This window comes from Nocardiopsis sp. N85 (assembly GCF_028882275.1).
Lineage (GTDB): Bacteria > Actinomycetota > Actinomycetes > Streptosporangiales > Streptosporangiaceae > Nocardiopsis > Nocardiopsis lambiniae.
Genome location: NZ_JARBUT010000014.1, coordinates 1 through 57671 on the forward strand (window position 1 = coordinate 1; position 57671 = coordinate 57671).

The 57671-nt window shown below is 69.3% G+C and carries 39 protein-coding genes (1 of these 39 running past the window's edge); 28 read left to right on the forward strand and 11 right to left on the reverse strand.

The genetic code is table 11. The features are described 5' to 3' along the window. Nucleotides 1-192: 192 nt before the first annotated feature. The 4 genes from PWG71_RS19205 (at nucleotide 193) to PWG71_RS19220 (ending at nucleotide 6689) form a co-directional block, all read left to right on the forward strand. Complete coding sequence (locus PWG71_RS19205) at nucleotides 193-1554, forward strand: MFS transporter (protein WP_274811251.1); 1362 nt, start codon at nucleotides 193-195, stop codon at nucleotides 1552-1554. Between the two features lie 57 nt (nucleotides 1555-1611). Continuing rightward, nucleotides 1612-1971, forward strand: a complete 360-nt coding sequence (locus PWG71_RS19210; RefSeq protein WP_274811252.1) for a hypothetical protein — start codon at nucleotides 1612-1614, stop codon at nucleotides 1969-1971. After that, on the forward strand, nucleotides 1938-2792 hold the full coding sequence (locus tag PWG71_RS19215; protein WP_274811253.1) for an oxygenase MpaB family protein: 855 nt from the start codon (nucleotides 1938-1940) through the stop codon (nucleotides 2790-2792). The genes PWG71_RS19210 and PWG71_RS19215 overlap by 34 nt, the downstream gene beginning before the upstream one ends. A gap of 330 nt (nucleotides 2793-3122) precedes the next feature. Then, a complete protein-coding gene (locus PWG71_RS19220; RefSeq protein ID WP_274811254.1) occupies nucleotides 3123-6689 on the forward strand; it encodes a WD40 repeat domain-containing protein in 3567 nt (1188 codons plus the stop codon). Here the strand turns inward: PWG71_RS19220 and PWG71_RS19225 are convergent. The 3 genes from PWG71_RS19225 to PWG71_RS19235 form a co-directional block, all read right to left on the reverse strand. Then, entirely contained in the window at nucleotides 6673-6972 is a 300-nt protein-coding gene (locus PWG71_RS19225; RefSeq protein ID WP_274811256.1) for an NIPSNAP family protein, read from the reverse strand. The genes PWG71_RS19220 and PWG71_RS19225 overlap by 17 nt on opposite strands. A gap of 134 nt (nucleotides 6973-7106) precedes the next feature. Then, nucleotides 7107-7358, reverse strand: a complete 252-nt coding sequence (locus PWG71_RS19230) for a DUF397 domain-containing protein (protein ID WP_274811258.1) — start codon at nucleotides 7356-7358, stop codon at nucleotides 7107-7109. Further along, a complete protein-coding gene (locus PWG71_RS19235) occupies nucleotides 7355-8218 on the reverse strand; it encodes a helix-turn-helix domain-containing protein (protein ID WP_274811259.1) in 864 nt (287 codons plus the stop codon). The genes PWG71_RS19230 and PWG71_RS19235 overlap by 4 nt, the downstream gene beginning before the upstream one ends. Nucleotides 8219-8477: 259 nt before the next feature. Between PWG71_RS19235 and PWG71_RS19240 the strand changes: the two genes are divergently transcribed. Further along, nucleotides 8478-9053 carry an ATP-binding protein gene (locus PWG71_RS19240; RefSeq protein WP_274811261.1) on the forward strand — a complete coding sequence of 192 codons (576 nt, stop codon included), beginning with the start codon at nucleotides 8478-8480 and terminating at the stop codon, nucleotides 9051-9053. Nucleotides 9054-9166: 113 nt separating this feature from the next. Beyond that, nucleotides 9167-9517: a hypothetical protein gene (locus PWG71_RS19245; protein ID WP_274811263.1), complete on the forward strand. Its 351-nt coding sequence runs from the start codon at nucleotides 9167-9169 to the stop codon at nucleotides 9515-9517. Nucleotides 9518-9682: 165 nt separating this feature from the next. Here PWG71_RS19245 and PWG71_RS19250 read toward each other — a convergent pair whose 3' ends face one another. Genes PWG71_RS19250 through PWG71_RS19260 form a run of 3 tightly spaced genes read right to left on the reverse strand, consistent with a single transcriptional unit; the run spans nucleotide 9683 to nucleotide 15677 of the window. Then, a complete protein-coding gene (locus tag PWG71_RS19250) occupies nucleotides 9683-10792 on the reverse strand; it encodes a hypothetical protein (protein ID WP_274811264.1) in 1110 nt (369 codons plus the stop codon). After that, the gene (gene drmB, locus PWG71_RS19255) at nucleotides 10789-12648 is read right to left on the reverse strand and encodes a DrmB family protein (RefSeq protein WP_274811265.1); all 1860 of its coding nucleotides are present in this window, start codon (nucleotides 12646-12648) and stop codon (nucleotides 10789-10791) included. The genes PWG71_RS19250 and drmB overlap by 4 nt, the downstream gene beginning before the upstream one ends. Continuing rightward, a complete protein-coding gene (locus PWG71_RS19260) occupies nucleotides 12645-15677 on the reverse strand; it encodes a helicase-related protein (RefSeq protein WP_274811266.1) in 3033 nt (1010 codons plus the stop codon). Before PWG71_RS19260 ends, drmB begins: the two co-directional genes overlap by 4 nt. 278 nt (nucleotides 15678-15955) lie before the next feature. Between PWG71_RS19260 and PWG71_RS19265 the strand changes: the two genes are divergently transcribed. From PWG71_RS19265 to PWG71_RS19315, 11 genes are all read left to right on the forward strand, one after another. After that, the gene (locus PWG71_RS19265; protein WP_274811267.1) at nucleotides 15956-17395 is read left to right on the forward strand and encodes a sigma-70 family RNA polymerase sigma factor; all 1440 of its coding nucleotides are present in this window, start codon (nucleotides 15956-15958) and stop codon (nucleotides 17393-17395) included. A gap of 199 nt (nucleotides 17396-17594) precedes the next feature. Further along, entirely contained in the window at nucleotides 17595-22202 is a 4608-nt protein-coding gene (pglW, locus tag PWG71_RS19270; RefSeq protein ID WP_274811269.1) for a BREX system serine/threonine kinase PglW, read from the forward strand. Between the two features lie 76 nt (nucleotides 22203-22278). Next, nucleotides 22279-25881, forward strand: coding sequence for a BREX-2 system adenine-specific DNA-methyltransferase PglX (pglX, locus tag PWG71_RS19275; RefSeq protein WP_274811270.1), 3603 nt, complete (start codon nucleotides 22279-22281; stop codon nucleotides 25879-25881). 53 nt (nucleotides 25882-25934) lie between these two features. Further along, the gene (gene pglY / locus PWG71_RS19280; protein WP_274811271.1) at nucleotides 25935-29849 is read left to right on the forward strand and encodes a BREX-2 system ATPase PglY; all 3915 of its coding nucleotides are present in this window, start codon (nucleotides 25935-25937) and stop codon (nucleotides 29847-29849) included. Next, the gene (gene pglZ / locus PWG71_RS19285) at nucleotides 29846-32710 is read left to right on the forward strand and encodes a BREX-2 system phosphatase PglZ (RefSeq protein WP_274811273.1); all 2865 of its coding nucleotides are present in this window, start codon (nucleotides 29846-29848) and stop codon (nucleotides 32708-32710) included. The genes pglY and pglZ overlap by 4 nt, the downstream gene beginning before the upstream one ends. 22 nt (nucleotides 32711-32732) lie before the next feature. Then, nucleotides 32733-34055, forward strand: coding sequence for a BREX system ATP-binding protein BrxD (gene brxD / locus PWG71_RS19290; RefSeq protein ID WP_274811274.1), 1323 nt, complete (start codon nucleotides 32733-32735; stop codon nucleotides 34053-34055). After that, the gene (locus PWG71_RS19295; protein ID WP_274811275.1) at nucleotides 34056-36191 is read left to right on the forward strand and encodes a DEAD/DEAH box helicase; all 2136 of its coding nucleotides are present in this window, start codon (nucleotides 34056-34058) and stop codon (nucleotides 36189-36191) included. It abuts the gene before it with no gap. Nucleotides 36192-36795: 604 nt separating this feature from the next. After that, nucleotides 36796-37119 carry a hypothetical protein gene (locus tag PWG71_RS19300; RefSeq protein WP_274811277.1) on the forward strand — a complete coding sequence of 108 codons (324 nt, stop codon included), beginning with the start codon at nucleotides 36796-36798 and terminating at the stop codon, nucleotides 37117-37119. Nucleotides 37120-37151: 32 nt separating this feature from the next. Then, complete coding sequence (locus PWG71_RS19305; protein ID WP_274811279.1) at nucleotides 37152-39692, forward strand: TPR repeat region-containing protein; 2541 nt, start codon at nucleotides 37152-37154, stop codon at nucleotides 39690-39692. Between the two features lie 44 nt (nucleotides 39693-39736). Beyond that, nucleotides 39737-41056, forward strand: coding sequence for an outer membrane protein assembly factor BamB family protein (locus PWG71_RS19310; protein WP_274811280.1), 1320 nt, complete (start codon nucleotides 39737-39739; stop codon nucleotides 41054-41056). Nucleotides 41057-41733: 677 nt separating this feature from the next. Beyond that, nucleotides 41734-42129 carry a hypothetical protein gene (locus tag PWG71_RS19315; RefSeq protein ID WP_274811281.1) on the forward strand — a complete coding sequence of 132 codons (396 nt, stop codon included), beginning with the start codon at nucleotides 41734-41736 and terminating at the stop codon, nucleotides 42127-42129. Between the two features lie 21 nt (nucleotides 42130-42150). On the opposite strand, the gene PWG71_RS19320 is transcribed toward PWG71_RS19315, so the two are convergent. Beyond that, nucleotides 42151-42831, reverse strand: a complete 681-nt coding sequence (locus PWG71_RS19320) for an SWIM zinc finger family protein (protein WP_274811283.1) — start codon at nucleotides 42829-42831, stop codon at nucleotides 42151-42153. A 35-nt stretch (nucleotides 42832-42866) separates the two neighbouring features. Between PWG71_RS19320 and PWG71_RS19325 the strand changes: the two genes are divergently transcribed. Further along, complete coding sequence (locus PWG71_RS19325; RefSeq protein ID WP_274811285.1) at nucleotides 42867-43034, forward strand: hypothetical protein; 168 nt, start codon at nucleotides 42867-42869, stop codon at nucleotides 43032-43034. Nucleotides 43035-43054: 20 nt separating this feature from the next. On the opposite strand, the gene PWG71_RS19330 is transcribed toward PWG71_RS19325, so the two are convergent. Then, nucleotides 43055-43309 carry a hypothetical protein gene (locus PWG71_RS19330; RefSeq protein WP_274811286.1) on the reverse strand — a complete coding sequence of 85 codons (255 nt, stop codon included), beginning with the start codon at nucleotides 43307-43309 and terminating at the stop codon, nucleotides 43055-43057. A gap of 212 nt (nucleotides 43310-43521) precedes the next feature. On the opposite strand from PWG71_RS19330, the gene PWG71_RS19335 reads away from it, so the two are divergent. From PWG71_RS19335 to idi, 7 genes are all read left to right on the forward strand, one after another. Continuing rightward, the gene (locus PWG71_RS19335) at nucleotides 43522-44358 is read left to right on the forward strand and encodes a hypothetical protein (RefSeq protein WP_274811288.1); all 837 of its coding nucleotides are present in this window, start codon (nucleotides 43522-43524) and stop codon (nucleotides 44356-44358) included. A gap of 100 nt (nucleotides 44359-44458) precedes the next feature. Further along, the gene (locus tag PWG71_RS19340; protein WP_274811290.1) at nucleotides 44459-44815 is read left to right on the forward strand and encodes a cupin domain-containing protein; all 357 of its coding nucleotides are present in this window, start codon (nucleotides 44459-44461) and stop codon (nucleotides 44813-44815) included. A gap of 209 nt (nucleotides 44816-45024) precedes the next feature. Further along, on the forward strand, nucleotides 45025-45690 hold the full coding sequence (locus tag PWG71_RS19345; protein WP_274811292.1) for a DUF429 domain-containing protein: 666 nt from the start codon (nucleotides 45025-45027) through the stop codon (nucleotides 45688-45690). A 460-nt stretch (nucleotides 45691-46150) separates the two neighbouring features. Continuing rightward, the gene (locus PWG71_RS19350; RefSeq protein WP_274811294.1) at nucleotides 46151-47551 is read left to right on the forward strand and encodes a family 2B encapsulin nanocompartment shell protein; all 1401 of its coding nucleotides are present in this window, start codon (nucleotides 46151-46153) and stop codon (nucleotides 47549-47551) included. Nucleotides 47552-47592: 41 nt separating this feature from the next. Beyond that, on the forward strand, nucleotides 47593-48798 hold the full coding sequence (locus tag PWG71_RS19355) for a family 2 encapsulin nanocompartment cargo protein terpene cyclase (protein ID WP_274811295.1): 1206 nt from the start codon (nucleotides 47593-47595) through the stop codon (nucleotides 48796-48798). A 73-nt stretch (nucleotides 48799-48871) separates the two neighbouring features. Next, a complete protein-coding gene (locus tag PWG71_RS19360) occupies nucleotides 48872-49735 on the forward strand; it encodes a geranyl diphosphate 2-C-methyltransferase (RefSeq protein WP_274811296.1) in 864 nt (287 codons plus the stop codon). An 81-nt stretch (nucleotides 49736-49816) separates the two neighbouring features. Continuing rightward, entirely contained in the window at nucleotides 49817-50407 is a 591-nt protein-coding gene (gene idi, locus PWG71_RS19365; RefSeq protein ID WP_274811297.1) for an isopentenyl-diphosphate Delta-isomerase, read from the forward strand. A 70-nt stretch (nucleotides 50408-50477) separates the two neighbouring features. On the opposite strand, the gene PWG71_RS19370 is transcribed toward idi, so the two are convergent. Both PWG71_RS19370 and PWG71_RS19375 read right to left on the reverse strand, forming a co-directional pair. Beyond that, on the reverse strand, nucleotides 50478-50693 hold the full coding sequence (locus PWG71_RS19370; protein WP_274811298.1) for a hypothetical protein: 216 nt from the start codon (nucleotides 50691-50693) through the stop codon (nucleotides 50478-50480). 21 nt (nucleotides 50694-50714) lie between these two features. Continuing rightward, on the reverse strand, nucleotides 50715-52988 hold the full coding sequence (locus PWG71_RS19375) for a HelD family protein (RefSeq protein WP_274811299.1): 2274 nt from the start codon (nucleotides 52986-52988) through the stop codon (nucleotides 50715-50717). A gap of 369 nt (nucleotides 52989-53357) precedes the next feature. Here PWG71_RS19375 and PWG71_RS19380 point away from each other — a divergent pair, with 369 nt between their 5' ends. The 3 genes from PWG71_RS19380 (at nucleotide 53358) to thyX (ending at nucleotide 56848) form a co-directional block, all read left to right on the forward strand. Continuing rightward, a complete protein-coding gene (locus PWG71_RS19380) occupies nucleotides 53358-55568 on the forward strand; it encodes an anthranilate synthase component I (protein WP_274811300.1) in 2211 nt (736 codons plus the stop codon). A 142-nt stretch (nucleotides 55569-55710) separates the two neighbouring features. Next, nucleotides 55711-55851, forward strand: a complete 141-nt coding sequence (locus PWG71_RS19385; RefSeq protein WP_274811302.1) for a GPGG-motif small membrane protein — start codon at nucleotides 55711-55713, stop codon at nucleotides 55849-55851. 199 nt (nucleotides 55852-56050) lie between these two features. Next, the gene (gene thyX, locus PWG71_RS19390) at nucleotides 56051-56848 is read left to right on the forward strand and encodes an FAD-dependent thymidylate synthase (RefSeq protein ID WP_274811303.1); all 798 of its coding nucleotides are present in this window, start codon (nucleotides 56051-56053) and stop codon (nucleotides 56846-56848) included. A 61-nt stretch (nucleotides 56849-56909) separates the two neighbouring features. Here the strand turns inward: thyX and PWG71_RS19395 are convergent, their stop codons facing one another. Further along, on the reverse strand, nucleotides 56910-57671 hold the final stretch of the coding sequence (locus PWG71_RS19395; protein WP_274811304.1) for an ATP-binding protein. 1359 nt of this gene lie beyond the right edge of the window; 762 of the gene's 2121 nt are visible here — the last part of the coding sequence; its start codon lies beyond the right edge, outside the window — the gene reads right to left on this strand; its stop codon occupies nucleotides 56910-56912.

Below are 57671 nucleotides of genomic sequence, written 5' to 3' on the forward strand. Positions count from 1 at the left end.
GTGGCGCGCTCTACGGCCCCAGCGGTCCCGGGAACCTGGGCGGCCCGCCGGCGAAGCAGCCGCAGTACCCGCCGCTGCGCAGCACGGAGGAGGCCGCGCGCGTCTGGCGGGTCTCGGAGGAACTGACCCAGGTCTCCTTCCCCACCGCCTGAGCACCGCCCCCAGGACCACCCCACGACCCACGGAGACCGCATGAGCACCCCCGCCCCCCGCACGTCCAGACCCAGGAGCCCCTGGTGGGTGATCGTCGGCAGCGGTACCGCCGGCGCCGTCGGCCCCCAGATGTACCTGGCCACCATCGGCCTGTTCGTGCTGCCGATCGTCGAGGAGACCGGCTTCAGCCGCACGACCGTCACCGGGGCGTTCTCGGTCGCGGCGGTCGGGATGGCGATCGGCCTGGTCGTCGTCGCGCAGCTCGTGGACCGCTTCGCCGCGCGTTACATCCTCGTGCCGGGGTTCGTGCTGTTCGCGGTCTCGATGGCGCTGATCGGGCTGGTGCCGCCGGTCGAGTGGGTCTACCTCGTCCCCTGCTTCTTCGTGGGCCTCTTCGGGGCCGGGACGGCGGTTCCCGCCGCCAGGGCGGTGGTGAGCTGGTTCGACAACAACCGCGCCCTCGCCGTCGGAACGGTCACGGGCATCATCGGACTGGGGTCTGCCCTGGCCCCGCTGCTGGCCGGAGTGCTCATCGACGCCGTCGGATGGCGGCAGACGTACGGCATCATGGCACTGGTCTCGATCCTGGTGTCGGTCACGATGGTCACCCTGTTCGTGCGCGCCCGCGCGGAACGGCACGTCCGCGGACGACTCCTCCGGGAGACCCGTGTGGAAGGCCGCGACGTCAGCCTCGAACTCCCCGGCCTGACGGTCGGCGAGGCGGTCCGCACCCGGTGGTTCTGGGGCATCGCTTTCGGGCTGGGCCTGGCAGGGGTCGTCGTCTACGGCCTCCAGGTCCACCTCGTGCCGATGATGACCGACCGCGGGCTGACCGCCGAACAGGCGGCCACGCTGCTGGTCGTCTTCGGACTCGCCTCGCTCGTGGGCCGGGTGGCCGGCGGTCTCCTCCTCGACCGCGTGCACGCGGCCGTCGTCGGACCGATCGTGATGATCGCCCCCATCGCGGGCATGTTCTTCCTGGAACCGCCCTTCACCGGCGCCGCCGTCGCGGTCGCCTTCATCGGTGTCGCCTTCGGCATCGAGGGCGACCTGCTGGCCCTGCTCATCACCCGCTACCTGGGCACGCGGCACTTCGGCCGGATCCTGGGCCTGCTCCAGGCCGCCTTCCTGCTGGGCAGCGCACTGGGGCCGCTGCTCCTCGGGCTGGGGTACGACCTGTTGGGCTCCTACGACCCCGTCATCCCCGTCCTGATGGGTGTCCTCGTCGCCGGTGCCGTCCTCATCGCGACCCTGGGCCGCTACGCCCACCCCGCCGTCCACGGCTTCGACCGCCTCGCCGCACGCGATGAGCTCGCCGCCGCCGAGGTGCTGAGCGGCATCGCCGGGAGCGGCGAACCCCACGGCTTCCCGGACAGGCCGCGGGCCCGGACCCATGGCTGACCACCCCGACCCTTCCGCCCGGGCCTGCCGGGCCACCTACCGACTTACGGAGAGACCATGACCGAACAGAACCGGTGGCCGACCCGACGGGCGGGGCGGTCGACCGTCCTGGCCCAGTTCGGTCAGGCCCGAGCCGACCTGATGCGGTGGGCGCTGACCACCGGCGACGTACTCGCCGACGCGGTCGTCGACGAGATGCACCGGGTCGGGATGCGGCAGGCCAGGCCCGTGGTCGACCAGGGCATCCGGGAGGGCCTGGACTCCCTCGCCGATCCGCCCCCGGCACTGGAGGCGCTGCTGCGCCAGACCGAGGGCCTGCCCGACCACGCGGACGACGCCCTGCTCGACCGGGGCCCCTGCCGTTCTACACATCCCCGCCGCCGGTGCACATCATCGCGCTCAACGCGGGCTCCCTGATCCGGGTCTACGAGTCGCCGTCGATCTCCGCGGTGCTGACCACGACCGGGCGGCTGGTCGACTCCGCGCAGCGGCGCATCCAGGAGACCGGGTCGTGGCTCACCCGGGTCATGCTGCCCGGCGGCCTGCGCGTCGGGCAGCCCGGCTACGTGGCGACCCTCCAGGTGCGGATGCTGCACGCGCACATGCGCAGGCTCGCCCTGAACCGCGGCTACGACGCCTCCGCGGACGGTCATCCGATCAACCAGGTCGACCTGGGGCGGACGTGGATGGACTTCACCCTGACCGCCTACACGGCCGAGGGCCTCCTCGGGTTCGGGCTGAGCAGCCGCGAGCAGGCCGACCTGTACCGCTACTGGTGGTGCGTCGCCCACCTGCTGGGGATCGACGAGCGCCTGGTCCGGGGGATCACGGGCAACGAGGCCGCCGCCCGCCTCGACGCCGTGTTCCAGGCCGTGACCGGACCCGTCACGGAGGACTCCGCCGTGCTGGCGGACGCGACCCTGGAGTCGGCGACCTCCGCACTGCACGGGCTGCTCCACGTCCCGCGCGAGCTGGCCCGCCCGGCGCTGAACGCGCTCGCCCGCCGGATCCACGGCGACGCCGTCTGCCAGGACCTGCGGATCCCCCCGGCCCCGATCGCCGACGCCTGGCTTGGCCCGGTGCTCTCCGGTCTCGCGCTGGCGCGCGAGCGCCGCCGCCGCGACCCGCGGCAGTGGCAGGCCGCGATCGACCGCAACCTCGCGACCGCCCTCGACCTGGCGGCCCGGCCCGCCCGGCCCACGGCCTACCAGCGCGGCGCCACCGGCTCCGCCGACTGAGGCGACCCGGGCCGGGCCCGCACGCCGGGACGCGGGCCCCTCCCGGTCGGCCGCCCCCGAAGCACGGCGCCGCGCGGAGAAGGCCCGGGCCGAGCTGCTCCGCAGGCAGCCCCTCTGGTGACCTGTCCTGCGGCCGAAGCGGAACACGGTCGCCTGCCCTGCACGAAGACCCGGGCCGAGCCCCCCGAAAGAGCACAGCGCCTACGCCGCAGGGGATTCCGGATGGCCGGAATGGGCCATCGGCTTTGCTCCCACCGTCCGTCACCCTAGGCTCACCGGGGGCGCACCCGCCCCTCGGCCCCGGGAACACGCGACCCCCACGGAGACGATGTGCGGCGACGCCAACGACTCGCCCTGATGCTGCAACTGCTCCTCGTGCTGGCCGCGGGTCTGCTGGGCGTGGTCACCAATTTCGCCACCGACGGCAGGGAGACCCCGCTGCCGATGCGGCTGCTGGAGCAGGCCGCAGTGCCGGGCCTCGTCCTGATCCTCGTGGTCCTGCTCGTCGGGCACTTCATGGCCTACCGCCTGGAGAACCCGCCCCCTCCCGAGTTCTCCTGGGAACCCGGGCGCTCGCCCTACCCCGGCCTCGCCTCCTTCCACGAGGACGAGGCCGCGGTCTTCTTCGGACGTTCCGCCCAGATCGCGGAGGCGATGCGCAGGCTCAACGGCGTGGGGACCGGACCCCAGGAGCGCCTCTTGGCCGTCATCGGCGCCTCCGGAAGCGGTAAGTCCTCGCTGGTGCAGGCCGGGATCCTGCCCCGCCTGCGGGCGCAGCGCTGGAACGTCCTGCCGGTCATGGTCCCTGGAGCCGACCCCGTCGGAGCCCTGGCCCGAGCACTCGCCAAGGACCAGGCCCAGGCCGACGCCTACGCACGCCGCATCCGTCGCGACAGCGGTGAACTCCTCGCCCTGCTGCGCGGAATCCGCCGCGAGAGCGGAGGGTCCCGGCGCACCATCTTGGTCGTCGACCAGCTGGAGGAACTGGTCACCCTCAGCGGCGATCGGGACCGGACCCTCTTCCTGGGCGCCCTGCGCGACGCCCTGTACGGCGACCGCCATCTGCGGGTGGTCGCGACCCTGCGCGTGGAGTTCCTCGGCGACCTCCTCAGCGGGGAGGCGGCCGAGCTGTTCACCAACCCCCTGGCCCTCGGTGCGCTGGGGCACCAGGACCTCGTGGAGATCATCGAGCGCCCCGCCGAGGCATCCGGGTTCCGCTTCGAGGACGGCCTGGTCCAGCACATCGCCACCGACACCGGCAGCGGGGACGCCCTCCCCCTACTCGCCCACCTCCTCCAGGAACTCCACATCCGCGCCGGGGCCCGCGGGACCGCCACCGAGGAGGACTACCGGGCGCTCGGCGGTGTGGAAGGGGCACTGGCCCGCCACGCCGACCAGGTCACCGCCGAACTGCGGGCCGAGGCCGACCTCGACCGCATCCTCCGGGTTCTGCTGCGCTTCGTCACCGTGACCAGCGGGGACGCCACCCGCCGCCGGGTGCGTTCGGCGGAACTCGACGCACGCGACCGCCACATCGTCGACGCCTTCGTCGAGGCCCGACTCCTGACCAGCGACGTCCACGACGGCGGCCCCGTCGCTCAGGTCACCCACGAGGCGCTCTTCCGCCAGTGGGCCCCGCTGCGCCAGCAGGTGGAGGCGCACACCGAACGCCTGCGCCAGCGCGCCGAACTGGAGCGGTGGGCCGGCGACTGGGAGGGCGCGGGCCGCCACCCCGACTACCTGCTCACCGGGACCCGCCTGACCACCGCCGAACGCTGGCTGGAGACCCTGCGCGAGAACGGGCAGGACACCCCGGAGCTCACCGCCTTCGTCGACGCCTCCCGGCGCCGCGACCACCGGTTCCTGCACCGCGTCTCGCTCGCGATCGCCGAATACGTCCTGGCCGGGGTCGAGGAGCACCCCGAAACGGCCGTCCTGCTCACCCTGGCCGCCCTGGAGGAGTGCGAACCCGTACCCGTCGTCCGCGGTGCCCTGCTGGCCGCGCTCGCCCACAGCCACTGCTCCGCCGTCCTCACCGGCCACACCGACACCGTGCGCAACCTGGCCTGGTCGCCCGACGGAACCCTGGTCGCCACCGCCTCCCGCGACGGCACCGCGCGCCTGTGGGACACCGACGGCGGGCTGGTCCGGGAACTGCGCGGCCACCTGGGCATGGTGGAGATGGCGGCCTGGTCACCGGACTCGCGGCGCCTGGCCACCGCCTCGCGGGACCACACGGTGCGGGTCTGGGACGCCGGGTCCGGTGAGACCCTCCTGCGGTTCACCGACGCCACCGACGTGGTGCGGGGGGTGGCCTGGAGCCCCGACGGGCGCTACATCGCCGCGGCCTCGCGTGACCGCGTCGTACGGGTCTGGGAGGCCGACACCGGTCGCCTCGGCAGCCGGTTGACCGGCCATACCGACAACGTCCTGGGCATCCGCTGGTCCCCGGACGGTACCCGGCTGGCCACCGCCTCGCACGACCGGAGCGTCATCGTCTGGGACGTCGGCGACGCGCGGGAGGCGGTCAGGCTCGTCGGCCACCGCGACTTCGTCGAAGGCGTGTCCTGGCACCCCGACGGCACCCGGATCGCCACTGCCTCGGGCGATCACACCGTCCGTGTCTGGGACGCCGTGACGGGGGAGCAGACCCTCCTGCTGCGCGGTCACCGCGACCGCGTGTGGAACGTGGAGTGGTCGCCCGATGGCCGACTGCTCGCCACCGCCTCGGCCGACCGCACCGCCCGGGTCTTCACGGCCGACGACGCCGAGGAGAAGGCCGTCCTGCACGGCCACACCGACGCGGTCTGGGGTGTGGCCTGGTCCCCGGACGGTACCCGGCTGGCCACGGCCTCCGAGGACGCGACGGCGCGCCTGTGGGAACTGGAACCGTCGACCGTGGAGCACGCCGTCCACGGCGCGGAGGGTGCCGCCGTCAACTCCGTGTCCGCCCGCTCCGGTGCCGTCGCCGCCGCCTGCGAGGACGGGGCCGTGCGTGTGTTCCGCGAGGGCTCCCGGGGTGCCCCGCTCTTGCGCGGTCACACCGGCGCGGTGCGCGACACCGACCTGTCGCCTGATGGCACGGCCCTCGTCTCGGGCGGCACCGACCGCCGCGCTCTGCTGTGGAATCTGGATGCGGGCGGCGAGCCGAGGGAGCTCGATCACGAGGGCGCCATCGTGGAGTCGGTGGCCTGGTCGCCCGGCGGCGACCGTGTGGCCACCGGCGCCCAGGACCGGAGCATCCGCATCTGGGACGCCCGTGACGGCTCTCTGCTGGCCACACTCCGCGGCCACCAGGACTGGGTCGTGGGACTCGACTGGTCGCCCGACGGGCGCAGGATCGCCTCCTGCTCCGACGACCGCACCGCCCGGGTCTGGGACCTGAGCACGGGCCGCGAACACGTCGTGCTGACCGGACACGACAACTGGGTCGATGCCGTCGCCTGGTCCCCGGACGGGGCGCACTTGGCGACATCCTCGGCCGACTGGACGGTGCGGGTGTGGAACCTCGCCTCGGGCCGTACCGAACGGGTGCTCACCGGGCAGGGCGGCCGGGTGCCCGCGGTGTCCTGGTCACCCGACGGCGCCCGGTTGGTCACCGCCTCCCACGACCGCACCGTGCGGGTGTGGGACGTGCGGGGGGAGAGCGAACCTCTGACGGTGGGCGTCCACCGGGACCGCGTCCTGAGCGTCGCCTGGAGCGGAGGCTCCCGACTGGTCGCCTCGGGTTCGGCCGACGGCACCGTGCGTGTGTGGGACGCCGACATGCCGCTGGACGAGCTGACGCGTGTGGCGCGGCGGCGCACCTTCCGGGCGCTGACCCCGGAGGAGCGCCGCACGCACCTGCTCGCGGTCGGCGAGGAGGAGGGCCGGGGCGGGGTCAGTAGACCCGGGTGACCTCGCGGACCTCGGTGGAGACCAGGTAGTCCTTCGGGTCCAGGGCCATGGCCTCGCGTTCGGGAGAGTCCCAGTAGGCGGCGTTGCGCTCGGCGAAGGTCTCGGGGCCGTCGTAGGAGATCTCCCAGACGAAGTGGTCGCGCTCCCGGTCGATCCAGGCGCCGCCGAGGGAGAAACCGAACTCCAGGCGCAGGGGGACGATTTCCTCCTGCCAGCGCCGGACCCACTCGTCGAGCAGGCCCTCACGGACGGTGTAGGTACGGAGTTGAGTGGTGACGGCCATGGCGGTGCCTTTCCGGGGTGGTGTGTCGTGGCCAGGGGCGAGTACAGCATGCCCTTCCCGACGCGAACCCGCTGGGGAAGCAGCAACGCCCCGGCCGGGGAGGACGGGGCGCTGAGTCAGGGGAGGTTCGTGGGTTACGGCTGCGAGGTGCGGGTGGAGGTGAGAAAGGCGTCCCACTCCACGGCGGGGAAGGGAAGGTGACCAGCGGTGGGGTGCTTGGAGTCCCGGACGGCCGCACCACAGGGCAGTTCGGCGACCTCCAAGCAGTTTTGACCGACCCCGCTGTAGCTGCTCTTCCGGAAGTCAGCCGGGATATGTGCGACCTCGACGCAGTTCGGTTCCTGGCCGCTGTAGCTGCTCTTGCGGAAAACCAGCTCGTTGCTCATCCGTCGCTCTCTAGGGATGTGAGCACATCGGTGATGAACCGTGCGCTCTGGGTGGTGCTTAGGGCGGTGCCCTGGATGTCACCGAAAGTGGCACTGTAGCGCGAGACATCCTGGGACTGTTCGAAGAATACCGACCCGGTCACCGTGCCCACGTGGACGATGGGCAGGTCCGAAGGCTCGGAGAACTCCAGGACACTGAACGGGGCCACCAGGGCGGCATGAGAGCCCGCTGCGAACGGCAGCACCTGGACATCGATGTTGGGCATCTGCGCCATGTGAAGCAGGTGCTTCAACTGTTCGGTCATGATCTGTGGGGTTCCGATCATGCGGCGCAAGCCTGCTTCATCCATGACCACGCGTAGATGAACCGGATTGAAGCGGGTCAGGATCTCACGCCTGACCATGCGTGCCTCAACTCGCTGAGTGATGTCCTGAGCACTGGTGTAGCGCCCGCCTTGAATCAGCGCCTCCGCGTACGCCGGTGTTTGCAGCAGACCTGGGATGACCAGCCCTTCGAAGCTGCGAATGGTCGCCGCCTCGGCTTCGAAGTCGGGCAGAGCTTGGTCTCCGAAGATGTCACGATAAGAGGACCACCATCCCCGCTTCTTCGCGTCTTTGGCCAAGGTGTGCAAGGCAGTGCGTTGGATGGGGTCGGTGATCTCGTACAGATCCATCATCTTGTCGAGGTCGCCAGAGGTAATTCTACGGGTCTGTCCGGTTTCGATCTTGCTGATCTTGGACGAGGTCCACCCCAGGGCTTTGCCTGCTTGAGAAACGGTCAAATGAAGACTTTCCCGACCTTTCTTGAGCTGCGTGGCCAGGCGTCGGAAGCGAAGGGTTGGGCTGTGTGGTTCGTTCATGCGGTGAGCTTAAAACGAGGATCTCGACATTGTCTAGAAAGAGCCGTTGACATTCGACAATGTCGAGCTATGGTGGTTGGTGTAGTCGGTGATCAGATCCTCACCGAAGGTTGATGGGGATCGTTGCTGGTCAGGCTACGCCGTGGCCGTCCCCCGCGTCTGCGAAACGCGCGAGTTCAGCTTCATCCTGCGCGTATGGACGCACCGGCCAAGTCCGTTCGAGATTCCTCGTCCATTCACGCCAAGGAGTGTCTTCGGCATGCTCGCAATCGCCCTCACACCCCCGCCGATGCCGTCGCTGCCGGAGGTGACCCTCCCCCTCGGGGAGCTGGTGCCGCGGCGGTGCCGTCACTACTTCAACCCGCACGCCCGCCGGGCCCACTACAACGTGCGCTCCTACGAGTTCGGGTCCTCGCCGCAGCTGATGCCGTTGGTCCGGGCGTTCCTGGACACGAGCGCTGCCGAACGCGACACCGACTACCGGTACCTGTTCACGCTGCTCGGCTCGGAGCTGGCCGCAAACGCGCTCACCTACTCCCGCTCGGGACGGCCGTTCGGCACCTTCACCTTCCGCTGCGAGCGCCGCCGCACCGGCCTGCACCTGACCTGTACCGACCAAGGCGATCCCTCCGGGCGCACCACCCCGGATGGCCGGCGCGACCACCTCACCGCCGACCCGGCCAGCCTGAACGCCATTGCCGAATCCGGACGCGGCCTGGCCCTGGTCGACGCCCTGGCCACCTCTTGGGGCGACAACGGCATCGCCGACCACCGGCAGGTGTGGTTCTTCCTCGCCTACGACCTGACCGGCAACCCCTGGACCACCGCGGCTTGATCAGCCGCCTTCGCACCCCGAAACGTGAAACGGGCCCAGGAGAGCGCGGCAACGCTCTTCCCAGGCCCTCGCAATCCCGAAACCACACTTCGACATGTAGGAAAGCAGGATCGATGACGCATCCTATCCCGCGCCCCCGACCCTCCAGCGACCCGCTGTTCCGCCCGCTGCCGCCGCCGCTGCCGCGGCGGCGCTCGCCCGTCGGACCGTTCTGCCCGTCCTGCGCGCACCCCTCCTGCCGGACCCTGCGCGCCCAGCACCTGCCCCTCATCGGAGGCCACCGCTCCGAGTACCGGCGTGAGCACACCCTCGCCGCCGCCTTCCAGACGGAGCACTCGCACCTGGTCGTCTGGTTCGGCGAGGCTACCGGCTCCTACTGGGCCGCCTCCTCCACCGGCCTCGCCGAGGTTCTCGATCTTCGGACCCTGACCCGTGTCCTGGAGCCGATGATGGCTCATCGCTGACGGTTCACCTCTGGCGAGATCGGTACTGGTGACCGGGTCCGGATGCGAGAAGGCGGTCTCTTCTCGCACCCGGACCCGTTCCTATTCACCGGGCGGATTCGTCCGAAGGGTGCGGACACGGCACCGCCTTCGCAGGGCAATGCTCGTGCTTGACCACGACAGGTTTCACCAGGCCTTGCGTCTGAGATGCCTCTCCGGGATCGCATGGAGATGATCGGGCTCCCGGTCCCCGAGATAACCCAGGCCGAGCGATGACCGTGCCCGTGTGGTGAGCATGTAGTACAGGCAGCGCTGGTCGGGGTCCTCCGGGTGCGCACGGTCCTCATGGGTGTCGGGTACGAACACCGAGTCAAACTCCAGGCCCTTGGCGCTCGTCCGCGTCAGTAGAGTCACTCCGGCTCTCGCTGGATCCAGCCGTCGGTGGTTCGGATGCCCCGACCCCAGGTACGCCTGGACCGCGACACCCCGGCGGGCGAAGAGCTCCATGAGCTTCTTCTGGGTAAGGGTGCGTTGTACCACCACCGCTGTGGTCTGCTCCGGTTGGTTGCGCAGGTGATCACGGACCTGATCGACGAACCCCTCCCAGGAGCGGTGAGCGGTCAAGGTGGGCACGGGTCCGTCCGCGAGTCCCGGACCGGATGCCTTTGCTCTCTTGTGGAAGTGGTCGGCCAGCACGGCGATCTGGAGGGTGTTCCGGTGGTTTCCCGACAGGGGGATCGCCGATGCCTTCAGCTTTTTCTCGATCTCGGCCAGCGTGCTGTTGGTGTCGGTGATGGTCTGGTTCTCGTCCGCGAACACGGTCACCTGTGCTCGGAGGAGAGTGCACAGGCTGTAGAAGGCGGGTGGGAGATCCTGCCCCTCGTCGACAACTAGGGCGCCGGGGTAGGAGTGCCCCGCCAAGCCCGTCAGTATACTGGTCCAGTCGATATCCCACTTGGAGGACGCCCCTGCGGGAACGGGAACGCCGGTACCTTCGGCCGATCGGAACAACCCGTTCAGCCAGGAGTGGAACGTCATCACCTCCACTTCGGGAGCGATTCCCGACACCCACCGCATCGCCTGCTGCCGCAACGCGTTGGACCTGCTCAGGAGGGTTACCGGTGTGCCGGTGAGGAATAGCATCGCTGCCCGGTGGGCAGCCAGGACGCTCTTGCCGCTGCCGGCAGGCCCGTGGACCAGATGGGAGCCCTCGAAAGGGAGCCTTTCGAGCAGCCGTCGCTGGTCGGAGGTCAGTTCCAGGTAGTTGGTGACAGCCAGGGGGCGGTGTGTCGTCATGCCTGCCCCCGAGCGGTCCGGGCGGCCCGGTCCAGCGCCGCTTCGATCACCGGCTGGAAGAACCCCGGGACCCCGTTGCCGCCGATCAGCAGGACCCGGTCCAACAGGGTGTTACCGGTCTCGCAGCTCGTCTCGGGCAGCAGAGTGCAGGCGTGGCAGGCCGCTCGGTTCAGGGCTGCCGGACCCCGGGCCCCGTGTTCGGAGCACAGCGGGTCGTTGGAGCACCACGATCCGCTCTCCAACAGGCGCAGGACCGTTTCGGCCAGAGGCTCGGGCGCCCCCTGGGCTGCGAGTCCGCCCAGGGTTCCTTGAGAGTCTCCGGCAGAGGTGTAGACGAGCACACCCGCCTGATGCCGTTTGCCGCCGGGGCGGGCGTAGATCCTCTCTTGGAGTGAGGCGATCCCGTATCCGCTTTCGAAAGCCAATTGCCGGATGAACAGGTGGGAGAAAGTGTGCAGCATCGGCATCCGCGGAAGCAGTTTCGGTCCGGTCACTCCGAGCAGGCGGTCCTGTTGGAAGGCCTGCTCCAGTTCTCGGGAGATTCCCGCGACCCGTTCGCTGACGGAGGGCTCGGCCTCCCATTCGGCCAGGAGGCTCTCGTCGAAGGACAGGAAGATGCCCTCCCCGAATACTTCCACTGCGGGTAGCCAGGATGCCCGAGGGCCGCCCGTGACCGGGACCAGGCTGTTGAGAGACGGTGTCACCCGGGAGAACCCCAGAAGCGTCCGGACCTCGCGGAGTCGGTCAGCCACGGTGACCTCGAACCTCTCCCGCAGTAATTCCTGGATCGCGGTCCGCCCCTCGGGCCAGGAGAGCGGGCGGGTGACCAGGTTCTTTTCGTTAATGGGGACACGGGTGTTCAGCGCTTCCCACTCCTCGCGGCTCAGTTCCTCTGCGTGGGAGGAGGCCTCCGCGAACCCATCACGCCCACCGGGGATCTCCTGCCCGGTCTCGTACGCGGCCAAGATGAAGAGCTCTTCCTCGGTCACTTTCGCATCGTCCGCCAGCATGGATGCGAGCGCTCGGCGTATTGCTCCTTCAGCGGAGAGGAACGCCTGCCAGAGGTGATGGTCCTCCCTGATCCTGTCCACGACGGCGGGGTCTAAGGGAGGCCCACCGGAATCCTCCGGTGCCGGGATGTCCAGGGCAGAGCAGGTGACGGGGTAGTAGAGATTGCCCGCGTTCCTGGGGACCACGAGGGCCTTCTCCTCGCACACGTTCTCCGCGCTACCGCGTTTCCAGGGGTGCCTACCGGAGCAGTGGGTGGACTTGTTGTCCAGTAGGTTGAGCAAGTCCCGTCCGGAATCGCACCGGCGGCAGTGTACCCGCAGGGCCTCAAGGCCCATGGATGTTTCGTCGACCAGGAACGACAACTGTTCGTTTTTGCCTCCGCAGGGCTGGGCGGTGGCCTTGGGACGGCTGTGCGCCCACCAGGACCAGTTCACGTCGTCCATGTGGCCGCGCGGGCAGATCTGCACGAAGCGCATGGGAACAAGCGCCGGATTGCGGGGGCAGGACGGGCAGCGAGGCGGATGGCCTGGCTTTTCCAGCAGGTTGTTCCAGCGCACCATGCGCCGACAGGCCCCGCAGAACAGCCACGCCGGGAAGCGGACACAAGGCACGCCGGCGGCCTTGTCGTTGTCGAAGAAGTCGTTCTTGGCGGCGGGGGCGGAGCGGAATCCGCTCACCTTCAGTCGCGCGGCCAGCCGAGGGGACTCCACGACTTCGGACTTGGCGAGGTACCAGCGACCGGTGTCTGCGGCCACGAACGACTCGCCCTGAGTCTCCAGGATGGCCCCGACCCCGAACGGCACGATGGTCTGCGCCTGGCGCACACGGAGTTTGCGGTTCGTCATCGGGGTCCCTCCACCTTGATCTGGCATTCAAAGTCGACGGAGCGGACCGAGTTCAGCGTCGGCCATAGTCCTTTGTCCGTTCCGAACCCGGTCAGGAGGTGGTGCCGGTTGCGGCCGCTTCCGTTCCAGTACAGGTGTCCCCCCGAAGCCGCCGCCGTAGCGGCTTCTGTCCGCCAGTCCGTGATCAGGTCGTGTAGGTCGCTCTCCGTTGCCAGGGAGGCCGAAGGATCGGACCGCCGTACCCAGGAGAGGATGCGGCGAGCGGCGTCCTCCACCGCTTCGGGGCGCTTCGACACCAGACCTGCACCCGTGGGAGCGGCGGCGTTGTGTCCGTGCCGAACCAGGATGGCGAGCGCTGCGTGCAGAGCACGCCGCCGTGAGGGAAGGGACCAAGGGGTCACCGTCGCGGGTTCCACATACCGGTACAGAGACCGGTGGAACACCCCGAAGCCCTCGTAGTGCGACCGGTCTCGCGGCTTGTTCGAGTTGAAGAAGGCGACCACGAGTCCGGGAACCCTGGAACGCCCCACTCGGCTGGTGGCCTGGATGTACTCGGCCGCTGCCTTGGGCTGTCCGAGCATGAGCATCAGAGCCAGGCGGCTCACGTCGACGCCGACCGAGAGCATGTTGGTGCACGCTAGGAAGGAGATGGCCGAAGCCGAGGGCCAGGACTGCTCCAGCCTGGCCAGGACCCGTGGCTGGTCACGACGGTCCAGGTTGCTGGTCAGCTCCTGGATCGATGCCTCCGACAGTTCTCGGACATCCTCATCGTCTGATGACATCCCTTTGAGTAGGGCGGGGATGTCATCGCGGGCGGCGCTGAGAGTGCGTCCCAGCTCGCGAAGGCTGTGGTGGTATGCGACCAGGGTCCAGTAGTCGTCCCGGTGCGCTTCGGGGAGCTTGTTCACGGTGTGCAGCACCGCCGCCGCGGTCGAGACCGTGGCGCGGCCCGTCGGGTGCCCTTGGGCCATCACCCCCACGTACAGGCGTCCAGGGGAAACGGGGTCGACCTCCGCGAAATGGGAGTGGCGCGCGTCCAGGCCGGAAGGGGGGAACAACTGTACGTTCCGCCCGTACAGCCTGCGTACCTGTTCCTCCGAGCGGCGGATCGTCGCGGTGGAGGCGATGATCTTGGGCGGTGCCCCGTCCCACGCGCACAGTTCGACCACCGCGGACTCATACAGTCCGACGGTGGTGCCCAGTGGCCCGGTCAACAGGTGCAGTTCGTCTTGCAGGATCAGGGAGGGACGCAACCGCTCCTCGCCCCCGGGCGGATCGAAGCCGAACAGCCTTCCTGCGTAGGGTTCCCACGCCAATCGGGCGAACTTGTCCACCGTGCCCAGGAGCAGGGTCGGCGGCTGCTCGTAAAGGTGGTCGTCGATGACCCGCACGGGCAGTTCGTCGTGGAAGGAACAGTCCTGGCGCGGGCAGTGGAAGAAGAAGGAGGAGGGTGTGGTCCGCAGCCCGTAGTCGCCCGGGTCGGAGGATTTGCGTTCAGGGACGATGCGTGTTCCGCACCAGGGGCAGCGGTCCAGGATGAACATATCGTCCGGCGCAGCGGAGGAGCGCAGGTCCTGGGCCTTCTCATCCGCCGCCTGGTAGGTGTTAGGTGTGGTCGCCATCCCCGTCCACAACCCGAGGGAGAACGATTCCTCTCCCAGGTCCAAGCCCTGTTCACACCTTTCTCGCGGATGGAGCCTGAGGAATTCCAGTGCGCACACACTGGTGGCGGCACGCTGGAACTGCTGGGTTGTGAGCAGGCTGAGAGTGTAGCGGCTCACGACGGCCGTGCCCCCGCCACGGGCCCCGTGCCGCAACCGCCGGAGCACCATTTCGAAACAGGCCAGGAGCAGGTATGCCTCGGTTTTGCCGCCGCCGGTCGGGAACCAGATCAGATCCACGGTCTCCCGATCCGGCTTGTCGGTGTCGATCAGTCCGGAGACCGCCAACAGGAAGAACCCGAGCTGGAACGGGCGCCACGAGCGGACCTTGCCTGGCTCGGCTTCGGGAGCAAGCAGCTCGCCCCGGTGCCGTTTCTCCCCGGCGCGTTCCTTCTCGCTGTGGCGCATCTGCAATTCCATGGCTTGGTTGGCCAACCGGAACGCTGACAGGGCGTGCGGGTCCGCGCACAGGACGCGGACGCCTTCCTCCATGCGTTCCACGGCGCGGCGAACGCGGCCGAGGATCCGTGCTTTCGGCTGATCGGCCCAGGCGGGGAGCAGGTCGGCTTGCCGGGTCTGTTCTTCGTACCACTCCCGATAGTGGCCGACGAAGCCGAGGAGCTCGCGTTGGAGCTCTCTGGGATCGGTGCCGGTCGAGGACGCCCAGGACAGGCGCAGCGCCGGTGAGCCGTTGTCCCCGCCGTGCCCCACACGTGGGACCTCTTCGGTGGGCATGACCTCGGTCCGGATCCGTGGGGGCGGACCGTCTTGCGGGGGCGGACCGCCCCATTCCTCATGGACCGCGCACCCGTGCCCCACCGCGTAGGTGAGCACATGCCGGTACTGCAATCGCAGCTCTTCTTCCTCCGGGTCGCTGCTGTTCAGACGTACCCCCGGATATTCGAGGAGGGTGCCGTCCGCAGGTTCCACGTGGAGCTCCACCTGGAAGAGCATGTGATCCCAGTCACTGCGGACGGATTTGCCGATCCCGGAGTGGGAGGTGTCCTGGGTATGACCGTTGACCAGAGTGATAGTGAGCAGCCGGGCCCCGGCATGCGGTCGCTGACGCACTCGGACGATTGCACGCCCCTCCCACAGGGGATGTTCGTCCTGGCCCGGTCCCATTTCCAACGTGGTCTCCGGCAGCGGGAGCCGCGCCCACCTGCGTCCCTTCTCCGTCCGGTCGGTTCGGTAGCGGGCGGCCCGGCAGGTGATGCGCAGGGTCTGCGCATCGGTGAACAGGGACAGGCCTACGGAGGAGGGCAACCACTGGTCGGAGTCCTCCACTCGGCTCTCCGCGAAGGCAGACTCCTCACCTGCGGGGTCGTCCACGCCGTTCTCACGGTCGTCCGCCGAGGCTTCGAGCACATGTTCGCGCAGGTTCGATTCCTGTGGGTATAGCGTTCCCATCAGGTACCGGCGGTCCGGTGGGTCGGCCAGGATCTCGTCGGATCCGCCCAAAGGTCCGACCAACTCGAGTCTGAGTGCGTCGATGAGGTCGTTTCGAACACTGCGACGGTCCGGCTGGTATGCGGCGTTATCGATCAATGGTTCTTTTCTGTCACGCGCGGTAACTGTGTGTTGAAAATTTTTCTGAATGTGGTCTCTGGGTGCATTATGTCAGTGGTCGGTGTCATTCTTGGGGCATGAGGTCACATAATGGTGGAAAGGTTGGGAGTCGTCGCTCGACCCCCGACCGCTGGGAAGTCCTGGCGGAGCGCATCCAGAAGCTCATGGTCGGTGGGTCCGTCGATGCGAACCTGCTCGAACGCGAGTTCGAGAAAGTGGGGGTCAAGGGTGAGAAAAAGAAGAGTATCATTTCCTCTCTGCGTGGGAAGGGCGTTCTCATTGAAACCGGAAGCAACGCTTCCGCTGCCAGCGTGGAACGGGATTTCACTGACCCCGACCTCGCGATGGTAATACCACTGGCGCGTCGGTACGTCCATTCTGGTGCGCTCTCCCGGACCGTCCTCACCGGGATTGCGCGGATGTGCGGCCTTGGTGACACCCGGGAGCTGGTCCGATTGCTGAAGGCCCGAGGCATCGTCCTCGTCGAGCCGGAGCCGGACGTTATCGATACCGTCCCTGCACCCCGTGCTGTCGAGAAGCTCCAGTCGGTTCGGGTGCCAGCCGTGCCGCAGCCGTCGTCTTCTGGAGTGGTAGAGGCCGTCAATGCTGCGCGGAGGCGGATGGAACTGGACCGGGGAATCGCTCGCGTGGACCGTGAGCTGCTCACGGCCCAGGAAGAACTCGGCCTGTTCTACCTGATCCGTGGCGTGAACTCTCCGGATGTTCAGCCCACGGAACAGGAGCTGGCTGCCCTGGTCCTCACCGACGAGCGTCGTAGGGCCTACGAGACCTTCCTCCTGCACAACACCAGGCTTGTGCACAGTGAGGCCAAGACGCGGACGATCGAGGGGTTCGATCATGACGACATCGCCCACTACGGCATGGAGGGGCTGATGCATGCCGTGGTGATGTTCGACGGGAGGCTGGGGAACAAGTTCTCCACCTACGCGACTTGGTGGATCCGCCAGAGGATCGATCGGCGCACCAAGGACGACGCCGGGCCGATCCGCTTTCCGGTCCACGTGCACGAACAGCTGGCCAAGGTGGTGCAGGCCGAGCGCAAGCTCGAAGCCAATGGTCGTTCTCTCCGCCCGGCTGATGTCGCGATGGTGAGCGGACTCAGTGTAGACAAGGTCCTCGACCTGCGCCGGATCAGCACTCGGGTGGACTCGCTCGACCGTACGATCCGTGGTGACACACCGCTCATGGATCTGGTCGCCGAGGATCCCCGGAACGCACACCCCTCGCCGGAGGAGGAAGTGGTCGACCGAGCGTGGCGCGCACAGGTCCGTGGCCTACTGGACCCGCTCACCGAGCGGGAACGGAGGATCCTCGAACTGCGGATGGGCTTCAACGGAGTTGAGCCTTGGACCTTGGATGCGATCGGACGCGAGTTCGGAGTTACTCGTGAACGGATCCGCCAACTCGAAGCGAAGAGTCTGGGGGAGATCGCGGAGCGTTTCCAGAAGGAACCGCCCAAGAACAAGAAGCGGCGAGGTCGGAAGAAGAAAGGGTAGCAAGGGGTGGCAGGCCTTCCGTGCGCTACTGCCCGTGTGCGGGGCGGTCGGGTGCGGCCCGGTCGCTCTTACGGACAGGCGTCCGGTTCAGGACTCTTGGCATTTCTGGAACGACGTACTGCTCCGATAGCCTCCCCCTCTAGGATGTTTTACGGGCGTGACCCCTCGTGCGCCCCGAGGTGACGAGACGGAGCGGCGCATGCGTGAGGGCCGGTGGACGACCGTCACCGAGTCGGACTTCGACCACGAGCACCGCGGGCTGCAGACCATCCGCGAGCGGCTCCCCGACAGCGGTGTCTGGCACGCCTGGTCGAACTTCACCTTCACCGCCAACAGCGGCCATGTACGCGAGGTCGACCTGCTCGTGCTGTCCCCCAGCGGGCTGCACATGATCGAACTCAAGAACTGGCACGGCAGCGTCACCACCGAGTACGGCACCTGGGTCCAGACCAGGCCGAACGGGGGCAGGCAGCCCCACGGCAACCCGAGGCACCTGGTGGAGCAGAAGGCCAAGGAGCTGGCCGGACTCCTGAAGCAGAAGGGCGTCCAGGGCGTCTACGTCTCCGGATCGGTCTGCTTCACGGACTCCTCCCTGCGGCTGCGGCTGCCCACCAACGACCAGAACGGCGTCCACTTCGTCGACGGCCTGCTGGAGATGCTCCACCGCCCGCCCTACGACGTGAAGCGTCGGATCACCGGCCCCCGCTGCACCCAGATCACCAACGGGCTGAAGCAGGTGGGCATTCACCGCAGCGACGCCCAGTACAAGGTGGGCCCCTACCTGCTGGACCGCAAGCCCTTCGACACCGGCCCCACCTGGGTGGACCACATCGCCCGCCACACGGACCTGGACGAGCAGGTGCGCGTGCGCGTCTACCTCGTCGAGCGCGGCGCCAGCGCCGCGATGAAGAAGTCCGTGGAGAACGCGGCCCGCCGTGAGTCCGACGTCCTGAACCGCTTCCAGCACCCCGGGGTCGTCCGGTTCAAGCAGTACGACCCCTCCGGCCACCGCTCCGGCCCCGCCCTCATCTTCGAGCACGACCCCAGGACCCTCCGGCTGGACGAGTACCTCATCCGGTACGGCGACAGGCTCGACATCCTCACCCGGATGTCGCTGGTGCGCCAGCTCTCCGAGACCGTGCGCTCGGCGCACTCCCGCCGCATCCACCACCGCACGCTCTCCGCGCACGCGGTCCACGTGGCCCCGGGGCCGTCCCGGGGCGACGGCGACGAGTCCCGCTGGCTGGCCCCCCGCCTGCGGATCTCCGACTGGCAGGTCGCCGTGCGCCACAGCGGGCGCGAGGACACCCGGCGGTTCGCGCCGACCTCGCTGTCCCTGGGGCACGTCTCCGACCGGGCCGACGCCTACCTCGCACCCGAGCTGAGCGCCAGCCGCCCCGACCCCGTCCACCTCGACGTGTACGGCCTGGGAGTGCTGGCCTACCTGCTCGCCACCGGCCGGGCCCCCGCCGCGAGCCAGGCCGAACTGCTCGCCCGCCTGGAGGCGGGCGAGGGGCTGCGTCCCAGCGCCGTCGTGGACGGCCTGTCCCAGGACATCGACGAGCTGGTCCAGGCCGCCACCGCCTACCGCCCCGAGCAGCGGCTGGCCAGCGTCGACGAGTTCCTGGAGATGCTGGAGTACGTCGAGGACGCCCTGACCACTCCGGGCCCCTCCTCGCACGAGCCCGAGCAGGACCCGCTGGAGGCCTCCCCGGGCGACGTCCTGGGCGGGCGCTGGGAGGTCCAGCGTCAGTTGGGCACCGGCTCCACGAGTCGGGCCCTTCTGGTCCGCGACCTCACCGTGGACCCCCAGGTGAAGGGGGCCCGCCCCCTGGCCGTGCTCAAGGTGGCCCTGTCCGACAGTCGCGGCCAGATCCTGGCCCGCGAAGCCGAGATCCTCGGCACGCTGCGTGCCCACCAGGGCATCATCCGCCTGGTCGAGCCCGAACCGCTGACCCTGGGCGGGCGCACCGTCCTGGCGCTGGAGTACGTGGGCGACGAGCGCCCGGACGAGGACCGCACCTCCTCCCGGGGCGCTCCGCGCCGCCGGGAGGAGACCGTGGCCCGCCAGCTCCGCGAGAGCGGGCGGATGAAGGTCGACCAGCTGTACGCCTACGGTGACTACCTGTTCGGCGCGGTGGACTCCCTGGAGAGCGAGGGCATCTGGCACCGCGACATCAAGCCGGACAACATCGCCATCCGGGTGCGCACCAACCGCACGCGGGAACTGGTACTCATCGACTTCTCCCTGGCCGGATACCCGGCCAAGGCCGTCGAGGCGGGTACCGACGGCTACCTCGACCCGTTCATCGGCGGACTCAAGCGCTCGGTCTACGACAACCACGCCGAGCGCTACGCCATCGCGGTCACTCTGCACGAGATGGCCTCGGGTGAGCTGCCCCGCTGGGGCGACGGCAGCGTCGTTCCCGCACAGACCGACCCCGAGGAGTGGCCCCAGCCGCAGATCGCCGCCGAGGCCTTCGACCCCGCGGTCCGCGAGGGGCTGGAGAAGTTCTTCCGCAAGGCGCTCCACCGCGACGCCGCGCAGCGCTTCGGCGACCTCAAACCCATGCGGGACCGGTGGCGCAAGATCTTCCTGGACGCGCAGAACAGGCCGTCCTCGGGGCACCCGACCACCGCCCACCCCGCGCTGACGGGAACGGCCTCGACCGGCGATGCCGCCCGGACCCTCGACGGAGCCCCCGCGTCGGTGGTCCCCGACGCCGAACCCCTGACGGCCGAGCAACAGCGGGACGAATTGGCGCGGGCGGCCACCCGAGAGACCCACCTGTCGGCCGCCGGTTTGAGCCCGATGGCGGAGTCCTCCCTGTACGACCTGGGCGTCACCACGGTCGGTGAACTCCTTGACCACAGCCAGCGCAAATTCCTCAACGCACCCGGAATGGGGGCCAAGACCCGCGGTGAGATCCAGCGCCGCCAGCGCGAGTGGGGCGAACGGCTGCGGCCGACCGCCGACTCGCCGCTCACCCCGGAGGGCCGCGAAAAGGCCGCGGAGGAGCTGGATCGCAGCGACCTGGAGATGGCGCTAGCCGACAGCCTCGTGGAGCACGACGGCTCCGCGCCGCTGCCCGGCGACGCCCTGCGCTCGGTCAGCCTGGACGCCCTGGCCACTCTGTTCGTGCCCAAGCGCAACAACAACGGGTCCAACGGGAACACGGTGGAGACGGTCCGCCTGCTGCTGCGGCTCCCCGACGAACAGGGCGTGCTGCCCGGTATCGCCGTCTGGCCGCGGCAGAAGGACGTCGCCGAGATCGTCGGGCTCAACCCGGCCAGCGTCTCCCTGTCCCTCAAGGAACAGCGCAAGCGCTGGAAGGGGCTGCCGGCCTTCCAGACGCTGCGCGAAGAGGTCATCGACCTGCTCCGGGAGCGGGGCCGGACCGCCTCCGTCGCCGAGGTCGCCGACGCGCTGATCGTCCGCCGCGGCACCCGGCTGCGGGGACGCGAGCGCCGCAGGGCACTTGCTCTGGCCGCGGTGCGCGCCGTGGTCGAGGTGGAGCAGCTCGTCCCGGAGGAGGCGGCCTTCCTCCACCAGGCCAACCGCAGGGCCGCGGACGCGGACATGAGCGCCGGTCTGCTGGCCCTGGAGGTGGGGGAGGACGAGGCCCCCGACACCCCGTCCGCCCCGGGCCTGCTCGACTACGCCGTGCGCCTGGGCCGGGTCGCCGACCGGCTGGGCCAGCAGGACACCCTGCCCACCACGGCCACCGTGCTCGCGGAACTGGGCGCGGTGGATCCGCCCCCCGGCAGGGTGGAGTGGAACGAGCGCCGCCTGGTGGAGATGGCCGCCGCCGCCTCGACCAACGCGGCGGTGACCCCGCGCTTGGAGATCTACCCGCGCGACCTGTCTCTGGTGCGGGCCCTGCGCCTGTCCCAGGCCGGTCTGGTGCGAGAGATCCACGGTCTACCGTGGGCGAACCAGCCCGGCCTGCCCCCCGGAGAGATCCACGAGCGGGTGCGGGCCCGGTTCCCGGAGCTGGTGGACGCCCGCGGGCGTCGGGAACTGCCTGTGGGGGGTCCGCTCACCAAGGCTTTGAAGGACGCCGGTTTCGACCTGGTGCTGGCCACGCGCGAGAACACCGGAACACTGCGCTACCTCCCGCCGAGGGAGTCGGCGGAGTCCAGCTACATGAGCATGGGCGGTCGGCGCCGCAACACGCGCGTCGGAGCGTTCACCCGCTACGCCGACGACCCGCAGATCGCGGACGCCGCAGCGGCGGAGGAACACCTGGCCGCCTCCGCCCGCAGGGATGGGTTCCGGGTGCTGACCGTGCGCACCGGGCTGAGCCCGCTCGCGGTGGCGGAGCTGTCCGAGACCGGTGGCCGGTTCGCGGCCGAGCAGGTCTCCGTCACGGCGCTGTTCCTGGAGGCCCTGCACGCGCTGGTGGACCCCAAACCCAAGCCGAGCTGGGAGACGGTCCTCAAGGCGGACGCCGCACCGGCGGGCTCCAACGCGGCGCGCAGGTTCGCCGAGTACGCGACCACGGCGTGGAGCCGGGTCGAACCGAGACTGCGCGAGCTGCTGGCATCGGGGACGGGTACGAGCCTGCCGCCGGTGCTGATGACCGAAACCGGGGTCTTCGCCCGCTACGACGCGATGGACGTCCTGCACCGGCTCGCCGAGGTGTCCCGGCAGGGCGCACGCGGGCTGTGGATGCTCTGCCCGCAGGACGACCCCGCGCGCGAACCCCGTCTGGGCGGGGTCGCCGTGCCCTACCAGGCGGCACTGGGCGAGTGGGTCCGGCTGTCCGACGCATGGGTGAACAACCTGCACCGCTCCGGCGGATGACGATGGACGACGACTTCGGCCCCGGGGAGCAGTCGAACCCGGGGCCTGTAGAAGCACACGATGGGGGAGGGACCGCGTGGTCGACCACAAGGCGTTGCTGAACGATCTGAAGCGCCAGGTCAAGGAAGCCGAGACCGATCTCGCCGCGCAGGTCGGGGCGCTGCCCGAGGTGAAGGACCGGCTGGACGATGAGTACCGGCGGGCGTTCCGGCTCAACCGCACGGCGGCCACCTGGAACTCCTGGCTGGACGAGCGAGTCACCCAGGCCGCGGCGGCATGGGTGCTGGCCACGGTGTTCGTGCGGTTCGCCGAGGACAACCGCCTGATCCCTGAGCCGTACCTGGCCGCGCCCGACATCGAGCGCCGCGACCTGGCCGAGGCCCGGTACGGGGCGTACGTGGAGACCGATGACGACCCGACGTACCGGGGGTGGCTGGAGCGGGCCTTTGCGGAGCTGGGTGCGGGGCAGGTCGGCGGGCTGCTGTTCCATCCGGACCACAACCCGCTGTACCAAATTCCGCTGTCCCACGACGGCGCGCGCGCCCTGGTGGAGTTCTGGCGCGAGCGGGACGCGGAGGGCGTGCTCGTCCACGACTTCACGGACCCGTTGAACGAGGACGGGACGAAGGGGTGGGACACCCGCTTCCTGGGTGACTTGTACCAGGACCTGTCGGAGAACGCTCGCAAGACGTATGCCCTGCTCCAGACCCCGGAGTTCGTGGAGGAGTTCATCCTCGACCGGACAATGAACCCGGCGGTGCGGGAGTTCGGGTACCGGGAACTGAAGATGATCGACCCGACGTGCGGGTCCGGTCACTTCGTGCTGGGAGCCTTCCGGCGGCTGGTGAGGCTGTGGGCCGAGGGGCAGCCGGGCATGGACGCGCACGAGCGGGTGCGGGCGGCGCTGGACTCGGTGCACGGGGTGGACATCAACCCGTTCGCGGTGGCGATCGCTCGGTTTCGGCTGCTGGTGGCGGCAATGGCAGCGGCGAACATCCGAACGTTCGCTGAGGCGGGTAGGTACGACTGGCCAATTCATTTGGCTGTAGGTGACTCACTCATCAAGGCCCGCCAACTTGAACTCGATTTTGAGACCGAGGGGCCTGGCGACTCATTAACTTCGTTCGCGTACGCTACGGAGGATATCCACGAGCACAAGGAAATCCTGAAGCCGGGACGATACCACGTGGTAGTGGGAAATCCGCCGTACATTACGGTGAAAGATAAAAATCTAAATTCTCTATATCGAGAAATTTATGAATCTTGCTCAAGGGAATACGCCCTGTCGGTTCCTTTTGCTGAACGCTTTTTTGAGCTGGCGAGGCGAGGTGATTCCAGTGGCCTCAGGTGCGGGATCGTTGGTCAGATCACTTCGAATTCTTTTATGAGGCGCGAGTTTGGTGCCAAGCTGATTGAGAGTTTCTTTAAACAAGAAATAGAGCTGACTGAAGTAATTGATACTTCAGGCGCTCATATTCCAGGACATGGAACGCCAACAGTTATTCTGATTGGCGTGCCAAGAAAAGGTAGGGAGCGCTCAGAGAAGATTAGGACTGTCCGTGGTATCCAGGGGGAGCCGACTGCTCCGGAGAGGCCAGAAAAAGGTCGCGTCTGGTCGGAAATAGTAGAGCATATCGATGACCCTGGCTTTAGTGGCCAATGGGTATCTGTCGAAGATCTCGACCGGGCGCGGTACTTCAGCAGGCATCCGTGGATTCTCAACGACGGTGGAGTTGAGATGATCGAGATGGTCGAGTCTAGAGCTTGTGAGCAGTTAAAAAATCGTCTGTCTCTCGGGATTGGAGCCGCTGCGATATCTGGAGAAGACAGTGCTTACTTTCTTCCTTTGGGCGTGAAAGCTTCCGGGGAGAGCGTTGAAAATCTCGTTGCCATGGTAACTGGCGAAGATGTTCGTGATCATGTGATTACGCCAAAAAATGAGACGATTTGGCCTTATGGAAGTGACCTGAGTCTAAATGGTGAAGCAGATATTCCAGGGATTCTGCGATACCTGTGGCCGAATAGGGTGCTGCTTCAAAACCGTAAACGGTTCGGAAGGTCGGTGTCTCTCATTGCGGGGTTCTCCTGGTATGAGTATAGGGAATTCTATGAAGCTAAACTTCGCTTTCCGCTTTCGATTGCCTTTGCGGAGGTCGCGACGCATAATCACTTTGTTTTGGATCGAGGGGGGAGGGTGTTTAAGCAGACTGCTCCGATAATTAAATTGCGCGAAGACTCTAGTGTGGAAGAGTATTTGGGAATAATTGGAGTTCTCGATAGTTCTACTGCTGCGCTTTGGTTGAAGATGAATTGCCATAATAAGGGTGGGAGTGGGCTTGGTCGAGGTTTTCAGGATGAGGAGTGGGAGAATCGATACCAGTTCAATGGTAGTAATATTGAACGTTTTCCTCTTCCTTCTGCATGCCCTACTGGGCTCGCCATCGCACTTGACTCCTTTGCGCAGAGGCTCTCTGTCACCTCGCCTTCTGCCCTGACCGCTGAGAGTTTTCCCACCGCCGCCGCTTTGCGTAAAGCACGAATCCAATGGGAATCTCTTCGCAGGCAGATGATCTTCCTCCAGGAAGAACTCGACTGGCAGGTCTACTCCCTCTACAACCTCCACAACGAAGACCTGCGCACTCCCGCCTCCGTAGACATTACTGAGATCTCCCTCGGCGAGCGCGCCTTCGAGATCGTGCTCGCCCGCAAGCTTGAGGCCGGTGAAGTCTCTACAGCGTGGTTCACCCGTCACGGCTCCACCCCCATCACCGAGATCCCCTCCCACTGGCCCGAGGAGTACCGCCAGGTCGTCCAGAAGCGCATCGACGCCATGACCTCCTCCCGGGCCATCGGTATGGTCGAGCGACCCGAGTACAAGCGCCGCTGGGCCACCGAGGGCTGGGACTCCCTCCAGGACAAGGCACTGCGCTCCTGGTTGCTGGACCGGATGGAGGCCCGCGAGCTCTGGTTCGACGACAACGACCTGCCCTCCCTCAGCACCCTGTCCCAGCTCGCCGACACGCTCTCCCGCGACGAGGACTTCTCCTCCGTCGCCCGCATCTACGCCCCTCGCCAGGAACTGGCCGACCTCGTCGCCGACCTCATCACCGACGAGCACGTCCCCTTCATCCCCGCCCTGCGCTACAAGCCCTCCGGCCTGAAGAAGCGCGAGGACTGGGAGCGGACCTGGGCGCAGCAGCGCGAGGAGGACGCCGCACCCGACGAGCCTGCCAAGCGCAGGATCCGGGACAAGATCAAGGTCCCGCCCAAGTACACCTCCGCCGACTTCCTGCGTCCTACCTACTGGAGGGCGCGGGGCAAGCTCGACGTGCCCAAGGAGCGGTTCATCTCCTACGGCTCGGCCAATGTCGCCACCCCCCACCTGTACGGCTGGGCGGGCTGGGACCACCGCGAGCAGGCCCACGCCCTGACCGCGTACATCGCCACACAGCCCCTGTCGGACGAGGAGATCGCGCCCTTCCTGGCCGGGCTGCTGGAGCTCCAGCCCTGGCTGGACCAGTGGCACGGTGAGTTCGAGCCGATGTTCAGCGGTTCCCCCGCCGGATACTTCGCCGCCTACCGGCAGCAGAAACAGGGCGAGCACGGACTGACCGACGACGACCTGAGGGCATGGCGACCGGCCGCGGCCACCCGCGGCCGTCGAACGACGAAGAAGTAGCCGCGGCGGGCACGGCGGGTCCGGCGGAAGCGAAGGAGAGGTAGTACACCCCCATGGCACATCAGCAGCCCCTGCTCCGGGATGTCATCGACATCAAGGAGTCCATCTCCACCTCGGACTTCGTCCTGAGCCTGGCCGAGGCCGTCACCTCCGAGGGCACTGAGGCCGCGCTCCGCGACTACGTGGTCACCGACAAGCTCCTGGACAACTTCGACGAGGCCCTGAGCCTGGTCCGTGCCGCACTGGACGGGCGGACGTCGAAGGCCGCCTACCTGCACGGCTCCTTCGGTTCCGGTAAGTCGCACTTCATGGCGGTGCTGCACGCGCTGCTCACCAACCACCCCGCGGTCCGCTCCCGGGGCGACTTCGACCCGGTGCTGGGCAAGCACGAGTGGCTCGCCACCGACGGGCGCAGGTTCCTGCTGGTGCCCTACCACATGCTCGGCGCTAAGGCGCTGGAGCAGCGGGTCCTGGGCGGCTACGTCGAGCACGTCCGCAAGCTCCACCCCGACGCCCCGACCCCGCAGGTGTACCGGACCGACGCCCTGTTTGACACCATCCGCTCCATGCGCAGGAGGATGGGGGACGCCGCGGTCATCGAGGGGCTGAGCGCCACCGCCTCGGACGGAGCCGACGCCGTGGCTGACGACGATGACGACTGGGACACGTTCGCCTGGACGCCCGAGCTGCTCGATACCGCCCTGAACACCCCGGAGGCGGCCGAGGGCGTCGAGCTGAACCTGGTGGACCCGAGCACTCCCGCCGAGCTGCGGGCCAAGCTCGTCAACGACGCCGGAACGAACCTGCTCACCGGGTTCGCCAGCGGTGCGGCCGAGGACGAGCACGGGTTCATCTCCCTGGACGCCGGGCTGTCCGTCATCGCCGAGCACGCCCGCTCGCTCGGCTACGACGGGCTCGTCCTGTTCCTGGACGAGCTGATCCTGTGGCTGGCCACCCTCATCCACGACCAGCGGTTCGTGGCCCGCGAGGCCAGCAAGATCACCAACTTCGTGGAGGGCGGGGACGCCCGGCGCGCCATCCCGATCGTCTCCTTCATCGCCCGCCAGCGCGACCTGCGCGAACTGGTCGGCGAGGAGGTGTCCGGGGCCGCCGAGTCCTCCATCCAGGACACGCTCAACCTGGCCTCGGGCCGATTCGACAAGATCACCCTGGAGGACCGCAACCTCCCGCAGATCGCGCACGCGCGCCTGCTCAGGCCCAAGGAGGGCAAGGCCCCGCTCGTCGATGAGGCCTTCGCCCGCACCAAGCGGTCCGGCGGTCCCCAGGTGTGGGACGCCCTGCTCGGGTCGGACCACGGAGCCACGGGCGCCGACGAGGAGTCGTTCCGGCTCACCTACCCCTTCTCACCTGCGTTCATGGACACGCTGGTGCACATCTCCTCCGCGCTCCAGCGGTCCCGCACCGGCCTCAAGCTCATGGGACAGCTCCTCGCCGACCACCGCGACGACCTGCGCCTGGGCGACCTGGTGCCGGTCGGCGACCTGTACCCGGTGATCGCCCAGGGCGGCGACAAGCCGTTCGTGGACAGCCTCAAGGTGGTCTTCGAGGCCGCCGACAAGCTGTACCGCAACAAGTTGCGCCCCTACCTGCTCAACACCTACAACCTCTCCGAGGACGAGGTCGACCAGTACCTGCACCACCGCGACCGGATCCAGCATCCGGGCCTGAAGGGACGCTGCGCGGCGTTCGTCGGTGAGAACCGCCTGGTGTGCACCCTGCTGCTGTCGGCGCTGGCACCGAGCACCCCCGCGCTCAGCGACCTGACGATCCGCCAGCTGGGCGCCCTCAACCACGGCTCGGTCCAGGCACCCATCCCGGGCACCGAGGTCGACATCATCAGGAACAAGGTCGCCGAGTGGGCGGCCCGGTTCCCCGAGATCAAGGAGACCGGTACCCCGGCCGCACCCGGTGTCCGGCTGGAGCTCACCGGGATCGACGTCGACTCGGTGGTGCAGAACGCCGCGGTCAACGACAACGCGGGCAACCGCGCCGCCCTGGCCAAGCGGCTGCTGGCCGAGGAACTGGGGGTGGAGCGGGCCGACGGGCGCCTGGGCGCCGACGACCTGCACCTGGTCTGGCGGGGCTCCCAGCGGACCGCCGAGGTGGTCTTCGGCAACCTCGCCGACGAGGACGAGTTGCCCGACCACGACCTCCAGCCGCAACTGGAGGACCAGTGGCGGATCATCATCGACCTCCCCTTCGACGAGAACGACCGTACTCCGCGGGACGACGCGAACCGCATGACGACCCTGCGCCAGCGCCAAGGCGAGGGCCACCGGACTCGGACGGTGGCGTGGATCCCCGACCACCTGTCCACGCAGCGGTGGGCGGACTTCCGCCGGCTCGTCATCATCGACCGGGCCCTGGCCGATGAGGGCCGGTTCGCCAACCAGTACGCGGCGCACCTGAACGCCGACAACAAGGACCGGGCCAAGGGTCTGCTCCAGTCCCAGCGCGAAGCCCTGCTCAAGCAGGTCAAGGCCGCGTTCAAGCAGGCGTACGGGCTGGCGGAGAAGAAGCCGGGCGACGTGGTGACCGGTTTCGACGACCACTTCCACGCCCTGCCCGACATCAGCGGGCTGAAGGTCTCCATCGGCCAGTCCATGCGCGAGGGCGTCCGTCACGTGGTGGGCAAGCTCCTGGTCCACCAGTTCCCCGAGCACCCCGACCTCGACCCGGAGGGCACCGGCACCGCGGTCAGAACCGGCGACGCCAGGACCGTGTTCACGCACGTGCGCGCCGCAGCCGAGAAGACCGACCGACGCACCGAGGTCCCGGCCAAGGACCGCGCCGTCATGCGGCGCGTCGCCCAGCCGCTCGGCCTCGGACAGCAGAAGGAGGCCTACTTCGAGCTGTCCACCCGGTGGGCCGACCACTTCCATGCGCAGGCCCGCGCCGAGGGCGTCACCGGGGACCTGAGCCTGACCCACCTGACCGACTGGACCGACAGGCCCGGGCGACGCGGACTCGAACCGTTCCTGGCCGCACTGGTCGCGGCCTCGTTCGCCGAGATGACCGACCGGGTGTGGGTGCGCAACGGCGTTCCCCTGGACCCCGTCCCCGAGCTGACCAGGTTCAAGCCGGGCGACGCGCTGCGCGAGCAGCCCAGCCCCGCCCAGGAGGACTGGGACCGCGCACGAGGCCGCTTCGAGGTGATCTTCGGAGAGAAGGCGCCCACGCTGCGCCGGGGCCGGATGGTCAACCACTTCGCCCGGCAGATCACCCAGGCCGCCGGTGCCCACCGCGAGGACGCCGCGGACCTGGTCCGCAAGCTGGAGGAGCACTCGGTGTTCCTCAAGCTGGACGAGACCGGTGAGACCGGCCGCCTGGCCCTGGCCCGCCGCTCGCACGAACTGCTCAAGGAACTGGCGGAGGCCGGACAGGGGACGGCGGGCACGACCGGGGCCAAGCGCACCATCGAGGCGCTGGCCCGGTTCGATCTGGGGCCGGCCAACCCCGAACGGTACGGGACCTCGATCAAGCAGGCGCACCGGGTGGCCGGGGCGCTGACGGCCGCCTCCTGGGACACCCTGGAACTCGCCGAGGGCCAGGGCACCGAGGGCCACTCGCTGCTGGAGTCGTTGCGCGGGGTGGCACGGGCGGACCAGTTCACCGCCGACCTCGTGGAGGCGCTGGAGCGCACCCGCCGCGAAGTGACCGCTCTGATCAGGCGGAACCAGAAGCGCGACGACCACGGTGACCGTACCGTCCCCGCTCCCAAGCCGGACGACGTCTCCCTGGACACCCCCTCCCGTGACCCGCGGGTCGCCGCCGAACCCGCGGAGGAGACCGGTACCGGCACGGGTACGGGCACGGTGCGCCGCTCGGGTGTCGCGCACACCACGGCACGGGAGGCCGCTCGCCGACTGGAAGCGGAGCTGTCCGCCCTGCGCAGGACCCACCCCGATGCCACCGTCGAGATCACCTGGCGGGTGGTGGAGCAGTGAGCGCCACGACGACGGCCGTGCCGCGGCTGACCCTCGCGGCCCTGACCCAGCACCTGTCCGCCCAGAAATCCCTGGAGGACTCCCTCACCGGCACCGGACGGCGGCGTGCGGTCCTACTGCGGTCCGCTCCGGAGTGGACCGGCCCGGCCGAACACGGCTGGGACGGGGGCAGGTGCGCCCGTGTCGCGGCGGCGCCCTCACCGCTGGCCGTGCACGAACTGGTCATCGACCACTTCGCCCGCACCGACGGAGCCCGGCTCCTGGTCGTCCTCACCGACCGGGAACAGGACGAACTCGACCCGGCCGTCCTCGCCCGCGTGCACAAGCAGCGCGTGGAGGACGTGGACGGCTGGGACGTGGTGCGGGAGGCGTTCGGTGCCGAGGCGGTCGACCCCCGGCTCAAGGACGAGGGGTGGGCCTCGGAGTCCCTGCTCGACGCCCTGCCGCCGGGAGGCTGGCCCCGCCTTCCCGGCGGAACCCTGGCCCGCCGCCACGCCCTGACCGAGCTGGCCCTGCGCCGCCTGCGCCTGGGCCGCTACGGCGAGGAAGGCGACCGGGACGCCGAGGGGCCCGGAGGGCTCGACACCCACGCGCTGCTGCGCTGGACGACCGTTCCCGGCAACACCGAACTCCTCCTCGCGCTGCGCGGCCCCGAGAGGTCCGGGCTGGAAGCCTTCCTCGGGGAGCCCGAACAGGCCGGACCGGCGGGCCGGGTCCTGGTCGCCTTGGCGGAGGCGGAACACGGTCAGGACGCGCTCGCCTACGGCCTGGTGTGCTCGGCGCTGTGGAACGACGGCTACGAGCCCGACGCCGCCGCCTACCGGGCCCGGGGGCGCGCAGAGCGGTGGCTGGGCGAGGAACCCCCCGCCCAGGGGGAGGCCCTGGACCTGCTGCTCACCGTGTTCGGCCGCTCCTGCGCCGACTACGTGTCCACCCTGCTCACGGTCGGACGCCAGGGCGGGGATGGGGCGCGTGAGGCGCTGCGGATCACCGGTCCGGCCCTGGACCGGGCCTCCCGCCTGGCCGACCAGTTCGGCGCGGGCACCGCCGCCGCGCACAGCCCCCTCCTCCGGGAGGGGCTGGACACGCGCTTCGCCACCGTCGGACGCGCGCTGGCCGACGGCCTGCCCGAGGAGGCCGCCTCCGCCGTGGCGCGACTGGAGGCGCACGAACTCGCCGGGGACGCCGACCCACGGGTGCGCGTCGAGCGCGTCCGTATGGGGCTCCGCCTGGTCCGGTGGCTGGCCACCGACCCCGTCGCCGAGACCGACACCGTGGCCTCGGGGGTGGACCGGCAGGTCTGCGACACCGGATGGGTCGACCGGGCGCTCGACCACATCGAGGCGGGCGGGGACCCCGGCCCAGAGCTGAGAGCCGCCTACGCCCGCCTCGGCGCGCGGGTCCGGGAGCGGCTCCATGAGATCGACCGCTCCTTCGCGCGGACCCTCGCCACGTGGACGGCGGCGGGCACCGACCCCGGGTCGATGCTCACCGTGGAGACCTTCCTGGAGCGCGTCGTGCGCCCCGTGGTCGCGGACAAGGCCGGGTACCGGGTCCTGCTGCTGGTCCTGGACGGGATGAGTGCGGCGATCGCCGCGGAGCTGGCCGAGGAACTGCGACTGCGCTGGGCCGAGTACGACCCCCTCCCCGGTACCGCCGACTCCCCACCCCGGCGGCGCGGGATGGCCGCCGCACTGCCCACCCTGACCGCGGTCTCCCGGACCTCGCTGTTCGCCGGTCGGCTCATGAAGGGCTCCCAGACCGACGAGCGCAGGCTCTTCCCGCAGCACCGGTTCTGGCGCGGCGCCCCAGCCGCCGTCTTCCACAAGGACGCGCTGCGGATCGAGCAGACGGGGGACCCCTTCGACACCGGGCTGACCGAGGCCCTGACCGACGGGCGCACCCACGTCGCCGTCGTCCTGAACACCATCGACGACCGCCTCGCCAAGGAGCAGAAGCTCGGAGACGGTGCGTGGGGGCTCAAGGACGTGGGCAAACTCCCCGAACTGCTGACCGTGGCCGCCGAACAGGGGATGGCGGTCATCCTCACCAGCGACCACGGGCACGTCGTCGACCGGCACGGGAACGCCGTCGCGGCCGACGCCGTCGGCTCCGCCCGCCACCGCGAACCCGGAGGCCTCCTCCAGGACAACGAGATCGACCTGTCCGGGCCCCGGGTGGTGTGGCCCGAACCGGGAGCGGAGATCGTCGCCCTGTGGGACGCCGACTCCCGCTACACCGCCCAGAAGGCGGGGTATCACGGTGGTGCCTCCCCGGCCGAGTTCACCATCCCGGTCTTGGCGTTCCTGCCCTTCGGAGCCGAGCCGCCCAAGGGCTGGCGCGAACTCGGCGACCAGCAGCCGCGGTGGTGGGACACCGACGGTGCCCCCGAGACCCGCCGCTCTTCCGCACCGGACAAGCCCGTCCCGGTCCGGCGGAACCGGCCCACGAAGCAGCAGACCGAGATCGAGCAGACCCACGACGCGCTGTTCGACGTCGCCCGGACGCCCGAACAGACCGCGCCCGTACCTGCGGCGGAGACCGGCGGGCAGGCCCTGGCCCGGCGCCTGTGCGAGTCCGGCCTCTTCCAGGCCCAGACGGAGCTGCTCGCCCGCAAGCCCAACAGGGCGGCCCTGGACCGGATCGAGCAGGCCGTCGGGATGCTTCTGGAAGCCGGAACCCTGCCCACCACGGCGCTGGCCCAGCGGGTGGGCCACCCCCAGGGGCGCGCCGACGGGTTCGCCGCCGTGCTGCGCCAGCTCCTCAACTACGACGGGGTGCAGGTGCTGGAAACCTTGTCCGACGGGCGGACCCTGCGGCTGAACACCGCCCTGCTCCGCGAGCAGTTCGAGCTGGAGTAGGCCCCATGGGAGAGTGGAGGGCGTGAACGACGCAGGATCATCCCGCCCCGTCCAGGTCAGTGCGGCCCGCCGCCGCGGCGTGATCGACGCGCTGCGGCGCGGCGCCGTGCCCGAGAGCGGACTGGACCTCCTCGCGACCGGCCTGGGCCGGTTCGAGCAGGCCCTGGACGAGGAACTGGACGCGGTGGCCTCCGGGGAGGCCCGGTTCAAGGCCGTACGCGGCGAGTACGGGTCTGGCAAGACCTTCTTCACCCGCTGGCTCGGAGAACGCGCCAAGCGGCGCAACTTCGCGGTCTGTGAGATCCAGGTCTCGGAGACCGAGACGCCTCTCCACAGGCTGGAGACCGTCTACCGCCGGCTGACCGAGCGGCTGACCACCTCCAGCTTCCCGCCCAGCGCGCTGCGACCGGTCGTGGACGCCTGGTTCTACGCGCTGGAGGAAGACGCCCTGGCCGACGGGGCCACCGAGGAGGAACTGCCCGCAGCGGTGGAGCGCCTCCTCACCGCCCGGCTGGCCGAGGTGTCCCGGCACGCCCCGTCGTTCGCGACCGCGCTGCGCGGCTACCGCGCCGCGCTCGCCGAGGGCGACGAGGCCACCGCCGCCGCGGTGCTGGCCTGGCTCGGCGGCCAGCCCCACGTGGCCGCCTCCGCCCGGCGCGCCGCCGGAGTGCGCGGCGACCTCGACCACTTCGGGGCCCTGGGCTCCCTCCAGGGGCTGCTGACCGTCCTGCGCGACAGTGGCCACCCCGGCCTGCTGGTGGTCCTGGACGAGGTGGAGACCCTCCAGCGCGTGCGCTCCGACGCCCGCGACAAGGCCCTCAACGCCCTCCGCCAGCTCATCGACGAGGTGTACTCGGGGCGCTTCCCCGGGCTGTACCTGGTGATCACCGGCACCCCCGCCTTCTACGACGGGCAGCAGGGCGTGCAGCGGCTCGCCCCGCTCGCGCAGCGCCTGGCCACCGACTTCACCACCGACCCGCGCTTCGACAGCCCGCGCGCCCCGCAGATCCGCCTGCCCGGCTTCACCACCGACTCGCTGATGAGTCTCGGCATCACCATCCGCGACCTGTACGCCGAAGGCTCCCAGGACCCCGACCGGGTCAAACGGGTGGCCGACGACGCCTACGTGGCCGACCTGGCGCGGGCCGTGGGCGGAGCGCTCGGGGGGAAGGTCGGGGTGGCGCCCCGGCTGTTCCTCAAGAAGCTGGTGGGCGACGTGCTGGACCGCGTCGACCAGTTCGAGGACTTCGATCCCAGGGAGCACTACCGGCTGACCGTGCGGGACACCGAGCTCACCGAGACCGAGCGCAACCTCACCGCCGACGACGTCGAGCTGGACCTGTAGGTGGGCGCCGACCCGGTGGACCGGCTCGACCCGGTCGTGCTGCACCACATCGTCAACACGCTGGGCTGGCCGGACCTGCGGCCCCTGCAGCGAGCCGCGATCGACCCGCTGATGGACGGCGAGGACGCGATCCTGCTGGCGCCCACCGCGGGCGGCAAGACCGAGGCCGCGTGCTTCCCGCTGCTCTCGGCGATGCGGGCGGGCGACTGGGACGGTCTGTCCGTGCTCTACCTGTGTCCGCTCAAGGCGCTGCTCAACAACCTCCTCACCCGCGTCGACGGCTACGCGAACTGGTTGGGGTTCCGCGCCGGCCTCTGGCACGGGGACACCCGTCAGTCCCAGCGGCGGCGCATGCGCACGGACCCGCCCCAGATCCTGCTCACCACCCCCGAATCCCTGGAGTCGATGCTCCTGGGGACGACCACCGACCACGAGGTGTTCCTGGGCGGGGTCCGGGCCGTGGTCGTGGACGAGGTGCACGCCTTCGCCGGGGACGACCGGGGCTGGCACCTGCTGGCCGTCCTGGAACGACTGGAACGGCTGACCGGACACCGCATCCAGCGGGTCGGCCTGTCGGCGACGGTCGGCAACCCCGAAGACCTGCTCACCTGGTTGCAGGGTGCCTCCTCGGCGGAACGGCCGGGACGGGTGGTCGCTCCGGGGGTCGACCTTCCGGGTGGGGCGGGCGCCGGCGCACCGCCCCCGGGAGAGGTCGAACTGGACTACGTCGGGTCCGTCGCCAACGCGGCCAAGGTGATCGCGGCCCTGCACCGGGGCGAGAAACGCCTGGTGTTCTGCGACTCCCGCCGCCAGGTCGAGGAACTGGGGGCGGCCCTGCGCGCCCGGGACGTGCAGGTGTTCCTGTCCCACGCCTCCCTGTCGGTCGACGAGCGCACCCGCTCGGAACAGGCGTTCGCCGAGGCCCGGGACTGCGTCATCGTCTCCACCTCCACGCTGGAACTGGGAATCGACGTCGGAGACCTGGACCGGGTCATCCAGATCGACGCACCCGACACGGTCGCCTCCTTCCTCCAGCGCATCGGGCGTACCGGGCGACGGCAGGGGAGCGCCCGCAACTGCCTCTTCCTGGCCACGGACGAGCAGGCGCTGCTGCACGCCGCCGGCCTGCTGCTGCTGTGGAGCCGGGGCTGGGTGGAGCCGGTCGACGCGCCGCCCGAGCCGCGCCACCTGGTGGCACAGCAACTGCTCGCGCTGGTGCTCCAGAAACACCGGGTCGGAGATCGCCTGTGGCCGCAGGAATGGAACGGCCTGGCCCCGTTCGACCGCTCGGCCGCACCGATCCTGCGGAACATGGTCGAGCAGGGGTTCCTGGACTCCGACGAGGGGATGCTGTTCGTCGGCCCGGAGGCCGAGCGGCGCTTCGGAAAGCGGCACTTCATCGAGCTGACGGCCTCCTTCACCGCGCCGCCCCAGTTCACCGTGCTCTCAGGCCGTCAGGAGATCGGATCGGCCGACACCTCCGTGCTGACGGAGGAACGCGAGGGGCCCCGGCTGCTGCTGCTCGGAGGGAGGAGCTGGCGGGTCACCCACATCGACTGGACCAGGCGCCGGGCCTTCGTCGAACCCGCCGACGGCGGTGGAGTGGCCAAGTGGACCTCGGGGGCGGTCTCCGGGCTGTCCTTCGCCCTCACCCGCGCCATGCGAGACGTCATGCTGGGAACCGACCCACCGGTGCCCTTCACCGCGCGGGCTCGGACCGCCCTGTCGGAGCTGCGGGACGAGCAGGCGCCGTCGTCCGTCCACCCCGGCGGAACCCTGATCACCCGGGAGGGCGACGGCGTGCGCTGGTGGACCTGGGCGGGCTACCGGGCCAACGCCACCCTGACCGCGACCCTGTCCTCGGTCACCGACCCGGTGCAGCGGCCCACGGACCTCTCGGTGCGGCTGCGGGAGGACGTCACCGCCGAGATGTGGGCGAAGGCCCGGGAAGTGGTGCGTTCGGACGGGCCGCTGGTGCTCCCGGACGTGGACCCGCGTGCGGCGCGGGGCCTGAAGTTCGCGGCCGTGCTGCCCGACCGCTTGGCCGTGGCGACGGTGGCCGCGCGTCTGGCGGACTTCGACGGCGCGCGCCGGGTGCTGGACGAACCGGTGCGGATCCAGATGCCTCCTTCATAGAGTTCGAAAAGCGAGATTCGCAATCCGGGCCCCCGCCCGGAACAGGGACATCACAGGCGAAGAGCCGAATCAGAAGAAGAGATCAACCCTCTGGCGGATCGAGGGGAGAACCGCCATGTGGAGTATCCGCGTCGGAGACCATCGCATCCGCAAGTAGATGAACGACGGCGTGCTCGTCGTCCTCACCCCCGACGTCGCCTTCTGGGATGGGTTATGCGACGATCTGTAATCCTGGCCTCTGAAGGATGACGCACGCATAGGACAGAGTTCGCCGGTGACCTTTCACCATCCAAGGCCAGGCCATAGATCGCTGTTCCGAGTGTCGTGGCGGATCAGTCGAATCACGCCGGCACTGTGGGAGAGTCCCGTCGAAGTCAAGTGGATGGCCGGATGAGGACATGGTGTGCGGGATCCTGCATGTGCACCCATCCTCGAAATGCTTGTGGCCGTAGGTGTGAGTAGAGTTGTGCCTGTGTGAGGACACCTCAATCATGGTTCTCGCATCTCTGCGTTTTCGGGTCCGCCGGGGAAATGGTGAGACGTGCTGTTCCCTGGGCGGTGGCGTTGCGGGCCTGGCGGGCTGAGTCACTGAAAGGAATATGAAATGAGTTCGGATGGGGTCGGGGCCAACTGGGCGGCTATGGGCAAAGCCGAGCAGGCGGAGGCGCTCGCTGAAGCGATGGTCGGCCTCGAGGAGACATTTGAACTTCTCATCGGTGAAATCGCCCCGGCAGCAGGTCCCGTGGAAGCCGACTATCACAAGTTCAAGGAGAACCTTCAGCCAGAAATCCGTAAAGTGCAGTGGAATGGCCTGGCATTGGCCGACGATATCCAGGCGGGAGCTTCGGAAATTGCTCGGAACGACTACGAGTCCAGTGAAGAATATCGCGGAGCCTGGGGGGAGATCCCCAAGGTGAACTTCTTCTGACCCCAAGTCCCGTCGCGAATCGGAGGTTCACCATGGCCGGTAATATCTCTGTGCTCTACAATGCTGTCACCACGACGGCGGTTACTGTTTCTAGCACGAACGGGCTCTTCAGTAGCAAGTCTTTCTGTCTCTCGCTCAATTCCGATCCAGACGTCAAGCCCCTGGCGCTTGATTCCCTTGTGGAAGACCTCGAAACTTTCGAGGCCAGGATTCTTGGTCGAGCGCACGACCTTGAAGGGGACTTCGACACCGCCGCGAAGGAGTTCACCGAGATCATCAAGTGGGACATCTCCTCATTGGGTGCCGAGGATCTGGCGACCTGGATGGACGTTTCGGCCAGTATTCGTTTTTGTTCCGCTATCACCCGACAATGGTCGGACTACGTGAAGGAGTACAAGGAAGAGCGCCTGCGGATCATCAACCAGTGGAATGAGGAGGCGCCGGGGCTCGCTGAGGGCCTCGATGAGAATCCCCCCTTCATCTCCCCCATCTGGGTCAAGTCTCCGGCTGAACAGGCGGAGGAAGCCCTTGCGGGACTGAAGGGCCGGCTTGAAGGGGAGGAAGCGAAGGCATACCGGACTTTCGAGTCCCGGGCCGAGGAGGTCGGACAGGATCTGCGTGACGGGCCGACTCCGGAGACCATAGAACGTCTCATGAACGGAGGGTACATCACCTGGTCGTACTTCAACCTGGGTGGCGATGTGGAGTCCCTCCCGATCGACCTGGACCCCGAAGAGGCTGCGAGGAAATTCGAAGACTACGTCAACGATCCCGACGGTTACGACGGGGACGTATCCGAACTGCTCGCCCTGATCAACAACATCAGTATAGCGGCGATGGACCGACAGGGAAACGGTGGGACTCTGAAGGGAGAAGAACTCGATTTCCTTCGGGACTTCTACGGTTCCCTGGAAGAGGCTGGTGGCCCGGACTCGACTCCTCCCGGAATCTTGAACTTCGTGGACATCATATCGGCGAACCAGGATATCGATCCCGGCATGGCCGAAGAGCTGCTCGGAGCCCTGGGAAACGGACTTCTTGTCATCTCCGACGAGAGCCTCATCGGAGGTTACGAGAACCTTCCCGAAAGTATCAGAAATACAGTGGAGGGGCCTGGCGTCGATACGGACGCGATCAGCCCCTACTGGTACACCAACGCCTCGAATCTCGCGTTGATGATGGGGCACACCATTCCGGGCATCCAGGGTGGTGAGCAGTTCTCCGTTAACCTGGCGCAGACGGTCGGTCACGTACTGGACATCACCGGGCCGAGCAATCCCCCATCGATGGGGTCCACGTACTTCGAGAGACTTGTGGAGGTCGCCTCGCGCAATGAGGACGCCATGCACGCGATTCTCACCGGCCAAGGACAGTACGAGCACCCGGACCACGGCCTTGACCCGGAGATGACCCTGCGCGGTATCTACACCTATGACTGGGGGGACGAGGGCGAGAGCGCGGGCAGGCTGACCGACTGGATCGCCGAGCAGGCTCACGGAGACGATGCCGAGGCGGAGCGGGCGGGCGAGGCGATGGCCGCTCTCATGCAGCTGTTCGGAGACCCTGCCTTCAGCGACGCCCTCGCCGGGACGGGTTACTCCGTGGCCGGCGAGGTCGTGGGTCCTGACGGCAGCGTTGTCGAGACCGAATGGGCAAACGCCTCCGCAGGTCACGTGAATCCACAGTTGGCCTGGGCATGGTCCGAGCTCTTCAGTGCCTACATCGACGACTTCGGTTCGGGCTACGGGACTCCCAGCGGGACGGAAGGTATTCCGGAGGACCAACGCGAATCTCAGTGGACCAGGAGCGACGGTTTGCAGCTCACCCCCGGCGACCGTGAGGACTTCGTTCGCCTCATCATGGGCGATGAAGACGCCGCTTCTCGGATCTACGCCGAAACCCTGGCGTTCGAGGAGGAGAAGCTCTACGAGTTCTTCGCGAACCAGGACCATATCGATGATGCGCCGGCGGAAACAGCGGGTACCCTTCGCGGCCTGGTCGACTCAGCGCTTTTCGAGGAAGCCGAGATCAGATTCGACAAGAGTTCTGAGGACGCCAACTACAGGAACAAGGTCACCGGCTACGCCGCGGACATCGTCGGTGCCGCACTGGCGGAGGCCCCCTACAGGGGAAGCGGTCTCGTGGCCGAGGTCGTCAAGATCGGCATCAAGGAGGGTTTCGACGCGAGCTCTTATCCCGCCGAACTCCAGGTCGATGACGCCTGGAAGGGGGAGTGGGAGATCAACGAGACCTTCAAGATCGCGGCTATGCGGGAACTGGCCGCGCAGGATCCGGACCTGCTCGAAAGGCTCAGGTATCTCGAGGGGACCAATGGATCCCCTGTGGTGGACACGGACGCGGGGTCTCATATTCCTCCTCGAGCCAGTGACTGGGATCTGGAAGGTGACGAGTCCAGGACCGTGATCAGGCAAGCATGGCGAGAAATCGAGTCGGATCTGTGGGGTGCCACCGGGTACGACCTCGACTATGCGCTGGAAGAGTACGTGAAAGCCTACAACACTGAGCGTGGAAGAATGGACGAGAACTATGATGCCTCCGGTTCGGAAGACTGATGCGTGAACGCTTTTTTTCGTCCCTGCTCGTGGAAACGTGGTCCGTGACGACCAGTAGGACCGTTACGGTCATCGCCGTGGCCTTCGCCACCGTGGTGAGCGGATGTTCGTCCATGCCCGGAGGTGAACCAGGGGAAGCCCGTTCGGGTTCGGAGGGGCTTCACGAGGTCGCCGAGCATCCTCTGGAGGAGCGTGCCGTTCCGGGCAGCATCTCCGAGTCGGCATGGACGTGGGAAGGCCCCCGGGCAGTGGGGGTGGAGGAGGTCCTCCCCGTTCCCACAGGTGCCGTCCTGCGCCTGACCGATGGCGTGGTGGCCCTGGACCCGGTGACGGGCGAAGAAGTGTGGACGTTTCGTCTTCCGGGCGCGGAGGCCGACGCCGCGACCTCCCCTGACGGGGCCGCCGTAGCGGTGATCGCACAGGGGACCCTGGTGCTGTTGAACTCGTCCACGGGCGAGGAACTGGACACCAGGGAGTACGACACGGACGGCGGCAGTGGATTGGAGTTGTCAGGTGTGGGATTGGTGGCCGACACCGGCATGGTCGCGGCCACCGAGGACCCCGGTTCTGGCCTGGAAGTGCGCCTGCGTCCTTGGGCCGAGCAGGACGAGGGGTGGACGGCGGGCCCCCTCCTGTGTGCGGACGGTTCGGCGGGTACCGGCATCGAGGACGGATTCCTCACCCCGACGGGTGTGGTCGTGGTCTTCGGTTGTTCCGGCGGCACCTCGGCCATGGTGAGCCTGGACGCCTCTTCAGGGCAGGAGCAGTGGCGTCTGGTTCCGGGGGAGGACTACAGCAGCGAGTTCAGCGAGAACGAGGGCCCGGAGAGGGAGACCTTCGCCGTGGTGGGACAGATCGCGGTTTTGCAGAACCTGGCCCGTCAGCGAGGCACCGTTGTGATCGACACCCGAACCGGTCAGGTGCTGACGGACTCCTTGCCGAACGAGACGGGAGCCGACACCGTGCGGGTGCTCTCCGACGGCTATGTGGTCAGGCGCACCGAGGACACCGATGGGAAGACACGGGCCTGGTACGAACTGCGGGACTTCTCCGGCGAGGTGCTGAAGACGGTGCCGATCGACAATGCCAGGCTCGACGCGCTGCTGCCGTTGGAGGAGACGCTTGTTCACCTGGAGTGGGGCGAACGCGGGGCCGCGCCGGAACTGGTGGTCTTCCCGTGGGAAGAAGGGGAACCCTCGGAGAGGATCGCTTCACCGGTGCACGTGGAAACAGCGGCCCTCATCAGTGTCTGGCGTGCGGAGGAGGCCACCGGCCCGGCGGCCTTCCAGGCCGTTCCCGGCGCGGTATTGCTCTTGGAGTACACCCCCGGCGGTTTCTACGACCGTGTGGCCGGGTTCGTCTGAGCCGGCGTTCCGTCGGGCCGCCGGGTGGTGGCCGGATACGGCGCAGGGATGCCGTGCCGGTGGGGGTTCTGGGATCATCGGGGCGACCGAGGAGCGGATCCCCTACAGCGACGGCGACCCGGACCGGATCGGCCCCTACCGGCTGGAGGGGGCTGGGCGGCGGGAACGCCGGCGGCAGGTGGCAGGAACAGGAAGGGGCCACCGAGGTCCTTCCCAGGGGAGGGGCGCTGCGGCCGACGGCGGTCGTGACGGAGGCCGAGGGCGAGTCGGACCGGATTCCTGGGTCTGGAACGGACCCGGAACCGGACGGTCGGACCGCCAGGAGGGCGGTGGGCCTGGCCAGGGCCGATCTTCTCGGGATTCTGGCCATCGTTCTGCCGGCCGCCTTGAGTCTTTCCATCCCCGGCGCACCGGCTTGAGCGATCGTGGCGAACCTGGTGGTGGGCCTCATCGGGGCACCGCTGCGCTTCCTGGGAGGGCCGTGGGCCGCCGTGCTGATCGCCGTCATGTTCGGTCTGGTCAGCGCCGGGGCGCGGTGACCGCCGTACGTGCGCGGCGGTCCGTCGCTTTCCGGACCTAAGACTCTGGAGCGGCTCGCGGGGCTCGGATACATTCGCGCCACCGTGCGGCCCCCCGGCCGCCGGTTCACGGCAGTGCACCGACGCGACGGAGGAAGCGTGTACGGAAAGACCGCTGTCGAGTGGGAGCAGTTGGTCGACGCGACCGTGCACTTGCTGGAGGAGCGTGCGCGGGCGGGTGCGGTCGTGACCTACACCGAGGTGAACCGCGCGCTCGTGGTGCGTACCGGACAGCGCCCCTTCGATTTCTCCCAGCCGGACGATCGGGCCGCTGTGGGCCGCCTGCTCGGGGAGGCGGTGGAGCGCACCCTTGACGAAGTCGGTGCCATGATCTCGGCGATCACCCTCTACCAGGGCGGGAACGACCCCGGCCCCGGCTTCTACGCCTTGGCGGCGGAGAAGGGGCTGCTGACCCCCAAGGCCTCCCCGGCCCAGAGGCTGAACTTCTGGACCGGGCAGGTGAACAGGGTCTACGCCCACTACCGGTTCCTCTGAGGCCGGTCGCGGCGGGCGGGGTCAGAATCCGCCGGATCCGCGGAGGTGTTCCAGAGCGGCGACGACCTCGCCGTCGGGGTCTTCGACCATGTCCTCGGCTTCGTCGGTGAGGGAGTGCAGCAGGTCGGTCAGCTCCATCGCCTCCTCGACGCGCCCGGACGAGGCCAGGAGGTCGACGGCGTCGGCCGCGCCGCGCACGGCGCGGGCGTACTCGGCGGCCTGCTCCCAGGGGACCGTGTCGGTGAGGCGCAGGGCCCCGTCGAAGAGGACGCGCAGGGCGTCGAGGTCTGCGGCGGAGGCGGCGGCCCGCATCTGGAGGTCCAGGGCGAGTGCGGGGGAGCGGTCGGTCTCGGCCAGGAGGGCAGAGAGGAGCTCCTCCCGGTCCAGGGAGCGCAGGTAGTCCTCGGGGTCGGGTACGGCGGGCGCCGTGGACCCGTGCTCCTGCTCGTACAGGTGCACCAGGGCCACCGCGACGACGTGCTTGCAGCAGTTGCCCTCCTGCGCCCACGGGCAGGTGCAGTCCCAGGAGAACCGCCGTCCGGTGCGCAGTTCCACGCGGTAGCGGCGGGTGCCCGACACGGTGGCCCGTACGCTGTCGCCCTGGTGGAGGAGGCCGGACACCCGGTCCAGGTAGTCGATGCCGCGGTCGAAGGACGTGTGTCCGGCCATGTCACGGAGGGATTCACGGGTGAGGGAGGTCATGGCTCCATGACACCACGGTGGGTGCGGTTCCCGGGATGGATATCGAAACGGTCGACGGCGCTTCGCAGGCTGCCCCTGTGAACGATGCGGGGAGGGACACGGGCACCTGGGACACCGGCCCGGTCGGTAATGACACGGCAGCGGGCTTCTGCGGTGGCCTCGACGACGCGGCCACCGAGGAAGGCGCGGGCATGTTGTTCTGAGTTCGGCGCCGAGGTCGCGGTCAGGCGTGGCGGGAGCGGCCGGTGGGGGTGCGGTGGAGCAGGGCCGGGGAGCGCGTGCTCCTGCGGGTGGCGGTTCTGCGGGTGTGTTCGGGGCGTCCTCGGCCCCTGGGGAACCGGGCGCACCAGCCCGAACACGAGCACCCGGGCCGAGTGCAGCGGCCCGGGACGGTGCGGCGCTCCGGGGCCGCCATCAGCACCAGCTCGCACACCACCGCGTTGAGCGGGGCGGGCAGGCGGGTCGGGCTCGTGCGCATGCGCTCCCTCAGCTCCTCGGCTCCGGAGGGGTTCCGGTGGTCCGTCTCCGGGCGAACCTACCCCTGGGCCCGGAATCGGGGAAAGGGGTTTTCCCGCGCTCGCGGCACATAGGGACGAAGCGGGGACCGGGGCGCCGACCTGTCGGAGGAATGGGGTAAAACTGTGCGAAGTTCGCATATCCCCTGATGGACAAGTGAAGACGGGATCCCCCATGCCCCTGACCCCGCGTGCGGCGCTGTGCGCGGCGTTGGTCGCCGCGTCGACCCTCACCGCCTGTGCCCCCGCCGAGAACCTGCTGAACGATGTCGTCCGCGACGTCACCGGCGTCCCGATCACCTATGACGAGATCGACCGCGACGACCCGTTCGGCGGTACCGAGGCCGAGGGGTACGACGAGGAGTTCGTCGTGCCCGAGGCGGCCGGGATCGGGGAGTACCCCGCCGACCGGGTCCAAGAGGCCTACGACGTCACCGGCGCGTTCCTGGACGCCGTCTACCTGGATCGGACCTCCGTCTTCGAGGGCGACGACATGCGCTTCCGGTCCCTGCTCACCGGACAGGCCCGGGACTGGTACCAGGAGAACGCCGGACACGATGACCCCGCCCTCGACACCCGCTCCCTGCTCTTCCACCTGACGCCCGGCACCGCCGAACCCATCGGTGACGTGGTCAAGGTGAAGGGCCGGATGTGGGCCGAGACGGCCCAGGACGAGACCGGGTGGGACTACCTGGCGGTGCGCACCGAGTACACGATCGTGCACCCGGTCGCCCGACCGGGGGAGAAGGTGTCGGTGCGGCTGGTCACCTCGCACTACGGCGAGGTGTCCTTCTACGACCTCGGTGACGGCCGCTGGGAGGCCTGGCCGAACTGGTGGCGCTCGGCGGGCCCGGCCCACTGCCTGTGGGACGAGTACACCTTCACGCCCGCCTACCCCGACGAGATGCCCGAGGGCGAACGCCCCAAGGGGTGGATCGAGGGGGATCCCTACGACCTGGAGGCCGCCCGCGACATGGACGAGCAGGAGTGCGGCGCCATCGGCGCCACCTGACCCAGGCTCCGACGAGGGCCCGTCCGGCGACGGGCGGGCCTTCCCGCTTTCCGAGGCCGGTGTGGAACCCTGGAGGCATACGAGCGGGCGGAGGAACGACATGGTCGGGGACGGTTCACCGGTGACCCTCATCGCCACCGGGATCGATCGGTTGCGCGAGCGCAATCCCTTCAAGGAGGGGCGCGTCGCGCCCGAGCGGCTGTTCGCCGGCGAGGACGTGCGGATCATGCACCTCGCCTTGGACGCCGAGTTGACCGAGCACCGAGCCCCCTCGCCGATCGTCGTGCAGGTCATCGAGGGAACGGTGCGTTTCGCGGTGGAGGGGGAGGAGTACGGGTTGGGTGCGGGCGGCATGATCCACGTCGCAGCCGGCGTCCCGCACGCCGTCTCCCCCGTCGACGGCCCCGCGCGGATCCTCATCCACCTGCTCGACCCCGCGCGACGTCCCCGGGAGTGAGCGCTTCGGGATCGGCGGGGCGCATCCAGGGCACCTGACGCTTCGGGGGGCGTCGGCCGACGGGCCGGCGCCCCGTGCCCTCGCCGGGCGCTCGCGCCCGCCCCGGCGGGCGGTGCTTCCGGGCCCGTCCGATTCTTCCGCGTTCCCGCCCTCGGATCCGCCGGGCGTGGCTGACGCGCTGTCGCGATCCGGGCGTCCACACTGGTGGCATGGACGTGGTGGGGATCGATGGGTGTCCGAAGGGCTGGGTGGCGGTCCGTCTCGTGGACGGGCGTTTCGACGGGGCCCGGTTCTGTCCGACCCTGGCCGAAGCGACCTCCATGGCCGGGACCGTCGCGGTCGACATCCCCTTGGGCCTGGTCGATCACGGGTGGCGCGAGTGCGACGGGCTGGTGTCGGCGCTTCTGAAGGGGCACGCCTCCAGTGTCTTCCGGATACCGCCGAGACGGGTCGTCGAGGCCGACGGCTACGAGGCCGCCAACGCCCTGTGCAGGGAGCTGACGGGGAAGGGCCTCAGTCGCCAGTCCCACGCCCTGTTCCCGAGGATCCTGGAGGCCGACGCCCTGCGCGAAGCCGGTGTGCCGGAGCTGCACGAGGTCCACCCCGAGCTCTCGTTCCGGGTGATGGCGGGCCGCCCCCTCCGGTGGTCCAAGAAGACCTGGAACGGCCAGGCGGAACGCCGCCGCCTGCTCGACTCCGCCGGGATCCTGCCCCCCGACGACCTCGCGGAGGCGGGTTCGGTCCCCCTCGTCGACGTCCTCGACGCGACCGCGGCGGCGTGGAGCGCCCACCGCGTCGCCACGGGGGCGGCCGGGTCCCACCCCGATCCCCCGCAGCTCGACGGGGCGGGGGGACCGGTCGCGATCCGCTGCTGAGACCCCGCGCGACCGGATGGCCGGAACCCGCACTCCAACGGGACCGAGACCCGGTGCGGCGGCCGCGCCCTCAGAGCGATTCCGCCGCTTTTCGTGTGCCTCATTCCTTATGTCGTTCTGAAGGGGCCGATGGTCCGGGGATGAAATTTCATGATCTTTCGGGCAGGCGTGTGATATGGGTCGCGGAAATGCATCCGAAGGTTTATTTTTAAGGGTCTTAGTATTTTTGTGTTATGGGATGGTGGATCATGGTGATTGGCCGGTGAATTCGGCTTTCTCCTTGCGGTCACCACTTCTGTGCCCCTAGTGTGAGCAGCGCTTTCGTGGTCGGCGTCGTGTGCTCGGAAATCGCTTCCGAATCGCGATGGATGTCCGATTCGCGATTTCCCCTCCCTCTTCCGGGTCCCTTTCGGGTGCGCGGAACGGGTTCTGCACACGACACACAGGAGATGTACGGCCGATGTCGACCGAAGCCCCCGAGGTGAGTACCGGTCAGCAGAAGAGCCTGAGCACCGCGGCCGCGCGGAATCTGGCGACCACCACCAAATCCGCCCCCCAGATGCAGGGCAAGAGTTCCCGCTGGGTCCTCAAGACCCTGCCCTGGGTGCAGACCGAGGGCGGTGTCTACCGGGTCAACCGTCGGTTGTCCTACACACTCGGCGACGGCCGCATCGAGTTCCACCAGACGGGATCGCAGGTCAAGGTCATCCCCCGTGAACTCGGCGAGCTGGCGCTGCTGCGCGGCTTCGACGACGAGGAGGTGCTCACCGACCTCGCCGACCGCTTCACCCAGCACGAGATCGAGCCCGGCCAGGTCCTGGTCTCCGAGGGCGACCCGGCCGACCGCCTGTACCTGATCGTGCACGGCCGGGTGAGCCGGATCGCGACCGGCCACTACGGGGCCAGCGAACGGCTGGGCGTGCTCGCCGACGGTGACCAGTTCGGTGAGGAGCACCTGGTCGAGGACTGCCCGACCTGGGACTTCACCGCCCGGGCCGACACCGCCGGTCTGGTGCTCTCGCTGACCAAGCAGGAGTTCGCGGCCGCACTGGACCGCTCCGAGTCGCTGAGCTTCCACGTGGAGCTGTTCGGATCCCTGCCGCAGCAGAGCCAGAACAAGTACGGCGAGGCCGAGATCGAGCTGGCCTCGGGCCACCTCGGCGAGTTCGAGCTGCCGCAGACCTTCGTCGACTACGAGCTCCACCCCCGCGAGTACGAGCTCAGCGTCGCCCAGACCGTGCTGCGCATCCACAGCCGGGTCGCCGACCTCTACAACAAGCCGATGAACCAGACCGAGCACCAGCTGCGGCTGACCATCGAGGCCCTGCGCGAGCGCCAGGAGCACGAGCTGGTCAACAACGCGGACTTCGGTCTGCTCAACAACGCCGACTTCGGCCAGCGCATCCAGGCCCAGGAGGGTCCGCCCACCCCGGACGACCTGGACGACCTCATCACGATGCGCCGCAACACCCAGTACCTGTACGCCCACCCCAAGGCGATCGCGGCGTTCGCCAAGGAGTGCAACAAGCGCGGTCTGGCCCTGGACACCGCCGAGGTGAACGGCAACCGGCTGCCCGCCTGGCGGGGCATCCCGCTGCTGCCCTGCGGCAAGATCCCCGTCACCGAGCACCGGACCTCCTCGATCATCGCGGTGCGCACCGGCGAGGACAACGAGGGCGTCGTCGGCCTCCACCAGATCGGGCTGCCCGACGAGGTGGAGCCGGGCCTCAACGCCCGGTTCATGGGCATCGACGACAAGGCGGTGATCTCCTACCTGGTCAGCACCTACTACTCGGCCGCGATCCTGGTGCCCGACGCGGTCGGGATCCTGGAGAACATCGAGGTCAAGCCGCGTGCCTGACGCATCGCCCGAGACGACACCGACGAAGGAGGGGTGAGACGGTGTCATCGCTGTCCAGGATGTTCGCGGCGCCCGCCGCCCCCGAGACGGCGGCGCTGGTCGACGCGCTGCTGCGCGACCCCAGACGTCCGGGCCCCGCCGAGCTGCCGATGCCCGGCCGGGGCCCCGCGCCGAACGGCGCGGGGACCGGGACCCCGTCCCTGCCGGTCCACCCGCCGGGCCCGCTCCCGTCCTCGGGATCGGTGGGGACCGAGGTGGCCGGGTCACGGGTCGCGGGCGGGGGAGCCGACCCCGTGCCGGTCCTGTACTGCCCTCCGGCGGTGCGCGACGACCCCGCGCTCGGCGACGAGGTGGACGACCGGCTCGTCGCCTGGGCCGAGGAGGTCGGCGTCTACCCGGGTCAGCTCGACCGGGTGCGGGCCGCCGGGTTCGGGCGGCTCATCATGCTCGCCCACCCCGAGACCGACGACCCCGACCGGCTGCTGGCGGCCGCCAAGTGCGCCCTCGCGGAGTGGTCGGTGGACGACCACTACGTCGACGGGGAGGTCGAGGAGGCCCGGCACGACCTGCTCGGGCAGCGCCTGGCCATCGCCCACTCGGTGATCGACCAGGCGCACCTGCCGCGCCGCTACGCCCCCGAACTGGAACGGGTCGTGCGGGCCGACCCCGTCGCGGTGGCCCTGCGCTCCAGTATCGAGAACCTGGGCAGGTACGCCACCTGGCAGCAGGTGCGCAGGCTCCGGCACGAACTGGCCATCATGTTCGTCGCCTACAACCAGGAAGGCGTCTGGTACACCACCGGGCAGCGCCCGCCGGTCTGGGAGTTCCTCATGCACCGGCACGAGAACAGCTTCGTGCCGTGCATGGCCCTCATCGACCCGGTGGCCGGATACGAGCTGCCCGCCGAGCAGTTCGGTCGGCCCGAGGTCCGGCGGGTGTTCACCCTGGCCGGGTCCGCCAGCGTCATCGTCAACGACCTCTACTCCATGGGCAAGGAGGACGTCGACGACTTCAGCCTGCCCCGCCTCATCGAGACCGAGGACGGCTGCTCGCCCCGCGAGGCGATGGAGCGCACCGTCGCGATCCACGACGAGCTCATGCACGTTTTCGAGGCCGAGGCCGCCGCACTGGCCGCCACCGGGCCCCCGGAACTGGGCCGATTCCTCTGGGGCCTGTGGGCCTGGATGGGCGGCAGCCGGGAGTGGCACGCCAGCACCGCCCGCTATCACCGGACCGCTCAGGCCTGAACCGAGCGCACGCTCCACGGGACCGGCCCCCGGGTCGGCCCGCGCACACCATGACGACAAGGAGTTCCTCTCGATGACCGACACCATGCCCTCGACCGCGGACAAGGTCCTGCGCACCGCCTACCAGGAATCGGTGGCCGCCTACTGGAACGCCGAACAGGACCCGGTCAACATCCGCCTCGGCGACGTGGACGGCCTGTACCACCACCACTACGGGGTGGGGGACTACGACCCCTCCGTCCTGGAGGGCCCCGAGGAGACCCGGGACCAGCGCGTCATCGAGGAGATGCACCGCCTGGAGACGGCCCAGGCCGAGCTGCTGCTCGATCACCTCGGGCCGCTGGGGCCCGAGGACCGGATCATGGACACCGGATCCGGGCGGGGCGGGACGAGCTTCATGGCCAACGCCCGGTTCGGCTGCTCCGTGGACGGGGTGAGCATCTCCCGCAAGCAGGTGGACTTCTGCAACGCCCAGGCCCGCGAGCGCGGGGTGGACGACCGGGTGCGCTTCCACTTCCGCAACATGCTCGACACCGGGCTGGAGACCGGGTCGCTCAGCGCGAGCTGGAACAACGAGTCCACGATGTACGTGGACCTGTTCGAGCTCTTCGCCGAGCACGCCCGCCTGCTCCGCCACGGCGGCCGCTACGTGACGATCACCGGCTGCTACAACGACGTGACCGGCGGCCGCTCCAAGGCGGTCAGCCGCATCGACGAGCACTACACGTGCAACATCCATCCGCGCAGCGCCTACTTCAAGGCGATGGCGGCCAACGGGCTGGTCCCCATCTCCGTGGTGGACCTGACCGACGCCACCATCCCCTACTGGGAGCTGCGGTCCCACTCCTCCGTCGCCACCGGCGTCGAGGAGCCCTTCCTGACCGCCTACCGTGAGCGCAGCTTCCACTACCTGCTCATCGCGGCCGACCGCATCTGAGCACCCGGGGCCGTGCCCGTCCGCGGGCACGGCCCCGACGCCGCACACGGCAGTCACCACCCGTACGCACGAAGGACGGCGATGTCCCACACCGCGAGAACCGCACCGCCCGAGCGCGCGCCGGCGCCCGCCGACACGATCATGCTCGAACTGGTCGACGAGCACGGGGCCACCACGGGCACCGCCGAGAAACTGGCGGCGCACCGGGCGCCGGGCACCCTGCACCGGGCCTTCTCGGTCTTCCTCGTCGACGACCGCGGCCGACTGCTCCTCCAGCGCCGGGCCCTGGACAAGTACCACTCGCCCGGTGTGTGGTCCAACACCTGCTGTGGCCACCCCTTTCCCGGGGAACGGCCGCTCATCGCCGCCGTTCGACGGGTCGGCGAGGAACTCGGGATGGCGCCCGCCCTGCTCCGGGAGGCCGGCACGGTGACCTACCGCCACCCCGACCCGGAGTCGGGGCTGGTGGAGCACGAGTACAACCACCTCTTCGTCGGCCGCGCCGACCGGCCGACGCGCCCCGACCCCCGGGAGGTGGCGGAGGTCCGCGCGGTCACCCCCGGAGAACTGGAACGGCTGCGAGCCGAGGCACCGTTCTCGGTGTGGTTCACCACGGTGTGGGAGGCCGCTCTCCCCCGGCTCCGGGAGTCGGTGCCCGACGGGGGCTGGTGACCGCTTCCCGGCGGGCCCACCGAACCTTCCAGGGCCCACCGAACGCTCCGGGGCCGACCGGTCCGGGCTCTCACCCCGCGCCGGCGCCGGCGCCCACCGGCCGGCGGGCCAGGAGGCCGAGGAGATCCCGGTCCCCGCAGCCGTCCAGGTGTTCCGACAACCGTTCCGGTGGGGCGCCCTCGGTGAGGCCGCCGGCCCGGACCAGGGCGGCCGGACCGCCGGCCTCCGCGTCCGGGGCCGGACCGGCGAGGTTGCGGTGCCCGGACCGGCGGCTTCCCTTCCCCACGCCGCTCACCGGGCCGTCGCCTCAGCCGGCCAGCCTCCCCAGGACGGCGGGGAGCGGTCCGATGTGGGCGACGATGAGGCGGCGGGTGGCGCGGGTCAGGGCGACGTACAGGTCGTTGGCACCGCGCGGCGCCGCCAGCAGGGCCTCCGGGTCCACGACCACCACCGCGTCGAACTCCAGCCCCTTGGCCTCGGTGGCGGTCAGCACCACCACCTGCTTCTCCAGGTCCTCGGCGCGGGCGGCCGTCGGCAGGGCCGCCCGTACCGCCGCCACCCGGTCGTCGGCGGTGATCACCGCGACCGTGCCCTCGCCGATCCGGACCCGTTCCCCGTCCACCAGCGCGGCCAGCCCGTCCAGGTCGGCGGGCAGGGGCACCGCGCGCGGCGGGGCGCCGTCCTCGCGCACCGACTCCGGGGGCTCCTCGTCCGGGGCGGCCTCGCGCAGCACGTCGGCGGCGACCTCCATGATCGGCGCGGGCGTGCGGTAGTTCACCCGGAGCCGTTCCACGTGCACCTTGCCGCGCGCGTACGGTTCCAGCGCCCCGGTCCAGGAGACCGCCCCGGCGGCGCTGCCGGTCTGGGCGAGGTCGCCGACGACCGTCAGGGAGCGGGTGGGCACCCGGCGCATCACCGTGCGCCAGGCCATGGGGGAGAGCTCCTGGGCCTCGTCGACGATGACGTGCCCGTAGGCCCACTCCCGGTCCGCGCCGGCGCGTTCGGCGGTGGTGAGGCCGGTGCCGTCGTGGCGGTGGCGGGCGGCCAGGGTCGCGGCGTCCATCACCCCCTCGTCGGCCAGGCCGGTGAACTCCAGGACCCCCTGGGCGTAGCGCTCCTCCTCGGCGCGCTCGGCGGCGGCACGGCGCTCGCGGGCGCGGCGCCCGCCGTCGTCGCGGCCGAGCAGTTCGGCCGCCTCGTCGAGCAGCGGCACGTCCTGGACCGTCCAGTCGGCGTCGGCGGGACGGTGGAGCAGGGCGGCCTCGTCGGGGGAGAACCCGGCCCGGGCGCCGACCCGGGACAGCGCGTCGCGGTCGGTGAGGAGACCGCTCAGCAGGGCCTGCGGGGTCAGCACCGGCCACAGGGCGTCCACGGCGTCGCGCACCGGGTCCTCGGACCACAGGCGTTCGCGGACGAACCGCACGTCCTCCCGTTGGAACGGGCGGCCCAGGGCCTCGGCCTCGGCTCGGGCGAGCGCGGAGAGGAGTTCGGTGACGGTGTACCTGCGGGCGACGTTGTGCCCCAGGCGCAGCCCTCGCGCGGTGCGCACGATGTGCGCGCAGATCGATCCGGGCACGGTGAGGGTGGTGCCGTCGACCTCCACCACGAGGTCGTCGGCGCCGAACGCCTCGCGCGGGGTGCGCTGTCGGTCGGCGACGGCGGACCGGAGCAGACCGACGACGCGGGTGTCCCCCTTGAGCGCCGCCACCGGGTACGGGTCGTGCCGGTGGGCGGACACCCCGGGGAAGAGTCCGCCGAGGGTGCTCATGACCGCGTCGGTCTCCCCGAGGGAGGGCAGGACGTCGCCGATGTAGCGCAGGAACGCCGGGTTGGGTCCCACCACCAGGACGCCGCGCCGCTCCAGTAGGTCGCGGTGGGTGTAGAGCAGGTACGCGGCGCGGTGCAGGGCGGCGACGGTCTTGCCGGTGCCGGGCCCGCCCTGGACCACGAGCACGCCGTCGAGCCGGGCCCGGATCACCCGGTCCTGTTCGGTCTGGATGGTGGCGACGATGTCGCCCATGCGGCCGGTACGGCCGCTGCGCAGGGCCGAGAGCAGGGCGGCCTCACCGACGAGCTGGCGGCGGTCGTCGGCGCCGAGCCCGTCGATGTCGAACACCTCGTCGTCCAGGCCGACGACCCGTCGGCGGCGCACGCGCAGGTGGCGTCGGCGGGTCACCCCCTGCGGGTCGCCGGGGGTGGCGGCGTAGAAGGGGCGGGCGGCCGGGGCCCGCCAGTCCACGAGGATGGTCTCGTACTCGGCGTCGCGCAGGCCGATCCGACCGATGTAGCGGGCCTCGGGGCCGTCGTCGTGGACGATGTCGATCCGGCCGAAGCACAGCCCCTCCTCCACCGAACCGAGGCGGGCGCGCTCCCGCGCGTGTTCGTACGCGCGGGACTCGCGTTCCACGATGGCGGCGAAACCGGAGCGTTCCTGGAGGTGGGCGGCGGCGAGCCGGTGCGCGGTGCGGTCGCGCAGTTCGTCCAGCCGCGTGTACATCGCGTCGACCCGCCCCTGTTCGGCGGCCAGTGCGGCGCGCTCGGGGGAGACCGTTCCGGAGGTGTCGGATTGACCCACGGGCATCCTTCTGATAGGCTAAGCGCTAAGGACAAGATTTTTCTTGGTCCTTGGCGTGCAGAGTTTCCCACCGTAGCACGCCGTGGCCCCCGGCATGGACGGGGCGGGTGAGAGCGCCCCGCTCGGCCGTTCCCCTCCCGGCGACGCCGACACGGATCACGCGGACTTTCCCCGAAGGCTCCTCAGGCGCCCCCGCACCCGCTACACTCTGCCCCATGCGAAACACCTCCGTTCAGGCCCAGTGGTGGCGCCGCCTCTAGGCGGCGTCGATGTTTCGCGTATCTCTCGCAGCGACCGCCCCGGACCGGCGGTCGTTTCCGTTTCACGGCCCCCGGCCGGTGTGACCCACCCCGACCAGCGCCAGAAGGACCGGCCGTGACATCCAGCGACGCACAGACCACCACGTACCGCACCCGGGGCGGCGTGACCGTCCACCGCCAGGCCACCCCCTGCGATCCGGAGATCCTCACCGACCTCGTCCGTGACGTCGAGTACCGTCGCGGCGGTGTCCTGTCCTCCGGTATGGAGTATCCGGGCCGCTACGACCGCTGGCACCTGGGGTACGTCGACCCGTGCCTGGAGTTCACCACCCGCGGCCGTCGCGTCACCGCCACCGCCCTCAACGAACGCGGCCGCGTGCTGCTCCCGGTCATCGCCGACGCGCTGGAGACCACCGGTGTCGACTTCGAGAGCGGACCCGACCACGCGGCCGTCACCGTCCCCGAACCCGACCCCGGAGTCTTCTTCACCGAGGAGGAGCGCAGCCGCCGTCCCAGCGTCTTCACCGCCCTGCGCGCCGTCGTCGACGTCCTGAGCGCCCCCGAGGACGGCAACCTGGGCCTGTACGGCGCCTTCGGCTACGACCTGGCCTTCCAGTTCGAACCCATCCAGCGGCACATCGACCGCGACCCCATCGACCGCGACCTGGTCCTGCACCTGCCCGACGCGATCGTCGTGCGCGACCGCAAGCGCGAGACGTGCGTGCGCTACACCTACGACTTCGCCGTCCCGGCCGGCCCCGGCCGGCCCGAGGCCCGGACCCGGGGACTGGACCGGCTGACCGCGCCCACCCCGCCGGTCGTCGCCGGGGAGGTCCCCGAGGACCCCGAGCCCGGTTCCTACGCCCGCGTCGTCGCCCACGCCAAGGAGAGGTTCCGGCGCGGCGACCTGTTCGAGGTGGTCCCCGGACACCGCACCTACGCCCGCTGCTCCTCGCCGGCCCGCTTCTACGAGCTGCTGCGCGAGCGCAACCCCGCCCCCTACGAGTTCTTCTTCAACCTGGGCGGGGGCGAGTACCTGGTCGGCGCCTCCCCGGAGATGTTCGTGCGGGTCAGCGGTGACCCCGGAACCGGCCAGCGGGTGGAGACGTGCCCCATCTCCGGCACCATCCGCCGGGGCGACGACGCCCTGGGCGACGCGGAGAACATCCAGGAGCTGCTCTCCTCCGTCAAGGAGAAGTCCGAGCTCACCATGTGCACCGACGTCGACCGCAACGACAAGTCGCGGGTGTGCGAACCCGGAAGCGTCCGGGTCATCGGTCGCCGCCAGATCGAGATGTACTCCCGGCTCATCCACACCGTCGACCACATCGAGGGCACCCTGCGCCGGGAGTTCGACGCCCTGGACGCCTTCCTCACCCACATGTGGGCGGTGACCGTCACCGGCGCCCCCAAGACGTGGGCGATGCGCTTCATCGAGCAGCACGAGACCAGCCCCCGCCGCTGGTACGGCGGCGCGGTCGGGGTGATCAACTTCAACGGCGCCATGAACACCGGGCTGACGCTGCGCACCGCCCACATCCGCGACGGCGTCGCGGCGGTGCGGGTGGGCGCCACCCTGCTCTACGACTCCGACCCCGAGGCCGAGGAGCGCGAGACGTTCCTCAAGGCGCGGGCCCTGCTGGAGACCCTCGCCCTGAGCGAGGAGGACGACACCGCCCTCGCGCGGGTGGGCGCCACGAAGACGCGGGACGACGACGAGCGGCCGGGGGAGGGCATGAAGGTCCTCCTGGTCGACCACGAGGACTCCTTCGTCAACACCCTGGCCGACTACGTGCGACGCCACGGGGCCGAGGTGATCACGGTCCGCTACGGGTTCGAGCCCTCGCTCCTGGACCGACTGGCCCCGGACCTGGTGGTGCTCTCGCCCGGCCCGGGTCTGCCCGTCGACTTCGGCATGTCGGCCCTGCTCGACGAACTCCGGACCCGGAACCTGCCGGTGTTCGGGGTGTGCCTGGGATTGCAGGGCATGGTGGAGCACGCCGGCGGGGAGCTGCGCACCCTGGACGAGCCCGTGCACGGCAAGCCGGGGCGGGTCCGCGCCCTGGGCGGCGCGCTGCTCTCCGGACTCGGGGAGGAGGGTCTGTTCCAGGCGGCCCGTTACCACTCCACCTACGCCCTGCCCGAACTGGTGAAGGGCTACGAGGTCACCGCCGTCATCGACGCGGAGGGCGAGGAGCCGGTGGTGATGGCCATCGAGGACCGGCAGAACCGCCGGTACGCGGTCCAGTTCCATCCGGAATCGATTCTCACGGCCTCCGTCGGGGAGGAGATCGTCGCACGGGCGTTGCGCCTGGCCCGAGGCTGACGGGGAAGGGGGGCGCGGGCGAGTGTGACGGGGGTCACATTCGCCCCCGCTCAGCTGCGAAAAATGTTGTCTGTCGACAACATTTTAAGCTTCTTGGTGCTTCGTCTTGTTTGATCCGCTTCTTCTCGGTCAGAGGTGGGGCATGGGTATTCTGCTTACGATCCTCGGAATCATTCTTCTCATCGTCGGCGTCCTGGGCGTGGTGCGCGGACAGCTCCTCTGGGGCATCATCGCCATCGTGCTCGGACTCTTCCTCACCCCCGGCTACTTCTTCGGTATCTAGCCGGATGACCCCACGACCCCGGCGCGGTCCTCGACCGCGCCGGGGCGGCCCCATGCCTTCGGTCCGCGTGGGACCCGGCCGGACGTGTACCCTCGGGGAAGGCTGATCAGCCCCACCCCGTTCCACGTCCCCCGTGCCCGGTTCCGGTCACGGCCCAGCGGCGTGCCCGGGGCGGGGCCACGACACGGGAGGCAGTGCAGTGAAGAGGGTCGAACCGCAGGTCCGACTGATCTCGCGTCCGCAGGTGGACTACGACGCGATCGCCGACTATCTCAAGGAGGTCGGCGGGCAGTCCTGGCTGGAACGCTTCGACCGCGGCGAGCTCGACGACCACCTCAACGACCCGCAGAACCTCGCCGAGTTCGCCGGGCGCCTGTGCTACCGCTCCTGGGAGCCGGGCCTGAACCCGAACGTCACCCGCGTGCGCACCGACCAGGACGCCTACCTGGGCAACATCCTGGCCAGCCTGCACGGCTCGGTGCTGGAGCACGTCACCTTCGGGTTCGTCCTGCACAACGTGTCCCGCGTCCTGACCCACGAACTCATCCGGCACCGGCCGGGCGTGGCCATCTCCCAGGAGTCGCTGCGCTTCGTGCGCCTGAGCGACCTGCCGTTCTGGTTCCCCGACTGGGCCCAGGACGACCCGGAGCTGATGGAGCGCGCGGGCGAGATGCTCCAGCGGATGGAGGAGTTCCAGCTCTGGATGGCCGACCACTTCGGCCTGGACGACGAGGGCGTCAAGTTCGCGGAGAAGAAGCACAAGACCTCCTTCATGCGCCGTTTCGCCCCCGAGGGCGTGGCCACCGGGCTGGTGTGGAGCGCCAACGTGCGCACCCTGCGTCACACACTGGAGGCCCGCACCGCCCCCGGAGCGGAGGAGGAGATCCGCCTGCTCTTCCACCTCATCGGCGAGACCCTCCAGAAGGAGGCCCCGGCCCTGTTCGGCGACTACGTCGTCGAGGACGGCGCCTGGGTCCCGCGGTGGCGCAAGGTCTGACCGCACCCTGATCACCGAGCGGGGCTCGACCGGATACCGGTCGGGCCCCGCTTCCACGTGTTCAGTACCCCAGATCCGCCAGGCGTTCCGACAGCCGGTCGGCCCGCGGATCGTCGTGGTCGCGCAGGTACTCCAGAGCCGCTCGCCACACCTCAGCGGTGCGAGTGGGTTCGCCCATCACCAGGTGGGCTTCGCCCAGGCCGATGAAGGCCACCGCCCGGCTGTCCCGATCGTCACGATCCTCGAACTCCCGTGCGGCCGTCCGGTACTCCGCCACCGCCTCCTCTGCCCGGCCGGTCTCGGTGAGGATGCGACCCAGGGTGCACCGTGCCCAGGCCGTACTCCAGGCGGCCCCGATCTCCTCGAAGGCCGTGACGGCCGAACGACAGTGCCCGAAGGCCTCGTCCCACCGCCCCAGATCAGCGTTGATCTCGGCGAGGCTGAGCAGCCCCATGGCCGCGCCCCGATCCTCTCCCGCCTCCCGGAAGACCGTGACGGCCTGCTCGATGTACTGGACCGCCCTACCGTCTCCCCGTTCCCCGAGCTGCCATAGGACCGTTCCCGACTGTCGCAGGGAGAACCCCTCCACCCACGGGTCCCCCGCCTTTCGGCCGGCCGACAACGCCGCACCGTAGTGACGGACGGCCGCGTCGAGGTTCCCCGACAACCACTGGGCGTCACCCATCCCCAGGTGGTTGCGGGCCGCTCCGAAGACGCTTCCCGCGTTCTCGGCTGCTTGCAGCCCGATACCGTGCAGAGCGCACCACTGCTCCCAGCGCCGGTGTCGCTCGAACAGCGGATAGGTACTCGCGGGCAATCGCCA

What these genes read in the sequence shown, in the direction of transcription:
- PWG71_RS19235 (WP_274811259.1), bottom strand. Translation starts at nt 8,218, where the DNA reads ATGAACGAACCACACAGCCCAACCCTTCGCTTCCGACGCCTGGCCACG.
- PWG71_RS19305 (WP_274811279.1), top strand. Translation starts at nt 37,152, where the DNA reads ATGGCCGGTAATATCTCTGTGCTCTACAATGCTGTCACCACGACGGCG.
- PWG71_RS19245 (WP_274811263.1), top strand. Translation starts at nt 9,167, where the DNA reads ATGACGCATCCTATCCCGCGCCCCCGACCCTCCAGCGACCCGCTGTTC.
- PWG71_RS19240 (WP_274811261.1), top strand. Translation starts at nt 8,478, where the DNA reads ATGCTCGCAATCGCCCTCACACCCCCGCCGATGCCGTCGCTGCCGGAG.
- PWG71_RS19265 (WP_274811267.1), top strand. Translation starts at nt 15,956, where the DNA reads ATGAGGTCACATAATGGTGGAAAGGTTGGGAGTCGTCGCTCGACCCCC.
- PWG71_RS19225 (WP_274811256.1), bottom strand. Translation starts at nt 6,972, where the DNA reads ATGGCCGTCACCACTCAACTCCGTACCTACACCGTCCGTGAGGGCCTG.
- idi (WP_274811297.1), top strand. Translation starts at nt 49,817, where the DNA reads ATGTCCCACACCGCGAGAACCGCACCGCCCGAGCGCGCGCCGGCGCCC.
- PWG71_RS19385 (WP_274811302.1), top strand. Translation starts at nt 55,711, where the DNA reads ATGGGTATTCTGCTTACGATCCTCGGAATCATTCTTCTCATCGTCGGC.
- PWG71_RS19375 (WP_274811299.1), bottom strand. Translation starts at nt 52,988, where the DNA reads ATGCCCGTGGGTCAATCCGACACCTCCGGAACGGTCTCCCCCGAGCGC.
- PWG71_RS19300 (WP_274811277.1), top strand. Translation starts at nt 36,796, where the DNA reads ATGAGTTCGGATGGGGTCGGGGCCAACTGGGCGGCTATGGGCAAAGCC.
- PWG71_RS19360 (WP_274811296.1), top strand. Translation starts at nt 48,872, where the DNA reads ATGACCGACACCATGCCCTCGACCGCGGACAAGGTCCTGCGCACCGCC.
- pglY (WP_274811271.1), top strand. Translation starts at nt 25,935, where the DNA reads ATGGCACATCAGCAGCCCCTGCTCCGGGATGTCATCGACATCAAGGAG.
- drmB (WP_274811265.1), bottom strand. Translation starts at nt 12,648, where the DNA reads ATGACGAACCGCAAACTCCGTGTGCGCCAGGCGCAGACCATCGTGCCG.
- PWG71_RS19340 (WP_274811290.1), top strand. Translation starts at nt 44,459, where the DNA reads ATGGTCGGGGACGGTTCACCGGTGACCCTCATCGCCACCGGGATCGAT.
- PWG71_RS19250 (WP_274811264.1), bottom strand. Translation starts at nt 10,792, where the DNA reads ATGACGACACACCGCCCCCTGGCTGTCACCAACTACCTGGAACTGACC.
- PWG71_RS19210 (WP_274811252.1), top strand. Translation starts at nt 1,612, where the DNA reads ATGACCGAACAGAACCGGTGGCCGACCCGACGGGCGGGGCGGTCGACC.
- PWG71_RS19335 (WP_274811288.1), top strand. Translation starts at nt 43,522, where the DNA reads ATGCCCCTGACCCCGCGTGCGGCGCTGTGCGCGGCGTTGGTCGCCGCG.
- PWG71_RS19320 (WP_274811283.1), bottom strand. Translation starts at nt 42,831, where the DNA reads ATGACCTCCCTCACCCGTGAATCCCTCCGTGACATGGCCGGACACACG.
- pglW (WP_274811269.1), top strand. Translation starts at nt 17,595, where the DNA reads ATGCGTGAGGGCCGGTGGACGACCGTCACCGAGTCGGACTTCGACCAC.
- PWG71_RS19230 (WP_274811258.1), bottom strand. Translation starts at nt 7,358, where the DNA reads ATGAGCAACGAGCTGGTTTTCCGCAAGAGCAGCTACAGCGGCCAGGAA.
- PWG71_RS19350 (WP_274811294.1), top strand. Translation starts at nt 46,151, where the DNA reads ATGTCGACCGAAGCCCCCGAGGTGAGTACCGGTCAGCAGAAGAGCCTG.
- PWG71_RS19205 (WP_274811251.1), top strand. Translation starts at nt 193, where the DNA reads ATGAGCACCCCCGCCCCCCGCACGTCCAGACCCAGGAGCCCCTGGTGG.
- PWG71_RS19325 (WP_274811285.1), top strand. Translation starts at nt 42,867, where the DNA reads ATGGATATCGAAACGGTCGACGGCGCTTCGCAGGCTGCCCCTGTGAAC.
- PWG71_RS19330 (WP_274811286.1), bottom strand. Translation starts at nt 43,309, where the DNA reads ATGCGCACGAGCCCGACCCGCCTGCCCGCCCCGCTCAACGCGGTGGTG.
- PWG71_RS19345 (WP_274811292.1), top strand. Translation starts at nt 45,025, where the DNA reads ATGGACGTGGTGGGGATCGATGGGTGTCCGAAGGGCTGGGTGGCGGTC.